Consider the following 41687-nt stretch of genomic DNA (forward strand, 5'->3'; position numbering starts at 1 on the left):
CTGATCAACCGATTGATCAATCGTAAAAATTTGGCTCGGACGAGCTCTACACCGGGTAAGACACAGCAACTCAACTATTATAAAATTAATCAGGATCTCTACTTCGTCGATTTCCCGGGATATGGGTACGCTAAAGTTTCCAAAGAGCAACGCTTTGCCTGGGGAAAAATGATGGAGAAATACTTGTTGGGACGCGAGGAATTGAAACTGGTCATGCAGATGGTGGATATGAGACATGAACCGTCCAAGGAGGACAAGATGATGAACGAATGGCTTCGTCATAATGGACTGCCTTTGGTTGTCGTAGCAACCAAGATGGACAAGATTCCAAAAACCCGCAGAGCCAAATATATCAAAGTCATTAAGGAATCACTGGGTCTTCGTTCAGGGGATTTGTTTGTGCCGTTTTCATCCGAAGAGGGATTGGGGAAAGAAGAGTTATGGGACATCATTACCCGCCATGCCCGCATAGATAAGTATGCACCAGTGCTGGATGCAGAGGGTGCTTCTGATGAGGAAGAAACCAACGGAATTAACGGATAACCGAGATAGTATACCGTTTTAGTGCAGGAAAGTGAGCATGCTAAATGAATCTTTAATGAGATCCAGATTAATCCGGTTTTTTAAGGGATTTCGTGACAATTCATCATCTGGGTCTGGAGAAAAATAACGTTAGGGTAGTGTATAATGAGCATAGGTGCATATTGCCAACAGTAACAAAATTACCGGCCATGCCGGCCTGAAGAATTTTGAGATGACTGCTACATGTGCAGGAAGACAAAACAATCGGGAAAGAATTGAGGGATTTGTATGGCTCAGCGGTTAGCCACAGAATACGTTAAGGCCACTATGAAATTGTCAGAACCCCAGATGCATCAGTTTTTGCGCATGACAGAAGACGGCAGGCTTCATCACCGGGTTAAGGTGTTGGACAATGGTTGTCAGGAGGTTGTGCTGGGGGATGTAAGTGGAGAAGAAGTGCATTTTCCTTTTGACCGCATAGAAGGGTTTTATATCTGTGAGTTATCTTGCCGCCTGGTGAATCTGCATCTGACCAACGTTGTCCGGAAGCTCTTTGTGACTTTTAAGGGTGACGGGGTCGTTCATCGGATCTATAAAGGGTTCACCATGACGTATGTTTATGCTCAAGGCACTGTCCGCAAAATTGTGGAGAAGACCGGGGAGAACACCCGAGTGATCTATGAATACAAAAACACGTTGCTTGAATTGCAACATCTGTTCCAGGCCAGAGATGTAGAACGCGAAATCAACCGTGTGTATGCCGAGATTGATTCACTGCTGGATACTAGAAAAGATGCGACTGCTGATCAGCTCCATCAGATTGATGAGACCCTTGCTCGTCATCAAAAACGGTTGTTTGAGCTTGAAGCTTATTAACTTAAAATTGTATGTTTATAAACGTATATGTATATAATGAATTCCCTTGTATCTTCCGGGCAGTGGCACTCGCCAATGTGGAGGTTTCAGGGGAATTTTTTGATGTGAGATCGAATATTCCGAATTGGAAATATTTATTTTACAATCTTCTGGAAAAGGGTTGATTTCACTCTGATTCAATGTTATTTTTAATCTCGTTGAAAACAATATAGGAACCAGGATTCACTCAGGACATTATATGTTGCGAGAGATTTTTCCCTCGGGAAGTGAATGACGTAGGTCCTAGCGGATGAAATTTTTCAAACATTTTATTCCTAGGAAGGGGGGACCGAAGGATGGAATTTTCAACTTTCGGAAGACACGTTGCTGTTGATACTTGGGGTGTCGACTTTAATCTACTGAACAATGCAGAGTATCTGGAAGCCCAAATGGTTGAAGCAGCAGAGGCATGTGGCGCGACAGTGATGTCCGTACAATCTAAGCAGTTTGATCCACAGGGAGCGACCGTACTTGTACTATTGTCTGAGAGCCATCTCTCCATTCATACGTATCCTGAGAGAGGTTTTGCAGCGATTGATTGTTACACTTGTGGGGAGACTGTAGATCCACAGCTTGCTATTGACTACCTGGTATCCGTATTAAAGCCTGAAAAAACGTATGCAAAGAAGTTGGTACGTGGTTTGGGCGAATTGCAAGTTGAAACACCAGACATGAACAACCAGACTGAACGGGCTTAAATAAAAAGTATATTGCATACACAATGTTCACATATCGGGATGGACACATAACCTCCCAAACTCAAATAGTCATGGAATAATTCCATGGCTATTTGTTTTAATATGCGTATCGTTATGAATATTCATAATGGACACTTTTTAACGCATAACGGTGAACTTTGGTGAGACACTACAATAAATGACAGTGCATATGATGATGAACATGGTGATTTCATAAACATTTCATAAAAATGACCCGGTCATGGCTATGATGTGTGATATAATTAACCTTGTCAATCATAAATGGATAGACATATGCAGTAAGCACTTTGATTGGAAATTTATTAGGCAGGTGAACTTGCAATGCACATCGTTGTCGTTGGTTTGAATTATCGCACGGCGCCTGTAGAGGTTAGGGAACGATTCACATTTGCAGAAAAGGATTTGTCTGAAGCGCTGCAGCAGCTCAAGCTGACCAAGAGTGTATTGGAAGGTGTAATCGTAGCCACATGTAACCGTACCGAGTTGTATGTTGTGGTGGACCGTCTTCACATGTGTGGTTATTTTATTCGAACATTCATGGAACAATGGTTTAACGTACCGCGGGAAGAATTTACGCAACACTTATATATATATGAAGATGATCAAGCCATGCGCCATTTGTTCCGCGTCATCTGCGGACTAGATTCTATGGTCATCGGTGAGACTCAGATTCTTGGACAGGTGAAACAGGCTTTTCTTAAAGCGCAGGAAGAGAAATCAACAGGTACCTGGTTTAATATGCTGTTCAAACAGGCTGTTACGCTGGGCAAACGGGCACATTCGGAGACTTCCATCGGGGAGAGCGCCGTATCTGTCAGTTATGCTGCTGTTGAACTCGGTAAGAGGATTTTTGGCATGTTCACAGACAAGAAGGTGCTCATTTTGGGTGCCGGCAAGATGAGTGAACTAACCGTGAAACATCTCTATGCCAACGGGGCATCCGAGGTCATCGTGGCGAATCGCACGCTCGCAAGAGCTGAAGAATTGGCAGCCAAGTTCCGGGGGACACCTTGTACCATGGAACAGGCACTAGATCGACTTAATGAAGTTGATATTGTGATTAGTTCCACTGGAGCTGAACGTTATGTCATGGATGCAGCAGTGGTACGAGAGAGCATGAAGCGTCGTCAATCTCGTCCATTGTTCCTGATTGATATTGCGGTTCCACGGGATATTGATCCGGCGATTGGTGAATTATCCAACGTATTTCTCTATGACATTGATGATCTGGAAGGAATCGTGGAGAGCAACCTGGAGATGCGTAAGGTGGAAGCTGCCAAGATTGAGAGAATGATTGAGCTTGAGATGGAGGATTATTACCATTGGCTCAAAACGTTGGGTGTTCGTCCCGTTATTCGCGCTTTGCAGGAAAAAGGTGTCTCCATTCATGAAGAAACGATGGATAGCCTGTTTAATAAACTGCCTGAGCTCGATGAACATCAACGTAAAGTCATTCGTCGTTTGACCAAGAGTATTGTGAACCAAATGACGACAGATCCGATTAATCGGATTAAGGAAATGGCAGGCACGAAGCAAGGTGATGAAGCTCTGCGCATGTTTACTCAGATTTTCGCTCTGGAAGATGCAGTAGAGATGGCCGCTGAAAAAGTGAGTCAGAGTGATGCTACAGCTCTGGCGAAACCAGCCGCTCACCTTAACGAAAACCGGCAAGACCCCGTGCCGGCTTATGCTCCGGCAGGCGTATAAGGCGGGTGGGCAGCTTGACCCTTGCTGAACAAGTTTATGAAGCTCTAATCTATATGTATGCCCTGAGCCTACTGTTCTATTTCTCGGACTGCATTCGACGCAATGCGGGGGCGAAGCGGACAGGCACAGGGTTTCTTGTCGTTGTTTGGGGATTGCAGGTAACGCATGTCATATTGCGCATGTGGACTGAAGGCCATTTCCCCATCTATACCACCTTTGATTTTTTGTTTATATTTTCATTCAGTATTGTGCTGATGTCTCTCGTCATGACTCGCATCCAGCGTTCCGAATTTGTGATTTTGTTGCTGAATGTTGTAGGTTTTTCCGTTACGGTATTAAACCGACTGTGGTTTACGGCCGGAGAGATATCACTGCATAACTGGCAAACGGTACATGGATTACTCATTATGCATATTACCTTGGCGAATCTTGGTTTTGCGGCGTTAACCGTTGCTACGGTATTTGCCATGTTATATCTGTTCCTGCACCGTAAGTTGAAGAAAAAAAAGTGGAATGATACGATGCGACGGATGCCAAGCCTGGAAGTGATCGGCAAATACATGGATGGTGCTAATTTCATAGGTACACCGCTCCTTGGTGTTTCTGTGATGCTTGCCGTATTATCCATTGTGGCGGAAAGACGCTGGATTCTACTCTTGGATCTCAAAGTTATTGCGACAGGTCTTGCTATAGCCATCTATGTGGGGTACTTCGTATCCAAGAGAAGGAAACAGTTCTCTACAATTATCATGGCAAGATGGACACTGATTGGGTACGGATTTGTCATTATAAGTTTTTTATCCAATGCGTATTCAGCGTTTCATCGTTGGACGGGAGAGTGAAGGGGATGGACCGTTACACGCCGATATTTGTGAATACTTCAGGCAAGAAATGCTGCGTGGTTGGTGGTGGACGTGTTGCCGAACGTAAAATTAAGGGATTACTGCATGCTGAGGCACAGATTACGGTCATTAGTCCGGAGCTTACTCCCATATTAAAACAACTGCATCATGAATCCCGAATTCAATGGATAGACCGGTCCTACCGCAATGGAGATTTGCGGGGGGCCTTTCTCGTATATGCAGCGACTGACCATTCAGAGGTCAATTCAACTGTGGTTCGGGATGCGGAGGCTGCGGGCATATTGGTGAATAACGCAATGTCTTCGGAGCACAGCAGCTTTATTACGCCAAGCGTGGTAAGGCGTGGGAGATTAAGCATAGCGATATCCACAGCAGGAGCGGGACCGGCAGCAGCAGCGGAGATACGTGCCACACTCGAACGACAGTTCGGTGATGAGTATGAGACGTACCTTGAGTTTTTGCACCAGATGAGGACTGAGGTGAAGTCACGCGTATCTTCTTCAAGTCTCAGGAGTACGTTGCTTCGGCAATTAACTGAAATGAACATATTAGAAGATATTCGTACAGGCCATTTTCGGTGGTGGACCGAAGAAGAAATCGGGGACTGGATATCCCGTAATCAGGAGGAAGTGTAGATATGCGTACAATTAAAGTTGGAAGTAGACAGAGCGCGCTTGCGCTAACCCAGACAGGTCATGTCATTCAGGATTTACGCGATATTTGTGAGCGGGAAGGATTAGCTTTTGACTTTGAAGTACATAAGATTGTTACCAAGGGAGATCTCATTCTGGATGTAACGTTGTCAAAAGTGGGCGGCAAAGGTTTGTTTGTCAAAGAGATTGAACAAGCGATGCTTGATCGTACCATTGATATGGCTGTGCATAGTATGAAGGATATGCCCTCCGAGTTACCCGAAGGATTAATCAATGGCGCTATTCCCCGTCGTGCAGATCCACGGGATGCGCTGATATCTAATGGTGGACTAACTCTGGATCAACTGCCAGAAGGAGCTAGAGTCGGAACAAGCAGTCTGCGCCGATCGAGTCAATTAAAGGCCTATCGTCCAGATTTGCAATTGGAATCGATTCGCGGCAATATTGATTCCCGTCTGCGGAAGCTGGAGACCGAAGGATTCGATGCGATTATTCTGGCAGCTGCAGGATTGTACCGTATGGGCTGGGAAGACCGGATCACAGAGTACTTGACGGAAACAGCTTGCCTTCCGGCAGTGGGTCAAGGCGCGCTTGGTATCGAATGTCGTGAAGACGATGAGGAACTGTTGCACTTGCTGCAGCTGTATAACGACCCCGAGACAGCATTTCCTGTACAGGCGGAACGCCGTTTTCTCAGTGTATTGAATGGGGGCTGTCAGGTTCCGATCGGTGCTCATGCGGTGTGGGTGCCTCAGCAAGATGCAGATTCCCTGAATGGTGAAAACACGTTACAATTAACAGGTATGGTCGGCACGCCGGATGGTGGACTGATTCTTAAGGAAGCCATGATCGGCAAGGACCCGGTTCGTCTGGGTGAAGAAGTGGCGTGGAGATTGATCGAACGGGGAGCAGAGCAGATACTGGCAGAAGTTAGGGGATGAAGACATGGTGGGAAAGGTCTTTTTGGTAGGGGCAGGTCCTGGGGATGCAAAGCTGATTACGGTAAAAGGGTGGGAATCCATCGGGAAAGCCGATGCGGTAGTCTATGATCGTTTAGCAAGTCCGAGATTGTTGAAACAAATGAAACCCGGCGCAGTCAAGATTTACGTGGGCAAGCGCCCGGATCGGCATACGATGAAACAGGAAGAGATCAATCAACTGTTGGTTGATCTGGCTCTTGAAGGCAAGGTTGTGGTTCGGCTTAAGGGCGGCGATCCAACTATCTTTGGACGCGTGGGCGAAGAGGCGGGTTTGCTGCACAAAAACGGAATTCCGTTTGAGATTGTACCTGGGGTTACCGCTGCAATAAGTGTACCTGCGTATGCTGGAATTCCTGTGACTCACCGTGACTATGCATCTTCCATCTCTATTATTACGGGGCACGAGAGTCCGGACAAGCTTGATCGCAGTATCCATTGGGATAAAGTGACGAATGCAACGGGCACACTTGTATTTATGATGGGGGTTGCCAAAATTGGATATATCAGCGAACAATTGATTCGTCATGGTCGTCCAGCGCAAACACCGGTAGCTCTAATTCGTTGGGGAACACGAGCGGAACAGGATACCCTTACAGGTACCCTTGAGGATATAGAAGCGAAAGTGATCGAAGCCAATTTCCAACCACCAGCTGTTATTGTGGTGGGAGATGTTGTCAATCAGCGGGAACAATTGAAATGGGCAGAAGCGCTGCCGCTGTTTGGCAAACGAATTCTGGTAACCCGTGCTCGCAGTCAGGCGAGTGAACTGGTGAATCGCATTGAGGAACTCGGCGGCGAACCGTATGAGTTTCCGGTCATTGAGACGGTCATGCCGTCCAGTGAATCTGCCAAGCAAAGTGTCAAAGACGCCTTCAGTGCTTTAAATACCTATGACTGGGTGTTTTTCACAAGTGTGAACGGCGTGGAGTTTTTCTTCCGTCATCTGGAACAGGAAGGCAAGGATATTCGTTCGATTCATCAAGCGAGAATTACTGCCGTAGGACCTTCCACAGCGGACGCTTTGCGCAAACATGGCATCGTAGCTGAAGTTGTCAAAGGTCCTTTCCAGGCCGAAGGCATGCTTGAGGCTTTTGAAAGCGAGCTGAAGGAAGGCCAGAGAGTACTGCTTCCGCATGGTGATCTTGCACGTACATGGTTACGTGACCAGTTGAGAGAAAGAGGGCTTCAGGTCACCGAAGCCATCACCTACGATACGATCCTCGCTGGTGAGGATGATGACGAACTACTCAAGCTACTTGAAGAAGGTGGTATTCATGCGGTGACCTTTACAAGTTCATCGACGGTTACCAACTTCATGAGTATGTTGAAACGTATGGGGTTGCAAGATCCACTGCCTTTATTGAAAGATGTGGAGGTTGCGTGTATCGGGCCTGTTACAGCGAAAACGGCAGAAGCCGCTGGACTAAAGGTTACACTGATGGCAGAGGAAGCAACGATGGATAGCTTGATCACAGTGCTATGCGACTGGAAACGGACAGGAACCAAAGAAGGCGCTCTTCGAAATTAATACACATGTAATCATGTCAACATATGAAGCGTGCTGAATTCGATAGGATACCAGCGCGCTTCCCTTTTTGCTCTATTTAACTTTTTCAAGGAGGTTTTACTCGTATGAGTTTTCCAATTGTACGGCATCGCCGTTTACGTCAATCCACAGGTATTCGCAATATGGTCAGAGAGACCCATCTAACCGTGGATGATTTTATTCAACCAATCTATGTTACGTATGGAGAAAATGTAAAATCTGAAATTAAATCCATGCCTGGCGTATTCCGCTTCTCGCTGGATCGTCTTCAGGAGGAAGTAACGGAAATTGCCGAGCTGGGAATTCCAGCCGTGTTATTGTTTGGTATTCCCGAGACTAAGGACAGTGTGGGTTCATCTGGCTTTGCTGAAGATGGCATTGTGCAGGAAGCGACGAGATTGATCAAATCCTGGTACCCGGAACTGCTGGTTGTTGCGGATACTTGTCTGTGTGAATTCACGGATCACGGTCACTGCGGTATGGTACACACCGTGGAGATTGACGGTCACATCTGCGGAGATGTGTTAAATGACGAATCACTGGATCTACTCGTGCAAACGGCAGTGTCTCAAGCTAAAGCAGGAGCGGACATTATTGCACCATCCAACATGATGGATGGATTTGTACAAGCGATCCGCGCGGGGCTGGATGAGAATGGATTCAGTCACATTCCGATTATGTCTTACTCTGTTAAATATGCATCCGCGTTCTATGGTCCATTCCGTGAAGCTGCGGATTCCACACCACAATTCGGAGACCGCAAGTCATATCAGATGGACCCGGCGAACGCGCGTGAAGCCTTGCGTGAAGCAGAGACGGATGTGCTCGAAGGAGCGGATATGCTAATGGTTAAACCTTCGCTGTCCTATCTTGATGTCATGCGTACGATTAAGGATCAATTTGATCTTCCGCTTGTTGCCTATAATGTAAGTGGCGAGTATGCCATGGTGAAGGCGGCGGCGATTCAAGGCTGGATCGATGAGAAAAAAGTTGCCATGGAAATCCTGCTCAGCATGAAACGCGCAGGTGCAGATATGATCATTACCTACTACGGAAAAGACGCTTCACGCTGGTTGGCTGAGAAATAAAATAAATTACATTGAGGAGGATATTCATGACTGCACAACAAGGTAATCGTCGCAATGATGAGCGCTCACGCAGCGCGTTTGAGGAAGCGAAGCAGTACATACCCGGGGGTGTGAACAGCCCTGTACGCGCATTCAAATCGGTGGGACTTACTCCAATCTATGCAGAACGTGGTGAAGGGTCCAAAATCTACGATATTGATGGCAATGTTTTTATTGACTATGTGGGATCCTGGGGCCCACTCATTATGGGACATGCACACCCTGACGTTGTAGAAGCTTTGCGTGAGACAGCCCTCAAAGGAACAAGCTTTGGTGCGCCTACCTTGCTGGAGACCGAGATGGCAAAACTGGTCTGTGAGCGTGTACCTTCTATCGATATCGTGCGGATGGTTAATTCTGGAACTGAAGCAACGATGAGTGCCATTCGACTGGCACGCGGGGTAACCGGACGCAGTAAAATTCTGAAGTTTGAAGGATCATATCATGGACATGCAGACAGCTTGCTGATCAAGGCTGGCTCAGGTGTTGCAACGCTGGGTCTTCCAGATAGTCCAGGCGTGCCTGAAGGCGTAGCTGTGAATACCATTACGGTGCCTTATAACGATCTGGAGTCCGTGAGACTTGCTTTTGAACGTTATGGTGAAGAACTGGCCGCTGTTATTGTGGAGCCTGTGGCAGGTAACATGGGGGTTGTTCCTCCGGCTTCCGGTTTCCTTGAAGGGCTGCGCAGTTTGACGACCCAATATGGCAGCCTGCTTATTTTTGACGAAGTCATGACCGGTTTCCGCGTAGGGTTGAACTGTGCTCAGGGACGGTATGGGGTTACACCTGACCTGACTTGTCTGGGTAAAGTTATCGGTGGCGGCCTCCCGGTTGGCGCTTATGGTGGTCGTCGGGATCTGATGGAACAGATTGCTCCAACAGGACCAATCTATCAGGCAGGTACATTGAGCGGGAATCCGCTGGCTATGGCAGCAGGGTATACAACGCTCAAATTGTTAACACCAGAGGTCTATGACCGTCTGGAGACATTGTCTGCACGTCTGCAAGCCGGATTCGAGAAAAATGCAGCTGAGACGGGTATTGCGATAACCATTAACCGTGTGGGTTCCATGGTTTGTCCATTCTTCAGTGCCGTTCCAGTAACCAATTATGATATTGCCAAAGAAAGCAATCTGGATCAATTCCGTCGTTATTTTGCGGCCATGATTGATCAAGGTGTGAGTGTTGCGCCTTCGCAATACGAAGGTATGTTTGTCTCTGGTGTGCACACGGAGCAGGATATTGACGATACGATTGAGGCGAATCGTAAAGCTCTTCAATCGCTATGACCATCAAAAGTTGGAAACGCCGCGGGGAATGGCTTGAGCTGATGCCAGGGAAAGCCGTAACAGGCAGTTCGGACAAACCGATGGCTGCAGAGCAATGGTTATTGTCTGAACTTCAGTTTCCGGAGAAACTGCTCCGTCAGCTGAAAGCAAACCGAGGAATACAACTTGCAGGGGACCGGCTTCGGCTGGCCCTTTTTGCGTCCCAGCCAATCGATGTTGAGCCACGCTGGGCTGAGGTAGATGTACTGTATGAGGATGATTTCTGTCTGGTTATGCACAAACCGGCAGGCATGAAACTGCATCCAGATGGAAGCCGTGCTGATCAGGCGATCACGCTGGATCATGTGGTTGCCTCTTATTATGAAATGAACGGAATACAGGCGAGCGTACGCCATGTTCATCGACTGGATGAGGATACAACGGGACCTGTCCTATATGCCAAAAATGCTTTTGCCCTCGCCAAACTGGATGAAGCGATGCGTCGTAAAGAGATTGGTCGCCATTATGTAGCTATTGCAGGTGGACAAATTCCCCTTAAACTCCACAAAATTGATGCTCCGATTGGCAAGGACAGACATCACAAACAGCGCAGGCGTGTCTCGGAAGGTGGACAGGAAGCTGTTACCCATGTGGAGATCGTCGAAGTGTGGGAACGAGCAACCCTTGTACGATTAAAGCTGGATACAGGACGAACACACCAAATTCGTGTACACCTGAGTTACGCGGGACATCCGCTTATTGGTGATGCGTTGTATGGAGGTAGAGCGGATGCCATTGGACGACAAGCACTTCATGGAGAGTTGCTTAAGTTTAGTCATCCTTTAACCGGAGCGATGATTGAAGTGAACGACCATTGGCCATCCGACTTCACACAATTGGCAGAGCGAGAGGGGTCTTACTAATACACTATATAAGTTCGACTAACTATTTACACGAAAACGGAAAGGACAGAAACAACCAGAAGAAGTAAAGCGTTCGCCTAAAAGCTTTCTGAAAGAAAGCTACTTCGGAAGCCTAAGCTATCCCCGGATTTTCCCTTTATAAAAAGGAATGAAAAAAATCCGGGGATAACAGCGATCAGAAGGTTGTTCTGTCATTGGAGTGACAGTGTAAATAACCATGAGTTGAACATATATAGCAAGGTTTTTCAAAAGGTGGCATGCTCCTCTCATTCAAGGCATATAGATGGGGTAACGAAGGATTTGGACCATGGATCAGTCCCATGAGAAGGATCATGGTGAACATATGCCGAAAGGAGGACGCCACCTTTGTTGAATCAACCTTATGGTTTGCGGTTCGATATTTATGAGCGCGTTCATTTGTCTGAGGGAGTTCCTGCGATTGAGGAATTGGAGGAGATTGAACTATACCCACGCATTCAAGTCATAGGGCAGGATGATCATGCCACATTAAGAGGGCATCTTTTACTTACAGGTGCGTACAGAGGAGAAAATGAGGCTTCAGAGGAGCTCAAACATTTCATTCCCGTGGAGATCACAGTGCCGCTGAACCGGGTCAGATCGATTGAAGATATTTCCATCGAGATCGAAAATTTTGACGTGGATCTGTTATCCAATCGCAGTCTGAACATTACAGGCGTGTTGTCGCTACGAGGTATCGAAGGTTTTCCTGTTGAAGAGCCACAAGTGTGGTCAGCAGATGAGTTTACAGTTGTTCATTCACCTGATGCTCAGCAATCCAACCGCTCCGATGAAGCAGCACAGGCAGGTAGCGATCCCAACACATTTGCACAAGAGTACCTGCTCCAGCGGAGTGAGGAAGAGAGACTTGCGAGTGCAGCAGAACTTGCATATGGTGCTCCGGAATTCGCTGACCTGTCCACACGGGAAGAGACATTAAGGAATAGCGAAGAATGGCAGCAGGATTATGCGAATGCGTCATCTGCAGAGCCACTTCAATCTGAGGAGCTAAGTGCGGAGTACGTTAACGAAAACAGACAACCTGATGCAAATGAAGATCCCGCATCTCTGACAGCGAATGGAGATGAATTGGCATCTCATGAGCAATACAGCGAACCTTCTCCGATCTCGTCATTTATGGCTGAGACCGCAGATCGATTAGCTTCTTACCCTGAGTCGGAACCATTGTTGCCTCTGGAAGATGAGTCTTCGGGTTGGTCCGAGCCTTCCGTGGATGCATTACCTGCGAACTCGAGAAGTGCAGATCAAGCAGTCTCAGAGCCTACTGCTCAATCATCTAATGACTTGGCAGCACCGGATGTACCGGACGCACCAGAGGTATGGCACTTCGAATCAGCGAGATCTGTACCTCAGCAGGAGAATCAGGCAGTTGCAGATGTCCCATTTGAATCACAGGCAGAGAACTGGCAAGGTGTATTTGCTTCGTCCGAACCAGGCAACCCTGAGGAAGACCGACCGTCTTTTGAAGCGACTGGGGTAGACGAGTTCGTACAGAACGAAGCATTTGTTCCTGAACCTGTGGCTGAGACGGAAGACAAGCCGGAGCTGAAGGTTGCTTTTGGCAGCAAAAAAGAATCCGCACCACGGCAAGAAGAGGGCGTAGGTATCTCTTCCTTGTTATCCTCCGGTAGAGCGGCACGCGATGCCGAAGTGGAGCGAGGCGATGAGGTTCCTGCGGGTGTAGTACAGGAAGAAACGTATCCAGCGGATGATGTGGAATGGAAGAACCTGTTCCTGGGAACGATCGTGGACCAGACCCCATTCCGCAAGGTGAAACTGTGCATCGTTCAGCGAGAAGATACACTGGATGCCATTGCAGATCGATATCAATTGAGCACGAGGGAACTTCAGTTGTATAACCGATTATCTGAGCAGGTTGTGGAAGAAGGTCAGATATTGTACATCCCTTAATCCGTAGTTAAAGCCTTCGTTACGACCCGTGATCCCCTTGAGGATTGCGGGTTTTTGCATAATTCGTCCTAAACCTGCATTCCAGCGCTCTTTATCCGCTGTTGTCAGGTTGACTATCGCGCACGAGCAAGGTATGATGTGTGTAGGTTTTTTGAAGAACAACGTGGAACGGGAGTAGTAGACAGTATGACCTTTCAGAGAGTGGAATTGCAGCGCTGTGAGATTCCGCAGGAACCAACTGATCGAAGTCGCCCGGGAGTTGCCTGTTTGAATACAAGGGATGAATGAGATTTATCGTCATTTATTACTGAGGTAGGATGGGCCGGTAGCAGCCGTTATCTGCTTGAAGTGTCACGTCATGTACAGAGGGTGAAGTCTATCTTGCTGTAGGCGTGAAACAAAGGTGGTACCGCGAAAGCTAACCTTTCGTCCTTTGATGGATGAAAGGTTTTTTTTGTTTTTTTTGGCGAAGATGATGAAGTAACGGAGGAATGACACATGTCTGAGGAAAAAAAATCAGCTGCAACAGAAATGCCGACCACTTACGATCCTAAGGCGGCAGAGGATAAATGGTACTCCACCTGGATGGAGCGTGGATATTTCAAAGCCGGGCAACGTAAAGATGCCGAGCCGTATACAATTGTAATTCCACCCCCAAATGTGACCGGGATGCTGCACATTGGGCATGCGCTTGATTTTACACTGCAGGATATTCTGATCCGCACCAAACGGATGCAAGGTTATGATGCGCTGTGGCTTCCGGGTTCCGACCATGCAGGTATTGCTACTCAAACCAAAGTGGAGCAGAAGTTGCGTGAAGAAGGTCTGACTCGTTATGATCTGGGACGTGAGAAGTTTCTGGAGAAAGTATGGGACTGGAAAGATCAATATGCCACTACCATTCGTCAGCAATGGGGCAAAATGGGATTGTCGCTTGATTACTCTCGTGAACGTTTTACGCTGGATGAAGGCCTGTCCCAAGCGGTTCGCAAAGTATTTGTTCAACTGTATGAAAAAGGCCTTATTTACCGAGGCAAACGCATCATTAACTGGGACCCGGTGAACCGGACAGCTCTGTCCGACATTGAGGTTGAATATAAAGAAGTTCAGGGTCACTTGTACCATCTGCGTTACCCACTCAAAGACGGAAGTGGCTACGTTACAGTGGCAACAACGCGTCCTGAAACGATGCTGGGTGATACAGCGGTTGCTGTTCATCCGAAGGATGAGCGTTATGCAGATATGATTGGTAAAGTACTTGTACTGCCTATCATTGGACGCGAAATTCCAATTATCGCTGATGATTATGTGGATAAAGAGTTTGGAAGTGGTGCAGTTAAAATCACGCCTGCGCATGATCCAAATGACTTTGAAGTAGGTCTTCGTCATGATCTGCCTCAGATTACGGTAATGGATGAGAGCGGCACAATGAATGCTGAGGCAGGCAAGTATCAGGGACTGGATCGCAGTGACTGCCGCAAGCAGATTGTTGCTGACTTGAAAGAGCAGGGCGTATTGATCAACATTGAGGATCACACGCATCAGGTTGGACACAGTGAACGTACCGGAGCTGTTGTTGAGCCGTATCTGTCTACACAGTGGTTCGTTGAGATGAAGCCACTTGCAGAGAGAGCGATTAAAAAACAACAGAGCGGCGAAGGGGTTAATTTTGTTCCAGATCGTTTTGAGAAAACCTATCTGAACTGGATCGAGAACGTTCGTGACTGGTGTATTTCCCGTCAACTGTGGTGGGGACATCGTATACCTGCTTGGTATGATGAAGAAACAGGTGAAATCATCGTATCTGCTGAAGATCCAACAACGCTGCCAGAGTATGCTGGACGCAAGCTCAGACAGGACGAAGACGTACTCGATACTTGGTTTAGCTCCGGCTTATGGCCATTCTCCACACTAGGCTGGCCGGAAGATACGGAAGACCTGAAACGTTATTATCCGACAAGTGTACTTGTGACAGGGTATGACATCATATATTTCTGGGTTGCACGTATGATTTTCACTGCATTGGAATTCACCGATGAGATTCCGTTCAAGGATGTGCTGATGCATGGTCTTGTCCGTGATGCAGATGGACGTAAAATGTCCAAATCACTGGGCAACGGTGTAGATCCGCTGGATGTGATTGAGAAATACGGCGCAGATGCAATGCGTTACATGATCTCAACCAGCAGCACGCCAGGTCAGGATCTGCGTTTCCGTTGGGAACGGGTGGAGCAGGCTCGTAATTTCGCCAACAAGATCTGGAATGCTTCGCGCTTTGCATTGATGAATCTGGAAGGATTCACCTATGAGGAACGTGACATTAGCGGAGAGCTTGGTACAGCGGATTATTGGATTTTGCACCGTCTGAACGAAACTTCCCGCGATATTACGCGTCTAATCGAAGCGTATGAATTTGGGGAAACGGGTCGTGTGTTGTATAACTTTATCTGGGATGACCTGTGTGACTGGTACATTGAGTTTGCTAAGCTGTCCTTCTATGGGGAAGATCCGGTTGCCAAGAAGAAAACACAATCGGTGCTTGCTTATGTGCTGGATCAGACCATGCGCCTGATTCATCCGTTTATGCCATACATCTCCGAAGAGATCTGGCAGCATCTGCCGCATGAAGGTGAGACCATTACGCTGGCATCATGGCCGGTATATGATCCTGCTCTTGAGAACCCAGAGGCTGTTGCCGAGATGAACCTGCTTATGGATACCATTCGTGCAGTGCGAAACATTCGTGCAGAAGTGAATGTGCCGATGAGCAAAAAGATCGAGCTGATGGTCAAAGCAAATAGTGCGGAGACGTCCAGCATCATTGCGCGTAACAGTCACTACATCAAACGTTTCTGTAATACGTCCGAGTTCGATAGTGGGCTGGATTTAAACTCACCGGATAAGGCAATGACTGCGATCATTACGGGGGCAGAACTATACTTGCCGCTCGCAGGTCTTATTGATATCGAGCAGGAAGTGGCTCGTTTGGAGAAAGAGTTGGAGAACCTTGAGGGCGAAGTTCTCCGTGTAGAGAAAAAGCTGGCGAACGAAGGCTTTGTAGCCAAAGCTCCTGCCAAAGTTATTGAGGAAGAGCGCGCCAAACAAGCAGATTATTCCGATAAACGGGATAAAGTGATTGCACGAATCAAGGAACTTAAAGGTTAATATATGTGGGTCGGATGGAGAGCCATTATGCCATCCGGCCGCTTTTTTCACTCAAACTCGGGACCGAAGGTGAATCAGATGACGGAATTAGACGGGACAGATGCAGCAGCTCCTTTACTTACGTACAACGAGGCCGTGGACTGGATCAATGGCCTTATTCCTTTTGGCATCCGACCTGGATTGGAACGAATCGAGAGTCTGATGTCCATGTTAGGCAATCCACACCAACGTCTCAAATTTATTCATGTCGCGGGAACGAACGGCAAAGGTTCGACTTGCGCTTTTTTGACGTCAGTGCTTCTTCAGGCTGGATATGATGTGGGTACCTTTACGTCGCCTTATATCACCAAGTTTACAAACCGTTTTCAATACAACGGTGAGGATATTCCTGAAGAAATCCTGCTTAAGCTCTCAAATCGATTACATCCACTGGTCATGGAAATGGTTTCCACTCCGCTTGGATCACCCACGATGTTTGAGGTGTCCACGGCTCTCGCGCTTCTGTACTATGCAGAGGAGTGTTACCCTGACGTTGTGGTATGGGAGACGGGGCTAGGGGGAAGGATGGACGTAACGAATATTGTCGCACCTGTTGTGTCCGTCATCACCAACATTGGTATGGATCATACGGATGTGCTTGGAGATACGATTGAGCAGATTGCTGGAGAAAAGGCAGGTATTATCAAGCCGGGAGTACCCGTTGTGACTTGCGCGACTCAACCCGAAGCTGTGAAGGTGATTCAGGAGAAAGCACAGCAGCTTCAATCAAGCGTGTATTTGGCTGGAGATCAATTCTCTTATCATAGACTGGACAGCAATGAGAACGGACAATCTTTTCATTTTACAGGCCCGTTCCGTGATCTGGACGTTCGCATACGCATGCAGGGCTCACATCAATGTGACAATGCAGCGGCCGCACTTATGGTGCTTGAATTGCTTAGACAATACATGGCATTTATGCTGGATGACAACGATATTGCACTTGGACTGGAGAATGCTTTCTGGGCAGGAAGATTCGAAAAAGTCGTCAATGAACCCCGAATTGTGCTAGATGGAGCACATAATCCGGAAGGGGCAGAGTCACTGGCCAAGAGCATTATGGATGTCTATCCGCACAACAAGTTAATTTTGATGATGGGTATGTTGGCAAATAAGCATCACGAAGCGTATTTGCAGCATATACTGCCACTAGTGGATACGCTGATCCTGACCGAGCCAGATTTCCGACGCAAAATGGATGCAGCCGAATTGCTGCAGATTGTCGAACGGGTACGTCCCGCCATTGCGAAGCAGGAACTGGAAATCATCGTCGAGCCCGAATGGGCAAAGGCACTTGATCTATTGAAGTCACGGACGGAAGCGGAAGATCTGGGGGTGGTCTCCGGCACACTGTACCTGATTGCGGATGTGCGGGCAGCCCTTTTGCATCAAACCGATTCTGAAAAAGGTTGGTGAAAGTTTTGTTAAATACATCGGAACACGTTCATTTTATAGGGATTGGCGGATATGGCATGAGTGCCATCGCAAGAGTTATGTTGGAAATGGGATACACCGTTACCGGATCGGATGTCGCTTCACAGGAGTTGACCGAGAAGTTGGCAGCCAAGGGAGCGAAAATATATATCGGACATACGGCAGAGCACGTCACTGGAGCAGATCTTGTTGTCTACTCTACAGCAGCGCCTGCTGATAATGTGGAACGGGTAGCAGCTGCAGAGCTGAACATTCCGATTCTGCATCGTTCCCAGATGCTTGCACGTTTGTTGAACGAACGTAAAGGTGTGGCTGTAGCTGGGGCTCATGGTAAAACAACCACTTCATCCATGATTGCACTTGTTATGGATAAATGTGATACAGATCCGACATACATTATTGGCGGAGAAATCATGAATGTGGGTACTAACGCGAAGGCCGGTCAAGGCGACTGGGTAGTCGCTGAAGCGGACGAGAGCGATGGTTCGTTTTTGCAGTACCATCCATGGCTCGGTATTGTAACCAATATTGAGGCAGATCATCTGGAGAATTACAACAGTGATTTTGAGGAGCTCAAAAGGGCTTATGTGCAATTCCTGAGCCAGATTCGTCCGGAAGGAACAGCGATTGTGTGTTCTGACGACGAGAATGTTCAAGCGATTTTGCCAGAACTCAAGTCACGGATTACAACCTATGGTATTGATCGTGCTGCAGATTATACGGCAACAGATATTGTACTGGGCGATCGCCGTATCTCCTTTACGATGAATCATCAGGGTGCTGCTATGGGCACGGTGGAATTATCAGTGCCGGGTAAGCATAACGTTTATAATGCAATGGCTACTGTGATTACCTGTTTGGAAGCGGGCATTCCATTTGAGAAGATTGTAGCAGCCATCATCCAATTCCACGGAGCCAAACGCAGATTCCAGGTATTGGGTGAGGCGCGCGATATGCTGATCATCGATGATTATGCTCATCACCCGACTGAGATTGAAGCTACCATTAGTGCCGCCAAAGCAACGGGCAAACGCATTATTGCGGTATTCCAGCCACAGCGTTATACGCGGACGTTCTTCCTGCTGGATGCGTTCAGTCGTGCTTTCGCGGAAGCGGATGAAGTGCTTATTACGGATATCTATTCTCCAGCGGGCGAAAAACAGATCGAAGGGGTAACCTCAGCCAGACTGGTTGAACTGATCGTTCAAAACAGTAATGCTTCTGCACGTTACCTTCCTACAAAAGAAGAAGTGGTAGCTGATCTGCAGCATCGTCTGCAGCCAGGAGATCTTGTGATTACGATGGGCGCAGGTGATATTTGGAAAGTCGGCGATACACTTGCCAAAGGTTTGAAATAGATCAATTGAGAAATCGCCTGTCTTCGATACGAAGCAGGCGTTTTTTGCGTTATATGGAATGTATTCTCCGGTCTCTGCATATAGCTTATATAAATGGGACAAAGGAGAGGGTACGGGTGAGCAATGCTAGAATGACGTTTCGCTTCGGGGATCATGAGTCGGACAAGCCTGAAAACAAGAGGATATCCGCGTCCAGTCCATTGGTGACGTTAAGTGAAGAATTACCGCATAATCAACCGCTAACGCCTAAGATGGATACAACCCCATCATGGACGCCTGAGGATATCCCCGGAGACTGGGGAGAGACGGTGCTGACAAGCTCTACTGTACCTGAACCTGACGAGCGGGTGAGTCATGATTCGAACTTGAACTTGGATGAGGCCCATTTTTTTTGGAATCGTTCCGGTTACGGTTATGTTAATCACACCGATAATCCGGAGGAAGGGCGTCGTGATCTGCCCAATACCCATGATGATCAAGGCCACGACTGGCTTGCAGATTCGGAGAACTATTCCTATAAACGCAATCGCCCTCCAAGGGGATGGAAAATGATTGGTTCTGTCACTGGGGCACTTGTTACCGGAGCGCTTTTTGGTATGGTTATTCTTTCATTTTTTAATAAAGAAGGAGCCGCGAAGCCAGGCGATCTTCTGCCCGTCAATCAGGCAGTTTCCACTGTGACGGATCAGGAGGGGACTGCAGGTACAGAGCAGCAGCTTCAGACAGTGGCGACTGGCAGTACGTATTATGCACTTCAATACGGCGTGTTCAGTTCTCCTGAACGAGCTGAGCAGGCCAAGCTTGAGCTGGCTCAGGCAGGTATAGCCGCAGGTTCTGATCCTGAAGATGGCAATCGAGTATATGCAGGCATTTCGGCTGATCGTGAAGAGGCCAAGCTACTTAGCTCCAGGCTAAAAGCCCAGGGAGTTGAACTGTATGTCAAGGAGATTGTGAACCCTGAGATCAATCCGGCTATATTCGGTGGCAAACAAGAGGATGTGCAGCTTTTCTTCACAAACAGTTCTGCACTGGTGGAACAATTATCTACTTTGTCCATTCAGCAGCTGGGACAGTCTGCTCCGGCAGCAGTTTCTACAGAAACGATGACCGCGATTCAAAATAAGCACGAGTCTTGGCTGACGGGATTGAATAGTCTTACACCTGGCCTGACCGCAGATGTACAACCTATTATTGGTGGAATGGAGAAATCAATGAACAGTGCAATTACGGCTATCGCGGAGTACAACAAAAACCCGGATGATGTACACATGTGGTCCGTGCAGTCCGATCTGATGGAATATGTACTGCAGCAGAAAAAATGGCTCGAAGCGATAAAGCAGTAACATGCTCTTTCCCATAACAACGCTTGGAAATACCCATCCGGCAAGGAACTGGAAATAGTTCCCCTTGCCGGATTTGTGTTTGTATTGACGTACAAAACCCCGTATAATAATGTGGGTGTCAAAAAATGGCGAGGGAAGATTACCGATGAAAAAAAACTTCGGCATGTTATTGCTGTTTCTGCTGCTCGGCTGGATGGCCGGAGCGTGGATCGCCAAGGCACTGCAGCCTGTAAAGGCAGTAGCCTTTCTTACGAAAGCCACGACCATACGTTGGTCGCCACAGGCTGATCTGGATATTATCAGTTATAATATTTCACTTCAATTTCAAATGAGCCTTCTGAGTCTGATCGGTATGATTGCCGCTGTGTGGCTGTATCGCAGACTGTAGGAGAATGACGAGTTATGACGAAAAAAATTAAACCAGTGACATCTATTATCGTGATCCGGACAGGATGTTGCCGTGGCATAAGGAGCCGTTCATTTTGGATAACACTCAACAGCGCCCTATTATTCTGGCCTCCACATCGCCTCGGCGCAAAGAACTGATCGCATCACTCCACCTAGCGTTTGATGTAATACCAAGTCATGCCAATGAAGATACACCACCAGAGTGGACACCTGAACAGACGGTACAGGAGCTTGCATTGCGCAAGGCGCTTGCCGTGTATCGCGGGCTTGAAGGCCGCGAGCAGGAAGCCATTATTGTTGGCAGTGACACCGTTGTTGTTCTGGATGGTGAGATTCTAGGCAAACCCTTAGACGAAGCGGATGCTGAACGTATGTTATCCCGGCTGCAGGGCCGCGTACATCGGGTGTTTACGGGCGTCGCTTGTATTGATGCGGGCAATGGACAGTCGTTAGTTCATTACCGCCAGACTGATGTAACGATGAAAGAGCTGTCGGGTGCTACCATCCGTGCTTATGTGCAGACAGGTGAGCCTTCAGACAAGGCAGGATCATATGCCATTCAGGGCATTGGTGCTTCACTGATCGACCGCATTGAAGGATGTTATTTTAATGTGGTTGGCTTGCCGCTATCTTTGCTAAGTGATATGTTGGACGGGTTCGGCGTACATGTGTTGCCACGAACATGAATGAAGCCAAATGTTGTGAAATGAAAAGAGGGAACATATGGAGTCGCCTCAATACATGATGCGCGACATCCCCCAGGAAGAACGCCCGAGAGAACGCATGATGGAATACGGGGCGGGCGCCTTAAGCCATGCTGAATTGCTGGCAATTTTACTTCGAACAGGCACAAGACAGGAGTCCGCAGTGCATATGGCACAGCGGATTCTGGCCGAAACGGGTGGCATTCGCTCGTTGATGGATTTGAGTCTGGAAGAACTGACCGCGATGAAAGGGATCGGCAATGCCAAGGCTGTGCAATTGAAAGCTGGCATTGAGCTGGGTCATCGGATTGCCAAGAGCAGACTCACACAGTCGACTTCAATTCGTACACCGCGTGATGCTGCTGATATCCTGACCGAACAATTGCGTTACTTGCAAAAAGAACATTTTGTGTGTCTCTTTCTGAATAGCAAAAATCATATTATTGCCCAGGAAACACTCTCCATGGGCAGCCTTAACGCTTCGATTGTACATCCACGTGAAGTGTTCCGGGCTGCCATCAAATGCAGCAGCGCATCAATTGTGTGCGCACACAACCATCCGAGTGGTGATCCTACGCCCAGTCCGGAGGATATCCAAATAACCAAGAGACTGATTGAAGCAGGCGCAATTGTCGGCATTGACGTGCTTGATCATATTATTATCGGAGATGGAACGTACGTAAGTTTGAAGGAGAAGGGCTTAGTATAATATAATGGTTGGCGTTGATGTTTTCCTATGAATGTTAACGGCGTTGTCCGTAAAAGATAGGTTCACTTTACAAATGCAAAAAAACAAATGCGAATATTAGCTCCACGTATTGCGTGGGAATATAATTATTACGCTCTGGATCAGAATAGAGCGGCTATATGAGGCAGAAAAGGAGATTATGTTATGTTTGGTGGTTTTACGAAAGATTTGGGTATTGACTTGGGGACAGCTAATACGTTGGTTTATGTACGAGGAAAAGGAATTGTGGTGCGAGAACCTTCGGTTGTCGCTATACGGACAGATACAAATAGCATCGAGGCAGTAGGTGAAGCCGCCAAAAAAATGATTGGTCGTACACCAGGCAACATCCGTGCCATCCGTCCAATGAAAGATGGCGTTATTGCCGATTTCGATACAACGGCAACGATGATCAAATATTTCATCCGTGAGGCACAGAAACAACGCTCCATGTTCCAGCGTCATCCAAACGTGATGGTATGTGTACCATCCGGGATCACGGCAGTAGAACAACGCGCGGTTGAAGATGCAACCAAACAGGCTGGGGCACGTGAAGCCTACACAATTGAAGAGCCTTTTGCTGCTGCAATCGGTGCAGATCTGCCTGTATGGGAACCAACGGGTAGTATGGTTGTCGATATTGGTGGCGGTACAACGGAAGTGGCTGTTATCTCTCTTGGTGGTATTGTAACGAGCCGTTCGGTTCGTGTAGCAGGTGACGAGATGGATGAATCCGTTATCCAGTACATCAAACGCCAATACAATCTGATGATCGGTGAGCGTACATCGGAGCAATTGAAGATGGACATCGGATCAGCAATGCCATTGGAGCAAGTAGAAACGATGGAAATTCGTGGACGTGACCTAGTTACAGGTCTGCCGAAGACAATTACGATTACTTCGGACGAGATCAGTGAAGCGCTGGCTGATACCGTGAATGCAATTGTTGAAGCGGTAAAAGTAACACTGGAAAAATGCCCGCCTGAACTTGCTGCTGATATCATGGATCGGGGTATTGTTCTTACAGGTGGTGGGGCGTTACTTCGCAACCTGGACAAGCTTCTCGCTGGTGAGACAGGAATGCCTGTCATTGTGGCTGAGAACCCGCTGGATTGTGTAGCAATCGGAACAGGTAAAGCGCTTGAGAATATTCATTTGTTCAAAAGCAGAAGCAGTTCGGCAGTTCGTTCCAAACGTTAATTGGTATTTGCCTAACTTGGTATAGCGACCAAGTGGCAAGATATCTTTATAGAGGACCCGGTTAACCCCGGGGATGAGCTATTACCCGCTTAACAGGGGAGGATCGGCTGATATTCTCGCAGGGACTACAGGTCTGACAGTCTCCCCGCCGGGCATGGCTCGGAAGAGAATATGGATGTTAGAGGGTGTTCGAACTGTTTAAACTGCTAGGCAACAAAAGACTTTTTGTTTTGCTGGTGGGCCTTGTTACATTTATCGCGTTAATGGGCTTTACGCTCAGTCCGCGAACCACTCTATCCTGGCCGGAGAAATTCCTGAAGGATTCAGTTGGATTTGTACAATACGTATTTTACAAGCCCGCTTCCTATGTAGCGGGCTTTTTCAAAGATGTAGCGAACATGCGTACGGTATATGAAGAGAATGAAGAGCTCCGCATCGCGATGGGTCACTATACCCGGGATCGACTGAAGTACAATGATATGGAGCAAGTGAATGAGCAGCTTCAGAAAGCGCTCAATTTCACAGAAGAACAGAAGAATCGCTATAATTACGGTTCACGAATTGCTCAGGTTATCAGTGCCAATTCGGATCCAAATAGCAGAACCATTAACATTGATATCGGTGAAAATGCGGGAATCAAGCCGGGGATGGCCGTTACCTCCCAGGAAGGGCTGGTCGGCGTGATCAGTCATGTCAGCTCATATACATCAACGGTTAATCTGTTAACGTCCATGGACGCCAATGATCCGACATCCAATGCCATTGCAGCAACGGCGGTAGGTAAAGAGAAAGTGTTTGGTATGATTGAGAGCTACGATCCGAAGACGGGCATGCTCAAGATGACCAAAATCTCGGAAGATTCTAATATCCAAAAGGGTGATGAGATCATCTCTTCGGGGATCATCAATAACTTTCCCAAGTATATGCGGATTGGTGAAGTGAAGAGTGTCGAGAAAAGTGAGTATGGTTTAACCAAAACAGCTACAATTGAGCCATATGCAAGTTTCCTTGACTGGAAAGAGCTGATTGTCATTATCCCGCCTGAGGTAAAAGAGTAATGGTGACACGCAAGCAAGTTTTGTTCCTGTTACTATTCGTTTTGTTCATTGCGGAAGGCACAATTTTACCGCTGCTCATCCCTTCTGGCTGGCAGATGCGTATTTCTGCCAATCTGGTCTATATCGTAATTTTGTTTATCGCTGTATATCATCATCGACACACGGCACTAGTACTCGGTATATTTTTTGGACTATTGCATGACGTTGTATTCTACGGCGAGATGATTGGACCTTATGGATTCTCGATGGGATTATCGGCATATATGATGGGACTCATTTTTCAAGCACCTCGTGCACCCTTGCCGGTTATGGTATCGGTTGTCATTTTGGGAAGTCTGCTTAATGACACCATGCTATTTTTCCTGTACAAGCTCTTCCAACTTAACCACGTGACCTTTGACTGGGCGTTGATTGAATACATGATTCCTAATTTGTTCATTCATTTTGTGTTTGCCTTGATCATTTATGTCCCCCTTCGGAAACAACTGGAGCGGATCGGCAAGAGACGGAGCAAGACAGAAGAAGCTTCCTAAATACATTTATGGAGCGCAAAGCAGGAACTTGGGGCCCCGGGCACGAAATGTAATGAGATGGGAGGGACAGGCTTATGACGGTAAAATCGAATCACGTAACGATTAAAGGCATCCGAGACGGCCTGGTTTTCCTGTTGGACGATCAATGTGAATTCGAGGAATTGCTCTATGAGCTCCGCTATAAGCTGGAACACAGCCATCAAAATATTTTGACCGGACCGATTGTTCATGTGGATATCAAGTTGGGTGCCCGCGAAGTGACAGAGGAACAGAAAGAAGCAATCCTCGATATATTGAAGCAAAAAGGGAATCTGCTTATTCGATCCATCGACTCACCTGCACTCCAACCGGAGGTTAAAGGACCACCGCCGATTGTAACCATGTGTGGTATGGTGCGTTCAGGTCAGGTGCTTCATCATGAAGGAAATCTCCTGTTTCTTGGGGATATCAATCCGGGGGGCACAGTGACGTGTACCGGAGATATATATGTGTTGGGTTCACTCCGAGGTATGGCTCATGCCGGAATTGGCGGGGACGAGGAAGCAATCATTGCCGCTTCGGTATTTGCACCGACGCAGCTACGGATTGCGGATATCATCAGTCGTCCTCCCGATGAATGGGAGAGCCGAGAGACCGGAATGGAATTTGCTTACTTACAGGACAATCAGATGCAGATAGACAAAATGAGCAATATCGTTCGGTTACGCCGAGATTTTAATGTGTTTAAAGGAGTGTAGCTCATGGGAGAGGCGATCGTGATCACTTCGGGTAAAGGCGGCGTGGGTAAAACAACCACCTCGGCAAACATCGGGACAGCGCTGGCGCTGCTCGGCAAAAAGGTTTGTCTGGTAGATACCGATATCGGCCTTCGTAATTTGGATGTCGTGATGGGACTCGAAAACCGTATTATTTACGATCTGTGCGACGTTGCGGACGGCCGCTGCCGTCTGAATCAGGCTTTGGTCAAAGACAAGCGTTTCGAAGAATTATACATGTTGCCTGCGGCGCAGACGAGAGACAAAAACTCAGTGTCGCCAGAACAGGTCAGAGATATTATCCTTGAATTGAAAAAAGATTTTGAATACGTCATTATTGATTGCCCAGCCGGCATAGAGCAGGGTTTCAAAAATGCGGTAGCAGGAGCAGATCAGGCCATCGTGGTCACTACACCGGAAAATGCTGCAGTACGTGATGCGGATCGTGTCATCGGCCTACTGGAGAGTTCGCACATTCAATCACCAAAGCTGGTGGTGAATCGAATTCGCAATAATATGGTTAAATCGGGTGACATGTTAGATATCGATGGTATTTTACAAGTACTTAATATTGACCTGATTGGCATCGTGCCTGATGATGAACTGGTCATCAAAGCGGCCAATTCAGGAGAACCTACGGTCATGAATCCGGATTCACTTGCGGCAATTGCGTATCGCAACATTGCACGACGCATTCTGGGAGATACGGTCCCATTGATGCAGCTGGAGCAGAAAAAGGGCGCTTTTACTCGTTTCAAAAAGTTCTTGGGAATGGGTTAACTCATTTAAATGGACTTATTCATTATCTAATTACATGACAGCCGTGGCTTATAGCCCGGCTTTTTTTGTTACCTGCGGGCAGGCTTGTTCATATTATCAACCACCTCTTCATAGGATGTAGTAAACAAGCCTCGGCGGGAGGACATTCCATGAACACGAAACTCAGAATCAAGCAGAGACGAGAAGAACGTATCCGGCGACTGATGGATGGTGCCACTGTGGAGGTCTTACAGGAGCAGAAATTAGGTTCACTGTTGGACAAGAATGAGATCATACACCCAAAACCATTTACGCCTAGTGAGGGGACACAGGAAAGAGATCCGGAATGGTTGTGGAAAAAAGAGAATGGTCATTTCGTTCCAGGGGGGCATTCGAGATTCAACCTGTTCAAGTCACTTCTCAAACGGACGGTTATTAGCGCTTTGATATTTGGCGGAGTATGGGGTCTATTTCAGTTGGATACATCGTGGACGACATCACCCAAAACAGTAATTGCGGATGCACTCCATCGGGATATGGATTTTGCCTCAGCATCGGCTTGGTATGAACGGCATTTTGGAGGAACGCCTTCGTTTCTTCCGGTCCTCGGACATACGACGGATGCTGTGAACGGATTGAAAGTAAGGCAGTTACTGGGCAAACCGATCTCAGGCACAGTGGTTCAGCCATTCGCGCTGAGCATGAAGGGAATTGAGATCGTACCGGATGCCGCAGGTGCAGAACTTATACAGGTCGCAAGTTCTGATGCTGGGCGTGTCATGGAGGTTATCGGAGATGCAGCAAGTGGATTCACAGTTGTCATCCAACATACAGGCAATGTCACGGCAATATACGGTCGGCTGAACGAAAGTGAAGTGAGCGTGAATGATTGGGTGGAAGCGGGGAATCCAGTGGGGAGTCTCAAGGCTAAGGGTGGTGAACAACCGGCTACGCTCTATTTTGCAGTCAAAGAGGGGGAGGAGTACGTAGACCCGGCGGAAGTTGTTGCCCTTGATTAGGGTGTGGGGAGTCCATATTACGTTTCATCCGTTTTTTGTAATTATCATGATGGCCTCCCTTCTGACTGGACATTTTATTGAGCTTATTACGTTGTTTGCCATCGTATTTATTCATGAATGTGGACATGCTGCGGCGGCAGCACTTCTGGGCTATCGTGTCTTGTCGATCCAGATGCTTCCTTTTGGAGGAGTTGCGGTTATCGAAGATGGAGGTACGATCACGGCCTACCGGGAAATCATGATTGCTCTGGCTGGTCCATTACAAAACATCCTGATGGTTGGCGTGGTTATGCTGTTGCAGTATGGCAATCTGGGCGATCCGGTATTTCTCAACTATATCATTCAGGGGAACCTGCTCATTGCCCTATTTAATCTGTTGCCTGTACTTCCTCTGGACGGAGGTAAAGTTGTTCAGGCACTTGTCAGTCTGTGGGCACCTTACTATACAACATTAATGTGGACTTACAGAATTAGCATTCTGTGTAGCGTAGGGGTTATTTTATATGCTATCAGCCGATGGTTTACTGGAGACTACGGCCTACCGCTCAACATTCTGTTAATCGGCCTTTTTTTGTTCTATTCCAACGTAACGGATTACCGAAATGTGCCCTATCGCTTTATTCGTTTTCTGATGAATCGAGAGGGTGCGTTTGCTCGTCACGCGGCTACTGGCAGTTTGGCGCAGCCAATAATCTCATTCCCGGCGAAACCTTTGGACACTATTTTGCGTCTATTAAAGAGAGAAAGATACCATATGGTATACGTGATGAACAGACAGGGTCGAATTATGGCCGTATTGCCTGAGCAACGGATTATCGGTTCCTATTTTCAACAAAATGGTAATAAATTGTAGTGTTCTGGTGGACCTGTTCTGAAATGGGTTAATATATGTACAATGAGAATTGAAAAGATACTGAAATGGATGTGGATGATTTGAATTGTCTTCTAGAGGTGAAGCCATGAAACAAATGATAGTACATAATGAACATAACCTCATGCAAATGGCGCTTCTGGAAGAAGGCAAAGCTGTGGAATTTACGGCAGAGCGTACACGTGATCGTGGACTGCTGGGTTCCTTTTTCAAGGGACGGGTCGTGAATGTGTTACCAGGTATGCAAGCTGCTTTTGTGGATATTGGTCAGAAAAAGAATGCGTTTCTCTATGTGGACGATGTGTTGCATCCCCATCTGGAGAAACAGCCCAAGGTGAAGCCTTCCATCTCGGAGTTGCTTCGTCCGGGTCAGGAAGTCATTGTTCAGGTTCTGAAAGAACCGGTAGGAGGCAAGGGAGCCCGGGTGACGACTCATTATTCACTCCCGGGCCGTTGGCTTGTCTACATGCCTGTTGCTGACTATGTAGCGGTATCCAAGAAAATTGCCCGTGAAGGGGATCGTTCCCGTCTTAAGGCACTTGGGGAGCAACTGAGGCGGGATGAAGAAGGACTTATTATTCGGACCGTATCTGGAGAAGAGCAGCATGAAGCCATTAAGTCGGACTTGGAAACATTACGCGCGCAGTGGTATCTGATTCGTGAAAAAGCGGACAGTTTGCCTTCACCAAGCCTCTTGCATCGGGATCATAGCATGGTACAGCGAATCATCAGAGATGTGTATACGCCAGGGAGTGACGAAGTCATCACTGATAGTGAAGGACAAGCCCGTGAGGTAAAAGCATTGCTCGAAGAGATTAGTCCTGGTCATCAACCCAAAGTACAGGTGTATCGAGGAACAGAATCCATCTTTGCTGCCTATGGTGTGCAGGAACAGTTGAATAAGGATTTTGCTCGGAAAGTGTGGTTGCCCGGCGGCGGATACATTGTTATTGATCATACCGAAGCTCTGACTGTAGTGGATGTGAACACGGGTAAATATACGGGAGCTGGCGGTGACAGTCTGGAAGAGACCGTGACAGAGACCAACATACAAGCAGCAGTGGAGATTGCTCGTCTGATGCGCCTGCGAGATATCGGTGGCATGATTATTGTCGACTTCATTGATATGGAGGAAGCTTCGAATCGGCATGAAGTCGCAGCAACCTTGGAGGGTGAGCTCAAGAAGGATCGGACCAAAGCGTTTGTAATGGGTTGGACCAAGCTGGGTTTGCTCGAACTTACCCGTAAGAAAGTGCGGGAAGAAAGTACGTTACCCTATGTGGAGCCGTGTTCTTCCTGCCATGGAACGGGAAAAAGATATATTTCACCTTTGCATTGATTTTTGATATATTGCGTGATATAATCTTCAAGTATGTGTTTAGCCTAATGGTCTTGCACATGCTGTAACCGCACTGGCCGGGTATAAGAACAGTTCCGCAAGGACACTGTCACCTGAGAACGGGCGAGTCTGAGACATGAGGAGGTGCAAGGCAAATGTACGCAATTATTGAAACAGGCGGCAAACAGTACAAAGTCCAAGAGGGCGATGTACTGTTCATCGAGAAATTGACTGCGAACGATGGCGAAAGCGTAACGTTCGACCGTGTCCTGGCTGTATCTAACGATCAAGGTTTGACAGCAGGTACACCATTGATTTCCGGAGCTACTGTAACGGCTAAAGTGGAGAAACATGGCAAAGGACAAAAGGTTATCGTATACAAATACAAACCTAAAAAGAACTACCATGTGAAGCAAGGTCACCGTCAACCGTACACTAAAGTAACTATCGAAACAATCAAAGCGTAAAGAAGGTGCGATAAGTGATTATCGTTCAAATCTTTCGTGATGAGGACGGGAACATCGAACGTTTTTCCATTGAAGGGCATGCTAATTTTGCCAAGCGGGGAGAAGACATCGTATGTGCCGGGGTATCCGCTGTTACAGTGGGTACGGTGAACTCGATTGAAACATTGACCGGTGTCGAAATGGATGCCAAGATGAAGAATGGCTTTTTAAGCGGTTCTTTACCTTTGTTAGAGAGAGGGGAAACTTGGTCCCAGGTACAATTGTTACTCGAATCCATGGTGGTTATGCTCTCTAATATTGCAGAGTCATACGGGAAGTATATTAAAATACAGCAATTCAAATAAGCAAAGAAGGAGGACAACCAATCATGTTGAAATTAAATCTTCAGTTATTCGCATCGAAAAAAGGTGTAGGTTCCACGAAGAACGGACGTGACAGTAATGCTCAACGTCTGGGTGTTAAACGTGCTGATGGTCAAACTGTAACTGGTGGTAGCATTCTCGTTCGCCAACGCGGAACGAAAATTCACCCAGGAACTAACGTTGGCATCGGTAAAGATGACACTTTGTTCGCGAAAATCGACGGCGTTGTAAAATTCGAACGTTGGGGACGCGATCGCAAAAAAGTAAGCATCTATCCTGTTAATGTTGCTCCTGTAGCAGCAGCAGTAGAAGCGTAATATCGGCATTCCGCCTAAGGAGCCTTCGGCATTTTTGCCGAAGGTTTTTTGTATTCAACGGTTATTCGATAATGAACTGGCAGAAAAGACATGTTATACTTGGTTACGGTGGGTGTAGACCAACCGAGTTTTGTAGAACGGGGAGAAGCCATGAAATCTTGGAAAAGAGTGCCGTGGATTGCGGCATGTTCACTTCTGATTCCTTTGGTTTTCGTTATGTTGTATCCGGCGATGATCTCAAGCGTCGTGTGCGCATTGTGGTCCGTCGCAGTATTGCTCATTTCTGTGAATGCGATGAAGAAACAGGCGGAGGCGGAACGCAGAGCCATCATACAATCCATGGAAAAAACAGCAATTGCTTCATTAAATCATCATCGACACGACTGGATGAACGACCTTCAGGTGTTATATGGATATCTTCGGCTGGGCAAACTTGATAAATCCTTGCAATGTGTGGAAAGAATAAAAGAGCGGGTTACAGAAGAAAGCCGAATCTCCAGATTAGGTATTCCTTCCCTCGTATTTTATCTTCAGTCTTTTCGCGCCAGTGGAATTGCGCTGGAATTGCATGTGGAAATAGAAGATGAGTTGCAGCTTAGTGCTCTGGTCTCTCCCGAGGATGGCGAGTCACTTACCGGGGCGATTGCGGATGCAATCAGGGCCTATCAATATGGCGGCGGCCGGTCTTCTTGGGGAGAGGTTCGCAAACTGACCTTAAACTTCGGACAGGATCATGGAGATGTGGTTGTCCGACTGGACGGGGATCAAACACCCGATCCGGAAACACTGCGGCAGCTTACTGCCGTACTCAAAGGAAAAAAAGTCAGAACGGAGCAGTTTCCGTCTGAGGATACGTTTATACAATTCAGAATGCCGTGTGGAATATAGGAAGAAGGGGTTAACCAATGTTTGTAGATAAAGCGAAGATTTATGTAAAAGCCGGAGACGGAGGGGACGGAATTATTTCGTTCCGTCGTGAGAAGTATGTACCAAACGGCGGACCTGCCGGGGGCGATGGAGGCAGAGGAGCTGACATCATTTTCCGGGTGGATGAAGGTTTGCGGACGTTGATGGATTTTCGTTACCAGCGTCACTTCAAGGCCCCACGTGGTGAGAAGGGACGTAACAAAAGTCAGCATGGTGCAAACGCGGAGAACATGATTGTACGCATTCCACCAGGAACTATCATCTTGGATGAAGACAGTGGAGAAGTACTGGCGGATATGACACGTCACGGTCAACAGGTTGTTATTGCTCGTGGTGGTCGGGGCGGACGAGGGAACATCCGATTTGCTACACCGAACAATCCTGCACCTGAACTTGCCGAGAATGGTGAAGAAGGACAAGAGCGTTACATCGTACTCGAACTGAAAGTGATGGCAGATATTGGTCTGGTTGGTTTCCCGAGTGTCGGGAAATCTACATTGCTTTCTGTCGTTTCGTCAGCCAAGCCAAAGATCGGTGCATACCATTTCACAACCATTACACCGAATCTGGGTGTAGTCGGTGTAGGAGAAGGCCGAAGCTTCGTTATGGCCGATTTGCCTGGACTGATTGAAGGTGCGCATGAAGGTGTCGGACTGGGACATGAGTTCCTACGTCATGTCGAGCGTACTCGGATTATTGTTCATGTCGTAGATATGTCGGGTTCGGAAGGACGCGATCCTTTTGAAGACTGGCAGAAAATCAATGACGAATTGAAGTTGTACAATCCGCTTCTCGCCGAGAGAACGCAAGTTGTAGCAGCTAACAAGATGGATATGCCAGACTCTGAAGCGAACCTGGAGCAATTTTTACAGCAAGTTCGTGAAGTTCAACCTGATATTGAAGTGATGCCAATTTCATCCTTGACTCGTAAAGGGATTCAAGAACTTCTGTATCGTGCAGCTGATCTGCTGGATCAGGCTCCAGACGAGCGAGTGGTTGAAGAGGTAGCAGATGTATCTGAACGTAAAGTATATAGTCTGGACAAAAAAGAAGACGATGGTTTCAAAATTGTGCGTGAGAACGAAATGTTCGTTGTCGAAAGTGCCAAGATTGACCGCATGATGAAACGGATGCAACTGAACTCGCATGAAGCTATACTGAAGCTCGCACGTACATTGCGTTATATGGGTGTGGACGCTGAGTTGCGTAAGCGCGGAGCTGTAGAAGGTACCATCGTTCGTATTGGAGACTTTGAATTCGAATTCGTGGAAGGTAGCAGTTACTACTAAGTAGCCGTCTTCCGTGGAGAGACAGATTGATATAGGAACGCAGAGAAGTGGGAAGTTGACCCGCAACTCTGCGTTTTTTTGTTTTTTCCTGACATGGGAGAGGAATAAACTTGTATACTGTGAGGAACGTATTTCAAAAAATAGGCGTGTCATGTATTGCCCTTTTGTCATAGATCCTATATAATGTCCACTATATGAATACATGAGTCTTTGAGGAGAGGACGTTCTGTGAACGAACGCTATTACTTAGTACGGGAAGATATTTTACCAGAGGCAGTGGTGAAGACCATGCAGGTAAAAGAACTACTGGCTTCTGGGGATGTTAAAACAGTGCATGAGGCGGTTGAACAGGTCGGATTAAGCCGGAGTGCCTTTTACAAGTACAAAGATGGAATTCATCTGATCAACCAGCTTGAGCGCGAGAGAATTGTAACGATCTCCATTGATCTGGAGCATCAGTCGGGGATCTTGTCTCGTGTGCTTGGACATGTAGCTGGTTATGGAGCTAACGTACTCACGATTAATCAGAGTATCCCGCTTCAAGGAAGAGCCAATGTTGTCATTTCGGTGGAAACGACACATCTTCATGGCGAAATTGGTGAAATGCTGGATCGAATGCAAGATATGCCTGGCGTAAGACGTACACGTATTGTAGGCCAAGGGTAATTAGGCTTTAACATACAGGACTGACGGACAAGAATAGACATTAGGGGGTAGATCGTTAGTGAAACCGGTAAAAGTCGGATTGTTGGGTCTGGGAACTGTCGGAACGGGAGTCGTTCGCATTGTGGAAGGGAATCAGGAGGATCTGAGCAGTCAGGTTGGGTCGCCGATTATCATCGAGAAGATCGCAGTGAAAAATACAGAGAAAGAACGTGTTATTGCTGTAGACCGTGCCAAGCTTACGGAAGATCCTTGGGAAGTCATTCGTCATCCGGATATTGATGTCATCGTTGAAGTCATGGGCGGCATTGATCAGACGAAGGAGTATATTCTTGAAGCGTTGGAACGTGGGAAACATATCGTAACAGCAAACAAAGATCTCATGGCACTGCATGGTACAGAGATTTTGGCGAAGGCACAGGAAAAACAATGTGACGTGTTCTATGAGGCGAGTGTTGCTGGAGGGATTCCGATCATTCGTACGCTGATTGAAGGTTTCTCTTCTGATCGGATTACCCGCATTATGGGGATTGTGAACGGAACAACGAACTTTATTCTGACCAAAATGAGTCAGGAAGGTGCATCCTATGAAGAAGTACTGGCTGAAGCACAGGCTCTGGGATATGCCGAATCGGATCCAACATCCGATGTGGAGGGACTTGACGCAGCTCGCAAAATGGCGATCTTGAGTACACTCGGTTTCCGTACCAATGTGGAGTTGAAGGATGTAACCGTTAAAGGAATATCCTCCGTAACTCGTGAAGACATTATGTATGCCAAAAGACTGGGCTATGAGATGAAGTTACTTGGTATTGCGGACCGTATTGGCGATGAGATCACGATCAGCGTTCAGCCGACAATGGTTAGACAGAATCACCCGATTGCTTCAGTCAACGGTGTGTTCAACGCAGTATATGTACACGGTGAAGCTGTAGGTGAGACGATGTTCTACGGTGCGGGTGCGGGAGAACTCCCAACGGCAACTTCGGTTGTAGCTGACATTGTGGCGGTTACCAAAAACCTTAAACTTGGCGTGAACGGTCTCAAAGCAATTGTGCCTTATAAGATTAAGCGACTACAAAGCGACGAGCAAATCGTGTCGAAAAACTTTATTTTACTACACGTAGACGACAAAGCCGGTGTATTGGCACAAATCACACAAATTTTCGCAGAATATGATGTCAGTCTGGCGTCGGTTGTTCAACAGCCGAATGAGCACAACCCGGATGCCGAGATCATTATCGTTACACATAATGCAAGTAAGGCAAGCATGGATAAAGTGTTAAAACATTTTGAATCACTCAGCGTCATTCGCCGCATTAAGAGTGTTTACCGGGTCGAAGGATAATTGTCCTTATTCCATACGGCACCTCAAAATTATTTCAGTTATAACGTACAAGTTAATCATATCCGTTTCAACAGGTCATCATTTCAGATTATTAAAACATAAAGGAGTTTACCCACAATGAGATATCAAGGACTTTTGCAAACATACAGAGAGCACCTTCCAGTTAATGAAAATACACCCCTGCTTACACTTCAGGAAGGAAATACACCGTTGATTCATGCAGAGAATCTGTCTGAGGAACTCGGTTTGAATGTCTATTTCAAATACGAAGGTTTGAACCCTACGGGATCTTTCAAAGACCGCGGTATGGTTATGGCTGTTGCCAAAGCTATGGAAGAGGGCAGCCGTACGATCATGTGTGCATCCACAGGTAATACGTCAGCAGCTGCAGCGGCCTACGCCGCACGTGGTGGCCTCAATTGTATCGTACTAATCCCGAATAACAACATTGCATTGGGTAAACTGGCCCAAGCCATGATCTATGGAGCTAAAGTGATCGCGATTAATGGTAACTTTGACCGTGCACTGGAGATTGTGCGTGAGATCACAGCCAAACATCCAATCACGCTTGTAAACTCTGTGAATCCATTCCGGATTGAAGGACAGAAGACAGCGGCGTTTGAAGTTATTGAACAACTTGGCGAAGCGCCTGACGTTCTGGCTATCCCAGTCGGTAATGCGGGTAATATCTCGGCTTATTGGAAAGGCTTCAAAGAATATAAAGAGGCAGGTAAATCCAACACGCTTCCACGTATGGTTGGTTTCGAAGCAGAAGGTGCGATGGCCATTGTCAAAGGTGAGCCGATTCTTGAACCTGAAACGGTAGCAACAGCAATTCGAATCGGTAATCCGGCGAGCTGGAAAACGGCAGTAGCTGCAGCTGAGGAATCTGGTGGACAGATCAACTATGTAACGGATGAACAAATCCTGACAGCGTATCGTACACTTGCTTCTCGGGAAGGAATTTTTGCTGAACCTGCTTCTGCGGCTTCCCTTGCCGGTGTATACAAACTGAAGAGTGAAGGGTACTTTAAAGGCGGAGAGACTGTAGTTTGTGTACTGACAGGTAATGGCCTGAAAGATCCTAATATTGCGATCAAAACAGTAGCGACTGAGCCACTTGTTGTTGAAGATACGGAAGAAGCAGTAATGGCGGCCATTGCACAACTGGAGCAGCAATCTGTATGAGTTTGCGTGAAAAGCTAACCGTAAAAATACCTGCAAGCACAGCCAATCTCGGTCCGGGGTTTGATACCCTGGGCATGGCATTGTCTTTGTATGCCTGGTTGGAAATGAAACCTGCCGAGCAGACGTCATTTCATCTTCACGGCAATCATTTGACAGGCCTGCCAACAGATAAATCGAATTTGATTTACGAAGTGGCACAGATGGTATTCAATGAAGCTGGGGTATCCATCCCTGAATTGGAGATTTCCATGTATTCCGATATTCCGCTTACGCGGGGACTCGGGAGCAGTGCATCAGCCATCGTTGGTGCATTGGCAGCAGCGAATGCATTAATTGGTGCTCCTTTATCCGATGCGAAGCTTCTGGATATGGCCACATCCCTCGAGAAGCATCCTGATAATGTTGGAGCATCTCTGTATGGCGGTATTATTACGGCTGCATGGAATGGTCAACAGGTAGATCATATACGTATTGAACCACACCAGGATCTGCAGGCTTTGGTTATTGTACCTGAATTCCAGCTGTCTACTTCAAAAGCAAGGAATGTAATTCCAGAGCAATTTGGCATGTCTGATGTGGTGCATAACATTAGCAGATCCTCACTGCTCGTTGCCGCTTTGGCGAGTGGACGACTGGATATGATTCAGAAGGCGATGTCAGATCGAATTCACCAACCATATCGGGCATCATTGGTGCCAGGCATGGCTGAGATATTGGAACATGCTGTTGATCATGGAGCGTTGGGAGCTGCCCTGAGCGGAGCTGGACCGACCGTATTGACTTTGGTAGATCGTCATGACACCCGGAAAGCGGGATTGGAACAATATTTGCTGGACACTATGGAGCGGGAGGGCATATCTGCTTCTGCACTGTGGCTCGATCCGGATTTGGATGGTGTAACCGTGCTGCCTGATCAAGACGAACGTCCTTTTCTGGACCGAATCAAAGGGGAAGTTAATGCATGAAACGAATTGCAGTATTACCTGAAGGCTCAGTCTCTCATGAGGCAATTGATTTCCTTTTCAACGGAGAACCATTAGATTTGCTTCATTCCAAGCTGATTTCGGATGTGTTTAGAGCAACGGATAGCGGAAATGCACAATACAGTGTTATTCCGATCGAGAATACCATTGAGGGTTCCGTTAGTCTTCATATGGACTGGCTTGTGAATGAAGTGGACATTCCGATGCAAGCGGAGTGGGTATACCCATCCATCCAGAATGTCATTGGACATGGCTCGGAATTTAAGACGGAGAGCGGCGAGTATGATTTTAGTAAAATTACCAAGATCATGTCTCATCCTGTGGCTATTCCGCAGTGTCAGAATTTTATTCGGCTGCATTCGCCTGGGGCGGAGCTTGAAGGTGTGAACAGTACAGCCGAAGCTGTAGAAATTGTGAAAAAAAATCCAGGTAAGGGCTGGGTGGCGATCGGTACAAAGCTTGCTGCTCAGAAGCATGGCTTGGACATTATGGCTGAACGGGTTACAGATCATGACAACAACTACACCCGTTTTGTGCTCATTGGCCATGAACCTGTGAACATTCCACGTGAACCGGATCATGTAAAAACCAGCTTGCTGGTGACGTTGCCAGAAGATGCACCGGGTGCGTTGCATCAGGTATTGTCAGCTTTTGCATGGCGGAAGCTGAACTTGACCCGTCTCGAATCTCGTCCAACGAAGAAACGATTGGGCAGTTACTATTTTTACATTGATGTTGTGGAAACGGTCGATTCGGTATTGCTTACCGCAGCCATGGCAGAGATTGAAGCATTGAATTGTCAGGTGCGCGTTCTGGGTAGCTATCCTTGTTATACATATCCTTCGAGATAATTGACCTGATGGTGTTTGGGAATGTTAGAAGGTTGTCATAAGTCGGGGTAGAATGAGCGAGTAATGGCTTGTCATTTGGTGTACAATGGACGGGTTAATAACGTTTCGGAGTACAGGGAATGGATATTTTATGGAGGTGCAGTCATCAGTGGCAGAACAATGGATCTATTTGGATGGTCAGTATGTGACCAAGGAGAACGCAACCGTTTCAGTGTATGATCATGGATTTTTGTATGGAGACGGGATTTTCGAAGGTATTCGGATCTATAACGGAAATATTTTCAGATGTAAGGCCCACTTGGATCGTTTGTATGATTCGGCAAAATCCATTAGTTTGAACATTCCGCTGTCCATTGATGAGATGCTGGAAGTCATGGCTGAAACGGTGCGCCGCAATGATATGCGTAATGGTTATATTCGTCTTATTGTATCGCGTGGCCCTGGTAATCTGGGGTTGGACCCGTTACGTTGCCCTAAGGCATCCGTAATCATCATCGTGGAGCAATTGGCGATCTATCCGGAGGAAGCTTATCTTACTGGATTGAAAGCAGTGTCTGTATCTCAACGCCGGAACATTCCGGACGCATTGAATCCGAAAATTAAATCGTTAAACTATCTGAATAACATCCTAGTTAAAATCCAGTCTAACTATTCAGGTGCTGGTGAAGCGATTATGCTGAACTCCCAAGGGTACGTTACTGAGGGTTCAAGTGATAACATCTTCATCATCAAAAATGGTGTAGTGTATACGCCGCCTTGTTATCTCGGAGCACTTGAAGGGATTACACGTCAAGCGATTATCGATCTATGTGGCGAACTGGAGCTTGAATTAAAAGAAGTGCCATTCACCCTGCATGATGTGTATATCGCAGACGAAGTCTTTTTCACCGGGACAGCTGCAGAAGTTATCGCTGCATATGAAGTCGATGGAAGAACAATTGGCACGGGAGTAGCAGGTCCGGTAACGCTGAGACTGCTGGAAGCATTCCGTCAGATTGTTGACAAAGATGGATATAAAGTGTGGGAATCTTAAGTTAGAATTGCATAACATAGGGAACAGGAATCCTCCTTGTCCGATAAAATTTTGCATACCTGGTGTATGGGGATTTTGGAGACAGGAGGATTTTTTTTGTTTAGTTGATGTCATTAGCCCGGTTTCTGCATAGGATGTAGTAACGGTATGGGCGAATGTACTGCCCAAGTATGACGTCTAGGAGGTTAGTTCCCTGTGAAAATACACATGGTGAAAAAAGGCGACACATTATATCTGCTGTCCCAAAAATACAATGTAGCGCTGGACAAATTGATCGCGGCTAATCCGCAAATCACAAATCCCGACAAGTTGGATATTGGTATGAAGGTCAAAATCCCTGCAGAGCCAGTAACACCGAAGCCGGAGGGTGTGCTCCACAGTCACAAGGTGCAGCAAGGAGATTCGTTATGGAAATTGGCACAAGCCTGGGGAGTTCCTTTAAAAGACATGGTCAATGCCAATCCACAGTTGAAAAATCCGAACGCTCTGCTGGTGGGGGAGACAGTTTATATTCCATCTATGCACGCACAAGGAAACAGCACATCTAATTCGGGTGCCGGCAACATTGCTGCTCAAGAAAAGTTGTCACCTGAAGGTAAGGAATATACGGGAGTCAAAGAACCGGAACCACCGGCTCCAGTAGCGCCAACTCCCCCTGCTCCGGTAGCAGAGGTTCCTGTTCCGGTCCCAGTGCCTGCTCCACCACCAGCCAATACGGAGAAGCCGAATGTGAAGCCTGAACTGGAGGTACTGCCGCAGTTACCGGAGCTTCCTGAAGTGAAACCCGAAAAGGAAACGCACAAAAAAGAAGAGGTTAAACCCGAAGTTTATGTAAAACCGGTAGCAGAATCCAAGAAATACACAATGCCTAATCTATCGCCTGAAATTATGCCTTTGCCTGTAATGCCTAATACAAAGTCTCCAACTGAGGTTGCACCAGCAACGAAAAAACCTTGTGGTTGTGGTAATAAGTTGCATCATGCGCCAGCCGAGCACCCTTATGTTCAAATCCCGGTTCCTGTACAAGAGGTGTATGGTGCTCAGCAAGACATGTACACGGCAGGAGCGAGTAACAATGCGGCGTTTCCAGGGATTCCGGAAGTTAGTCCTTATAGTGGCAGTGATCTGCCTAACAGTCCGTGGACTGGCGCGGAGCAGGGTTATAACCACAATAACGTTATGCCGAATCTGTCCGCAGAAATGCAAAACAACTCATTTCCGATTGCGCCAGCTGGCGAAGTGAATAGTCCATTCCCAACATATGCAGCACCTAGTCATATGAATCATCAGCCGCCTTTCATATCTCCATACTCAATGCTTCCGTACCCTCCATGCGGATGTGGCTCACATACACATATGCCTCAGTATACTTATCCTTCTCATGGTTATCAGGATCCGGCATGGAATATGTACGGTCCTTCGTACGGTATGCCGCCTGAAATGTCCACATCAACGATGCCAAACCAGCCTATTGAGTATGCTTATCAGAATCCGTACCCTACTCAGAACATGGTTCCCCCGTCCCCGCTTGGAGCATTTGGTGAAATGTATCCTCCTCAGGGGCAAGGGAAGGGTGGCAAAAAAGGGGGGCGTGAAGACGCTAACTTAAGTCAGGTAGCAATTGAAGAGGTTGGATCAGATTCGGAAGGGAAGTCTAAGCAAGCAGGGAATAAGCCGGCCGCTGCAAAACGCAGAACAAGCAAGGCTCCTCTGAAGAATAAATCCAAGGTATCCGTGTCCGGGAAAACATCCAGAGAGGGTGCAGCTACTTCCAACCAACGGAAATCCGATAAAAAGCGTCGTAATCCATGGATACAAAACTAACCTGAGGATTGTGATTGATGAATAAGTGAGGGACCTGTTATATAAGCGGGAAGCCAGCTCTGTAATAGAGAGCTGGCTTCCCGCTTACTTGAGTGAACATTGAGTTGCACATAACGGAGATAGTTGCTCAGGAAATAATAGAAAGCATTTTATTAAGAAGTTATTGTAAACCCTTTCATGAATATGTTAAAATATTTGTACCCTATGAGCATGACCTAATATGATAGGACAAGATAGGGTACGGATATTGATAGCTTTAGCTGTTGTAAAACTACTAAAGAAAAGAAATGAAAAAACTGTTGCATTACATTCAGCCGTATGATATATTATTTAAGTCGCCGCTGAAACACAGTGCTGACACGGGAAACACAAGAGATGATGAAACAAGTTTGATCTTTGAAAACTGAACAACGAGTGAGTAAACATTCTGCTTGCAGAATGAACGCGAAAGTTGGAGACAAGCCTTGGCTTGGATCGACTGGAGCACAAATGAGATTTTTAATCTCGTCAGATTCAAAATGAGCTTATCGCTCTTTTCAATACTTTA

General features: G+C 47.1%; 39 protein-coding genes and 2 other annotated features (1 of these 41 running past the window's edge). All 39 genes read left to right on the forward strand.

Translation table 11 applies throughout. The annotated features are described in order from the left end of the window. Positions 1 to 543 carry the 3' portion of a ribosome biogenesis GTP-binding protein YihA/YsxC gene (gene yihA / locus C170_RS01470; protein ID WP_036605890.1) on the forward strand. Its footprint begins 114 nt before the window's first position, so the window shows 543 of its 657 coding nt (coding positions 115-657); its start codon lies off the left edge, out of view; its stop codon occupies positions 541 to 543. 267 nt (positions 544 to 810) lie between these two features. Continuing rightward, the gene (locus C170_RS01475) at positions 811 to 1398 is read left to right on the forward strand and encodes a hypothetical protein (protein ID WP_036605891.1); all 588 of its coding nucleotides are present in this window, start codon (positions 811 to 813) and stop codon (positions 1396 to 1398) included. Positions 1399 to 1733: 335 nt separating this feature from the next. Beyond that, entirely contained in the window at positions 1734 to 2135 is a 402-nt protein-coding gene (gene speD / locus C170_RS01480; RefSeq protein WP_036605892.1) for an adenosylmethionine decarboxylase, read from the forward strand. Positions 2136 to 2477: 342 nt separating this feature from the next. Continuing rightward, positions 2478 to 3863: a glutamyl-tRNA reductase gene (gene hemA, locus C170_RS01485; protein ID WP_036605893.1), complete on the forward strand. Its 1386-nt coding sequence runs from the start codon at positions 2478 to 2480 to the stop codon at positions 3861 to 3863. Between the two features lie 14 nt (positions 3864 to 3877). Continuing rightward, positions 3878 to 4705 carry a cytochrome c biogenesis protein CcsA gene (gene ccsA, locus C170_RS01490; protein ID WP_036605894.1) on the forward strand — a complete coding sequence of 276 codons (828 nt, stop codon included), beginning with the start codon at positions 3878 to 3880 and terminating at the stop codon, positions 4703 to 4705. A 5-nt stretch (positions 4706 to 4710) separates the two neighbouring features. Then, the gene (locus C170_RS01495; RefSeq protein WP_036605895.1) at positions 4711 to 5361 is read left to right on the forward strand and encodes a precorrin-2 dehydrogenase/sirohydrochlorin ferrochelatase family protein; all 651 of its coding nucleotides are present in this window, start codon (positions 4711 to 4713) and stop codon (positions 5359 to 5361) included. A gap of 2 nt (positions 5362 to 5363) precedes the next feature. Then, complete coding sequence (gene hemC / locus C170_RS01500; protein WP_036605896.1) at positions 5364 to 6320, forward strand: hydroxymethylbilane synthase; 957 nt, start codon at positions 5364 to 5366, stop codon at positions 6318 to 6320. A gap of 4 nt (positions 6321 to 6324) precedes the next feature. After that, positions 6325 to 7887, forward strand: coding sequence for a uroporphyrinogen-III C-methyltransferase (gene cobA / locus C170_RS01505; RefSeq protein ID WP_036605897.1), 1563 nt, complete (start codon positions 6325 to 6327; stop codon positions 7885 to 7887). Positions 7888 to 7991: 104 nt separating this feature from the next. Next, a complete protein-coding gene (gene hemB / locus C170_RS01510; RefSeq protein WP_017692601.1) occupies positions 7992 to 8993 on the forward strand; it encodes a porphobilinogen synthase in 1002 nt (333 codons plus the stop codon). Positions 8994 to 9019: 26 nt separating this feature from the next. Beyond that, complete coding sequence (hemL, locus tag C170_RS01515) at positions 9020 to 10324, forward strand: glutamate-1-semialdehyde 2,1-aminomutase (RefSeq protein WP_036605898.1); 1305 nt, start codon at positions 9020 to 9022, stop codon at positions 10322 to 10324. Beyond that, complete coding sequence (locus C170_RS01520) at positions 10321 to 11226, forward strand: RluA family pseudouridine synthase (protein WP_036605899.1); 906 nt, start codon at positions 10321 to 10323, stop codon at positions 11224 to 11226. The genes hemL and C170_RS01520 overlap by 4 nt, the downstream gene beginning before the upstream one ends. Positions 11227 to 11592: 366 nt before the next feature. Further along, positions 11593 to 13176 (forward strand): LysM peptidoglycan-binding domain-containing protein, encoded by a 1584-nt coding sequence (locus C170_RS01525; RefSeq protein ID WP_036605900.1) that lies wholly within the window; start codon positions 11593 to 11595, stop codon positions 13174 to 13176. Between the two features lie 155 nt (positions 13177 to 13331). Continuing rightward, positions 13332 to 13613: a binding site (T-box leader), on the forward strand. 61 nt (positions 13614 to 13674) lie between these two features. Then, complete coding sequence (locus tag C170_RS01530; protein WP_036605901.1) at positions 13675 to 16341, forward strand: valine--tRNA ligase; 2667 nt, start codon at positions 13675 to 13677, stop codon at positions 16339 to 16341. A 78-nt stretch (positions 16342 to 16419) separates the two neighbouring features. Next, a complete protein-coding gene (locus C170_RS01535) occupies positions 16420 to 17796 on the forward strand; it encodes a bifunctional folylpolyglutamate synthase/dihydrofolate synthase (RefSeq protein ID WP_036605960.1) in 1377 nt (458 codons plus the stop codon). 56 nt (positions 17797 to 17852) lie between these two features. Beyond that, positions 17853 to 19172, forward strand: coding sequence for a UDP-N-acetylmuramate--L-alanine ligase (murC, locus tag C170_RS01540; protein WP_047841184.1), 1320 nt, complete (start codon positions 17853 to 17855; stop codon positions 19170 to 19172). Positions 19173 to 19288: 116 nt separating this feature from the next. Then, positions 19289 to 20515 (forward strand): SPOR domain-containing protein, encoded by a 1227-nt coding sequence (locus tag C170_RS01545; protein WP_051446928.1) that lies wholly within the window; start codon positions 19289 to 19291, stop codon positions 20513 to 20515. Between the two features lie 145 nt (positions 20516 to 20660). Beyond that, positions 20661 to 20903 (forward strand): DUF4321 domain-containing protein, encoded by a 243-nt coding sequence (locus C170_RS01550; RefSeq protein WP_036605903.1) that lies wholly within the window; start codon positions 20661 to 20663, stop codon positions 20901 to 20903. A 64-nt stretch (positions 20904 to 20967) separates the two neighbouring features. Further along, entirely contained in the window at positions 20968 to 21609 is a 642-nt protein-coding gene (locus tag C170_RS01555; protein ID WP_179086612.1) for a Maf family protein, read from the forward strand. A gap of 37 nt (positions 21610 to 21646) precedes the next feature. Next, a complete protein-coding gene (gene radC, locus C170_RS01560) occupies positions 21647 to 22336 on the forward strand; it encodes a RadC family protein (RefSeq protein ID WP_017692611.1) in 690 nt (229 codons plus the stop codon). Between the two features lie 183 nt (positions 22337 to 22519). Beyond that, positions 22520 to 23554: a rod shape-determining protein gene (locus tag C170_RS01565; protein WP_017692612.1), complete on the forward strand. Its 1035-nt coding sequence runs from the start codon at positions 22520 to 22522 to the stop codon at positions 23552 to 23554. 185 nt (positions 23555 to 23739) lie between these two features. Beyond that, positions 23740 to 24612, forward strand: a complete 873-nt coding sequence (gene mreC, locus C170_RS01570) for a rod shape-determining protein MreC (protein ID WP_036605905.1) — start codon at positions 23740 to 23742, stop codon at positions 24610 to 24612. Beyond that, on the forward strand, positions 24612 to 25145 hold the full coding sequence (gene mreD, locus C170_RS01575) for a rod shape-determining protein MreD (protein ID WP_036605906.1): 534 nt from the start codon (positions 24612 to 24614) through the stop codon (positions 25143 to 25145). The genes mreC and mreD overlap by 1 nt, the downstream gene beginning before the upstream one ends. Before the next feature lie 74 nt (positions 25146 to 25219). Continuing rightward, entirely contained in the window at positions 25220 to 25882 is a 663-nt protein-coding gene (gene minC, locus C170_RS01580; RefSeq protein ID WP_036605907.1) for a septum site-determining protein MinC, read from the forward strand. A gap of 3 nt (positions 25883 to 25885) precedes the next feature. Beyond that, positions 25886 to 26680: a septum site-determining protein MinD gene (minD, locus tag C170_RS01585; protein WP_036605908.1), complete on the forward strand. Its 795-nt coding sequence runs from the start codon at positions 25886 to 25888 to the stop codon at positions 26678 to 26680. A gap of 149 nt (positions 26681 to 26829) precedes the next feature. After that, a complete protein-coding gene (locus C170_RS01590; RefSeq protein WP_036605909.1) occupies positions 26830 to 27678 on the forward strand; it encodes a M23 family metallopeptidase in 849 nt (282 codons plus the stop codon). Continuing rightward, on the forward strand, positions 27671 to 28531 hold the full coding sequence (locus C170_RS01595) for a M50 family metallopeptidase (protein WP_036605910.1): 861 nt from the start codon (positions 27671 to 27673) through the stop codon (positions 28529 to 28531). Before C170_RS01590 ends, C170_RS01595 begins: the two co-directional genes overlap by 8 nt. A 106-nt stretch (positions 28532 to 28637) precedes the next feature. Next, positions 28638 to 29888 carry an Rne/Rng family ribonuclease gene (locus C170_RS01600; protein ID WP_036605911.1) on the forward strand — a complete coding sequence of 417 codons (1251 nt, stop codon included), beginning with the start codon at positions 28638 to 28640 and terminating at the stop codon, positions 29886 to 29888. Between the two features lie 56 nt (positions 29889 to 29944). Beyond that, positions 29945 to 30029 (forward strand) — a sequence feature (ribosomal protein L21 leader region). A gap of 14 nt (positions 30030 to 30043) precedes the next feature. Next, complete coding sequence (gene rplU / locus C170_RS01605) at positions 30044 to 30355, forward strand: 50S ribosomal protein L21 (protein WP_017692620.1); 312 nt, start codon at positions 30044 to 30046, stop codon at positions 30353 to 30355. A 14-nt stretch (positions 30356 to 30369) separates the two neighbouring features. Further along, on the forward strand, positions 30370 to 30699 hold the full coding sequence (locus C170_RS01610) for a ribosomal-processing cysteine protease Prp (protein ID WP_036605912.1): 330 nt from the start codon (positions 30370 to 30372) through the stop codon (positions 30697 to 30699). A 23-nt stretch (positions 30700 to 30722) separates the two neighbouring features. Beyond that, the gene (gene rpmA / locus C170_RS01615) at positions 30723 to 31034 is read left to right on the forward strand and encodes a 50S ribosomal protein L27 (protein ID WP_017692622.1); all 312 of its coding nucleotides are present in this window, start codon (positions 30723 to 30725) and stop codon (positions 31032 to 31034) included. Positions 31035 to 31124: 90 nt separating this feature from the next. Beyond that, on the forward strand, positions 31125 to 31922 hold the full coding sequence (locus tag C170_RS01620; protein ID WP_017692623.1) for a Spo0B domain-containing protein: 798 nt from the start codon (positions 31125 to 31127) through the stop codon (positions 31920 to 31922). Between the two features lie 17 nt (positions 31923 to 31939). Next, the gene (obgE, locus tag C170_RS01625; protein WP_036605913.1) at positions 31940 to 33250 is read left to right on the forward strand and encodes a GTPase ObgE; all 1311 of its coding nucleotides are present in this window, start codon (positions 31940 to 31942) and stop codon (positions 33248 to 33250) included. A 228-nt stretch (positions 33251 to 33478) separates the two neighbouring features. Continuing rightward, positions 33479 to 33916: an ACT domain-containing protein gene (locus tag C170_RS01630; RefSeq protein WP_017692625.1), complete on the forward strand. Its 438-nt coding sequence runs from the start codon at positions 33479 to 33481 to the stop codon at positions 33914 to 33916. A 58-nt stretch (positions 33917 to 33974) separates the two neighbouring features. Then, positions 33975 to 35261, forward strand: a complete 1287-nt coding sequence (locus C170_RS01635) for a homoserine dehydrogenase (protein ID WP_036605914.1) — start codon at positions 33975 to 33977, stop codon at positions 35259 to 35261. A gap of 117 nt (positions 35262 to 35378) precedes the next feature. After that, positions 35379 to 36449, forward strand: coding sequence for a threonine synthase (thrC, locus tag C170_RS01640; RefSeq protein ID WP_036605915.1), 1071 nt, complete (start codon positions 35379 to 35381; stop codon positions 36447 to 36449). Next, positions 36446 to 37414, forward strand: coding sequence for a homoserine kinase (gene thrB, locus C170_RS01645; protein ID WP_036605916.1), 969 nt, complete (start codon positions 36446 to 36448; stop codon positions 37412 to 37414). The genes thrC and thrB overlap by 4 nt, the downstream gene beginning before the upstream one ends. After that, positions 37411 to 38283 (forward strand): prephenate dehydratase, encoded by an 873-nt coding sequence (pheA, locus tag C170_RS01650; protein WP_036605917.1) that lies wholly within the window; start codon positions 37411 to 37413, stop codon positions 38281 to 38283. The genes thrB and pheA overlap by 4 nt, the downstream gene beginning before the upstream one ends. Before the next feature lie 148 nt (positions 38284 to 38431). Beyond that, positions 38432 to 39316 (forward strand): branched-chain-amino-acid transaminase, encoded by an 885-nt coding sequence (ilvE, locus tag C170_RS01655; RefSeq protein ID WP_017692630.1) that lies wholly within the window; start codon positions 38432 to 38434, stop codon positions 39314 to 39316. 195 nt (positions 39317 to 39511) lie between these two features. Continuing rightward, the gene (locus C170_RS29880) at positions 39512 to 41140 is read left to right on the forward strand and encodes a LysM peptidoglycan-binding domain-containing protein (protein ID WP_051446929.1); all 1629 of its coding nucleotides are present in this window, start codon (positions 39512 to 39514) and stop codon (positions 41138 to 41140) included. The last annotated feature ends 547 nt before the right edge of the window (positions 41141 to 41687 follow it).

Origin of the sequence: Paenibacillus sp. FSL H7-689 (assembly GCF_000517905.1) — a bacterium.
GTDB classification, from domain to species: Bacteria; Bacillota; Bacilli; order Paenibacillales; family Paenibacillaceae; genus Paenibacillus; species Paenibacillus amylolyticus.

Excerpts from the sequence above, each read along its gene's own strand:
- minC (WP_036605907.1), top strand. The coding sequence starts at position 25,220 with ATGACGGTAAAATCGAATCACGTAACGATTAAAGGCATCCGAGACGGC.
- C170_RS01550 (WP_036605903.1), top strand. The coding sequence starts at position 20,661 with ATGAAAAAAAACTTCGGCATGTTATTGCTGTTTCTGCTGCTCGGCTGG.
- mreD (WP_036605906.1), top strand. The coding sequence starts at position 24,612 with ATGGTGACACGCAAGCAAGTTTTGTTCCTGTTACTATTCGTTTTGTTC.
- murC (WP_047841184.1), top strand. The coding sequence starts at position 17,853 with ATGAGTGCCATCGCAAGAGTTATGTTGGAAATGGGATACACCGTTACC.
- C170_RS01555 (WP_179086612.1), top strand. The coding sequence starts at position 20,968 with ATGTTGCCGTGGCATAAGGAGCCGTTCATTTTGGATAACACTCAACAG.
- cobA (WP_036605897.1), top strand. The coding sequence starts at position 6,325 with ATGGTGGGAAAGGTCTTTTTGGTAGGGGCAGGTCCTGGGGATGCAAAG.
- C170_RS01530 (WP_036605901.1), top strand. The coding sequence starts at position 13,675 with ATGTCTGAGGAAAAAAAATCAGCTGCAACAGAAATGCCGACCACTTAC.
- obgE (WP_036605913.1), top strand. The coding sequence starts at position 31,940 with ATGTTTGTAGATAAAGCGAAGATTTATGTAAAAGCCGGAGACGGAGGG.
- C170_RS01565 (WP_017692612.1), top strand. The coding sequence starts at position 22,520 with ATGTTTGGTGGTTTTACGAAAGATTTGGGTATTGACTTGGGGACAGCT.
- hemL (WP_036605898.1), top strand. The coding sequence starts at position 9,020 with ATGACTGCACAACAAGGTAATCGTCGCAATGATGAGCGCTCACGCAGC.
- hemC (WP_036605896.1), top strand. The coding sequence starts at position 5,364 with ATGCGTACAATTAAAGTTGGAAGTAGACAGAGCGCGCTTGCGCTAACC.
- C170_RS01475 (WP_036605891.1), top strand. The coding sequence starts at position 811 with ATGGCTCAGCGGTTAGCCACAGAATACGTTAAGGCCACTATGAAATTG.
- C170_RS01535 (WP_036605960.1), top strand. The coding sequence starts at position 16,420 with ATGACGGAATTAGACGGGACAGATGCAGCAGCTCCTTTACTTACGTAC.
- thrB (WP_036605916.1), top strand. The coding sequence starts at position 36,446 with ATGAGTTTGCGTGAAAAGCTAACCGTAAAAATACCTGCAAGCACAGCC.
- hemA (WP_036605893.1), top strand. The coding sequence starts at position 2,478 with ATGCACATCGTTGTCGTTGGTTTGAATTATCGCACGGCGCCTGTAGAG.
- C170_RS01495 (WP_036605895.1), top strand. The coding sequence starts at position 4,711 with ATGGACCGTTACACGCCGATATTTGTGAATACTTCAGGCAAGAAATGC.
- minD (WP_036605908.1), top strand. The coding sequence starts at position 25,886 with ATGGGAGAGGCGATCGTGATCACTTCGGGTAAAGGCGGCGTGGGTAAA.
- C170_RS01520 (WP_036605899.1), top strand. The coding sequence starts at position 10,321 with ATGACCATCAAAAGTTGGAAACGCCGCGGGGAATGGCTTGAGCTGATG.
- C170_RS01590 (WP_036605909.1), top strand. The coding sequence starts at position 26,830 with ATGAACACGAAACTCAGAATCAAGCAGAGACGAGAAGAACGTATCCGG.
- radC (WP_017692611.1), top strand. The coding sequence starts at position 21,647 with ATGGAGTCGCCTCAATACATGATGCGCGACATCCCCCAGGAAGAACGC.
- pheA (WP_036605917.1), top strand. The coding sequence starts at position 37,411 with ATGAAACGAATTGCAGTATTACCTGAAGGCTCAGTCTCTCATGAGGCA.
- rpmA (WP_017692622.1), top strand. The coding sequence starts at position 30,723 with ATGTTGAAATTAAATCTTCAGTTATTCGCATCGAAAAAAGGTGTAGGT.
- speD (WP_036605892.1), top strand. The coding sequence starts at position 1,734 with ATGGAATTTTCAACTTTCGGAAGACACGTTGCTGTTGATACTTGGGGT.
- C170_RS01600 (WP_036605911.1), top strand. The coding sequence starts at position 28,638 with ATGAAACAAATGATAGTACATAATGAACATAACCTCATGCAAATGGCG.
- thrC (WP_036605915.1), top strand. The coding sequence starts at position 35,379 with ATGAGATATCAAGGACTTTTGCAAACATACAGAGAGCACCTTCCAGTT.
- C170_RS01620 (WP_017692623.1), top strand. The coding sequence starts at position 31,125 with ATGTTATACTTGGTTACGGTGGGTGTAGACCAACCGAGTTTTGTAGAA.
- rplU (WP_017692620.1), top strand. The coding sequence starts at position 30,044 with ATGTACGCAATTATTGAAACAGGCGGCAAACAGTACAAAGTCCAAGAG.
- hemB (WP_017692601.1), top strand. The coding sequence starts at position 7,992 with ATGAGTTTTCCAATTGTACGGCATCGCCGTTTACGTCAATCCACAGGT.